General features: G+C 72.5%; 51 protein-coding genes (2 of these 51 running past the window's edge). 25 read left to right on the top strand and 26 right to left on the bottom strand.

Annotated elements, in window-relative coordinates; all coding sequences use genetic code 11:
- Window positions 1-2415, top strand: the 3' portion of a protein-coding gene (locus tag SGA01_RS22675) for a S8 family serine peptidase (RefSeq protein ID WP_141298251.1). 1281 nt of this gene lie to the left of the window's left edge; only the last 2415 of its 3696 coding nucleotides appear in the window; its start codon lies off the left edge, out of view; its stop codon occupies window positions 2413-2415.
- Window positions 2416-2529: 114 nt separating this feature from the next.
- Here the strand turns inward: SGA01_RS22675 and SGA01_RS22670 are convergent, their stop codons facing one another.
- From SGA01_RS22670 to SGA01_RS22655, 4 genes are all read right to left on the bottom strand, one after another.
- Window positions 2530-3984 carry an acyl-CoA synthetase gene (locus SGA01_RS22670; protein ID WP_141298250.1) on the bottom strand — a complete coding sequence of 485 codons (1455 nt, stop codon included), beginning with the start codon at window positions 3982-3984 and terminating at the stop codon, window positions 2530-2532.
- Window positions 3985-4045: 61 nt separating this feature from the next.
- Window positions 4046-5230, bottom strand: coding sequence for an MFS transporter (locus SGA01_RS22665; protein WP_141298280.1), 1185 nt, complete (start codon window positions 5228-5230; stop codon window positions 4046-4048).
- Window positions 5231-5414: 184 nt separating this feature from the next.
- Window positions 5415-7067, bottom strand: a complete 1653-nt coding sequence (locus SGA01_RS22660) for a GAF domain-containing protein (protein WP_141298279.1) — start codon at window positions 7065-7067, stop codon at window positions 5415-5417.
- 150 nt (window positions 7068-7217) lie between these two features.
- Complete coding sequence (locus tag SGA01_RS22655; RefSeq protein WP_055643726.1) at window positions 7218-8279, bottom strand: rod shape-determining protein; 1062 nt, start codon at window positions 8277-8279, stop codon at window positions 7218-7220.
- Between the two features lie 342 nt (window positions 8280-8621).
- On the opposite strand from SGA01_RS22655, the gene SGA01_RS41160 reads away from it, so the two are divergent.
- Window positions 8622-9506 carry an SCO2400 family protein gene (locus SGA01_RS41160; protein WP_167534159.1) on the top strand — a complete coding sequence of 295 codons (885 nt, stop codon included), beginning with the start codon at window positions 8622-8624 and terminating at the stop codon, window positions 9504-9506.
- Window positions 9507-9582: 76 nt separating this feature from the next.
- Here SGA01_RS41160 and SGA01_RS22645 read toward each other — a convergent pair whose 3' ends face one another.
- Window positions 9583-10017, bottom strand: a complete 435-nt coding sequence (locus tag SGA01_RS22645) for a MarR family winged helix-turn-helix transcriptional regulator (RefSeq protein WP_055643728.1) — start codon at window positions 10015-10017, stop codon at window positions 9583-9585.
- Window positions 10018-10123: 106 nt separating this feature from the next.
- Between SGA01_RS22645 and SGA01_RS22640 the strand changes: the two genes are divergently transcribed.
- From SGA01_RS22640 to SGA01_RS22625, 4 genes are all read left to right on the top strand, one after another.
- On the top strand, window positions 10124-11143 hold the full coding sequence (locus SGA01_RS22640; protein WP_141298248.1) for an NADP-dependent oxidoreductase: 1020 nt from the start codon (window positions 10124-10126) through the stop codon (window positions 11141-11143).
- A 63-nt stretch (window positions 11144-11206) separates the two neighbouring features.
- Window positions 11207-11629, top strand: a complete 423-nt coding sequence (locus SGA01_RS22635; RefSeq protein ID WP_055643730.1) for an organic hydroperoxide resistance protein — start codon at window positions 11207-11209, stop codon at window positions 11627-11629.
- A 162-nt stretch (window positions 11630-11791) separates the two neighbouring features.
- Window positions 11792-12631: an EI24 domain-containing protein gene (locus SGA01_RS22630; RefSeq protein ID WP_141298247.1), complete on the top strand. Its 840-nt coding sequence runs from the start codon at window positions 11792-11794 to the stop codon at window positions 12629-12631.
- A 13-nt stretch (window positions 12632-12644) separates the two neighbouring features.
- Window positions 12645-13460: a pectate lyase gene (locus SGA01_RS22625; protein WP_141298246.1), complete on the top strand. Its 816-nt coding sequence runs from the start codon at window positions 12645-12647 to the stop codon at window positions 13458-13460.
- 26 nt (window positions 13461-13486) lie between these two features.
- On the opposite strand, the gene SGA01_RS22620 is transcribed toward SGA01_RS22625, so the two are convergent.
- The gene (locus tag SGA01_RS22620; RefSeq protein ID WP_141298245.1) at window positions 13487-14449 is read right to left on the bottom strand and encodes a LysR family transcriptional regulator; all 963 of its coding nucleotides are present in this window, start codon (window positions 14447-14449) and stop codon (window positions 13487-13489) included.
- 146 nt (window positions 14450-14595) lie between these two features.
- On the opposite strand from SGA01_RS22620, the gene SGA01_RS22615 reads away from it, so the two are divergent.
- Window positions 14596-16782 (top strand): M4 family metallopeptidase, encoded by a 2187-nt coding sequence (locus SGA01_RS22615; RefSeq protein WP_229917552.1) that lies wholly within the window; start codon window positions 14596-14598, stop codon window positions 16780-16782.
- Window positions 16783-16928: 146 nt separating this feature from the next.
- On the opposite strand, the gene SGA01_RS22610 is transcribed toward SGA01_RS22615, so the two are convergent.
- Together SGA01_RS22610 and SGA01_RS22605 are read right to left on the bottom strand one after the other, a co-directional pair.
- The gene (locus SGA01_RS22610) at window positions 16929-17651 is read right to left on the bottom strand and encodes a carbon-nitrogen hydrolase family protein (RefSeq protein ID WP_371866118.1); all 723 of its coding nucleotides are present in this window, start codon (window positions 17649-17651) and stop codon (window positions 16929-16931) included.
- Window positions 17652-17674: 23 nt separating this feature from the next.
- Window positions 17675-18592: a LysR family transcriptional regulator gene (locus SGA01_RS22605; protein ID WP_141298243.1), complete on the bottom strand. Its 918-nt coding sequence runs from the start codon at window positions 18590-18592 to the stop codon at window positions 17675-17677.
- 49 nt (window positions 18593-18641) lie between these two features.
- On the opposite strand from SGA01_RS22605, the gene SGA01_RS22600 reads away from it, so the two are divergent.
- On the top strand, window positions 18642-19442 hold the full coding sequence (locus SGA01_RS22600; protein WP_141298242.1) for an NAD(P)-dependent oxidoreductase: 801 nt from the start codon (window positions 18642-18644) through the stop codon (window positions 19440-19442).
- Between the two features lie 6 nt (window positions 19443-19448).
- On the opposite strand, the gene SGA01_RS22595 is transcribed toward SGA01_RS22600, so the two are convergent.
- Window positions 19449-20021 carry a TetR/AcrR family transcriptional regulator gene (locus SGA01_RS22595; protein WP_141298241.1) on the bottom strand — a complete coding sequence of 191 codons (573 nt, stop codon included), beginning with the start codon at window positions 20019-20021 and terminating at the stop codon, window positions 19449-19451.
- Between the two features lie 157 nt (window positions 20022-20178).
- On the opposite strand from SGA01_RS22595, the gene SGA01_RS22590 reads away from it, so the two are divergent.
- On the top strand, window positions 20179-22614 hold the full coding sequence (locus SGA01_RS22590; protein WP_141298240.1) for a glycoside hydrolase family 3 protein: 2436 nt from the start codon (window positions 20179-20181) through the stop codon (window positions 22612-22614).
- 58 nt (window positions 22615-22672) lie between these two features.
- Here the strand turns inward: SGA01_RS22590 and SGA01_RS22585 are convergent, their stop codons facing one another.
- The gene (locus tag SGA01_RS22585) at window positions 22673-23584 is read right to left on the bottom strand and encodes an SGNH/GDSL hydrolase family protein (RefSeq protein WP_141298239.1); all 912 of its coding nucleotides are present in this window, start codon (window positions 23582-23584) and stop codon (window positions 22673-22675) included.
- A gap of 258 nt (window positions 23585-23842) precedes the next feature.
- On the opposite strand from SGA01_RS22585, the gene SGA01_RS22580 reads away from it, so the two are divergent.
- Both SGA01_RS22580 and SGA01_RS22575 read left to right on the top strand, forming a co-directional pair.
- Complete coding sequence (locus tag SGA01_RS22580; protein ID WP_055643740.1) at window positions 23843-24337, top strand: DUF3145 domain-containing protein; 495 nt, start codon at window positions 23843-23845, stop codon at window positions 24335-24337.
- A 65-nt stretch (window positions 24338-24402) separates the two neighbouring features.
- On the top strand, window positions 24403-25956 hold the full coding sequence (locus tag SGA01_RS22575; protein WP_141298238.1) for an outer membrane protein assembly factor BamB family protein: 1554 nt from the start codon (window positions 24403-24405) through the stop codon (window positions 25954-25956).
- A 76-nt stretch (window positions 25957-26032) separates the two neighbouring features.
- On the opposite strand, the gene fabF is transcribed toward SGA01_RS22575, so the two are convergent.
- The 5 genes from fabF to fasR all read right to left on the bottom strand — a co-directional run bounded on the left by fabF (window position 26033) and on the right by fasR (window position 30921).
- On the bottom strand, window positions 26033-27295 hold the full coding sequence (fabF, locus tag SGA01_RS22570; protein ID WP_141298237.1) for a beta-ketoacyl-ACP synthase II: 1263 nt from the start codon (window positions 27293-27295) through the stop codon (window positions 26033-26035).
- 79 nt (window positions 27296-27374) lie between these two features.
- Window positions 27375-27623: an acyl carrier protein gene (locus SGA01_RS22565; protein ID WP_141298236.1), complete on the bottom strand. Its 249-nt coding sequence runs from the start codon at window positions 27621-27623 to the stop codon at window positions 27375-27377.
- Between the two features lie 59 nt (window positions 27624-27682).
- The gene (locus SGA01_RS22560) at window positions 27683-28714 is read right to left on the bottom strand and encodes a ketoacyl-ACP synthase III (RefSeq protein WP_055643744.1); all 1032 of its coding nucleotides are present in this window, start codon (window positions 28712-28714) and stop codon (window positions 27683-27685) included.
- An 18-nt stretch (window positions 28715-28732) separates the two neighbouring features.
- Window positions 28733-29650 (bottom strand): ACP S-malonyltransferase, encoded by a 918-nt coding sequence (locus SGA01_RS22555; RefSeq protein ID WP_141298235.1) that lies wholly within the window; start codon window positions 29648-29650, stop codon window positions 28733-28735.
- A gap of 89 nt (window positions 29651-29739) precedes the next feature.
- Complete coding sequence (gene fasR / locus SGA01_RS22550) at window positions 29740-30921, bottom strand: fatty acid biosynthesis transcriptional regulator FasR (protein ID WP_055643746.1); 1182 nt, start codon at window positions 30919-30921, stop codon at window positions 29740-29742.
- 94 nt (window positions 30922-31015) lie between these two features.
- Between fasR and SGA01_RS22545 the strand changes: the two genes are divergently transcribed.
- Window positions 31016-31693 (top strand): pirin family protein, encoded by a 678-nt coding sequence (locus SGA01_RS22545; protein WP_141298234.1) that lies wholly within the window; start codon window positions 31016-31018, stop codon window positions 31691-31693.
- 4 nt (window positions 31694-31697) lie between these two features.
- Here SGA01_RS22545 and SGA01_RS22540 read toward each other — a convergent pair whose 3' ends face one another.
- Complete coding sequence (locus tag SGA01_RS22540; protein WP_141298233.1) at window positions 31698-32879, bottom strand: L,D-transpeptidase family protein; 1182 nt, start codon at window positions 32877-32879, stop codon at window positions 31698-31700.
- 206 nt (window positions 32880-33085) lie between these two features.
- Between SGA01_RS22540 and SGA01_RS22535 the strand changes: the two genes are divergently transcribed.
- The 5 genes from SGA01_RS22535 to SGA01_RS22515 all read left to right on the top strand — a co-directional run bounded on the left by SGA01_RS22535 (window position 33086) and on the right by SGA01_RS22515 (window position 38909).
- On the top strand, window positions 33086-34276 hold the full coding sequence (locus SGA01_RS22535; protein ID WP_141298232.1) for a lipid II:glycine glycyltransferase FemX: 1191 nt from the start codon (window positions 33086-33088) through the stop codon (window positions 34274-34276).
- The gene (gene murJ / locus SGA01_RS22530; protein ID WP_141298231.1) at window positions 34273-35928 is read left to right on the top strand and encodes a murein biosynthesis integral membrane protein MurJ; all 1656 of its coding nucleotides are present in this window, start codon (window positions 34273-34275) and stop codon (window positions 35926-35928) included. The genes SGA01_RS22535 and murJ overlap by 4 nt, the downstream gene beginning before the upstream one ends.
- 49 nt (window positions 35929-35977) lie before the next feature.
- Window positions 35978-36661, top strand: coding sequence for a response regulator (locus SGA01_RS22525; RefSeq protein WP_055643751.1), 684 nt, complete (start codon window positions 35978-35980; stop codon window positions 36659-36661).
- A gap of 71 nt (window positions 36662-36732) precedes the next feature.
- Complete coding sequence (locus SGA01_RS22520; RefSeq protein WP_371866116.1) at window positions 36733-38265, top strand: ATP-binding protein; 1533 nt, start codon at window positions 36733-36735, stop codon at window positions 38263-38265.
- Complete coding sequence (locus tag SGA01_RS22515; protein ID WP_141298230.1) at window positions 38262-38909, top strand: hypothetical protein; 648 nt, start codon at window positions 38262-38264, stop codon at window positions 38907-38909. The genes SGA01_RS22520 and SGA01_RS22515 overlap by 4 nt, the downstream gene beginning before the upstream one ends.
- A gap of 48 nt (window positions 38910-38957) precedes the next feature.
- Here the strand turns inward: SGA01_RS22515 and SGA01_RS22510 are convergent, their stop codons facing one another.
- Entirely contained in the window at window positions 38958-39776 is an 819-nt protein-coding gene (locus tag SGA01_RS22510; RefSeq protein ID WP_141298276.1) for a serine hydrolase domain-containing protein, read from the bottom strand.
- A 66-nt stretch (window positions 39777-39842) separates the two neighbouring features.
- On the opposite strand from SGA01_RS22510, the gene SGA01_RS22505 reads away from it, so the two are divergent.
- Both SGA01_RS22505 and SGA01_RS22500 read left to right on the top strand, forming a co-directional pair.
- Entirely contained in the window at window positions 39843-40259 is a 417-nt protein-coding gene (locus SGA01_RS22505) for a MerR family transcriptional regulator (protein ID WP_141298229.1), read from the top strand.
- Entirely contained in the window at window positions 40256-41272 is a 1017-nt protein-coding gene (locus SGA01_RS22500; protein WP_141298228.1) for an aldo/keto reductase, read from the top strand. Before SGA01_RS22505 ends, SGA01_RS22500 begins: the two co-directional genes overlap by 4 nt.
- Window positions 41273-41280: 8 nt before the next feature.
- Here the strand turns inward: SGA01_RS22500 and SGA01_RS22495 are convergent, their stop codons facing one another.
- From SGA01_RS22495 to SGA01_RS22460, 7 genes are all read right to left on the bottom strand, one after another.
- On the bottom strand, window positions 41281-42498 hold the full coding sequence (locus SGA01_RS22495) for an acyltransferase family protein (protein ID WP_141298227.1): 1218 nt from the start codon (window positions 42496-42498) through the stop codon (window positions 41281-41283).
- Window positions 42495-43484: an alpha/beta hydrolase gene (locus tag SGA01_RS22490; protein ID WP_141298226.1), complete on the bottom strand. Its 990-nt coding sequence runs from the start codon at window positions 43482-43484 to the stop codon at window positions 42495-42497. The genes SGA01_RS22495 and SGA01_RS22490 overlap by 4 nt, the downstream gene beginning before the upstream one ends.
- Before the next feature lie 179 nt (window positions 43485-43663).
- Window positions 43664-44344, bottom strand: coding sequence for a response regulator (locus SGA01_RS22485; protein WP_141298225.1), 681 nt, complete (start codon window positions 44342-44344; stop codon window positions 43664-43666).
- Window positions 44345-44388: 44 nt separating this feature from the next.
- Window positions 44389-45732 carry a sensor histidine kinase gene (locus SGA01_RS22480; RefSeq protein ID WP_141298224.1) on the bottom strand — a complete coding sequence of 448 codons (1344 nt, stop codon included), beginning with the start codon at window positions 45730-45732 and terminating at the stop codon, window positions 44389-44391.
- 173 nt (window positions 45733-45905) lie between these two features.
- Window positions 45906-46853: a DUF4429 domain-containing protein gene (locus SGA01_RS22470; RefSeq protein WP_141298223.1), complete on the bottom strand. Its 948-nt coding sequence runs from the start codon at window positions 46851-46853 to the stop codon at window positions 45906-45908.
- Window positions 46854-46927: 74 nt separating this feature from the next.
- A complete protein-coding gene (locus SGA01_RS22465) occupies window positions 46928-48142 on the bottom strand; it encodes an alpha/beta hydrolase (protein ID WP_141298222.1) in 1215 nt (404 codons plus the stop codon).
- A gap of 75 nt (window positions 48143-48217) precedes the next feature.
- A complete protein-coding gene (locus SGA01_RS22460; protein WP_141298221.1) occupies window positions 48218-48889 on the bottom strand; it encodes a TetR/AcrR family transcriptional regulator in 672 nt (223 codons plus the stop codon).
- A 116-nt stretch (window positions 48890-49005) separates the two neighbouring features.
- On the opposite strand from SGA01_RS22460, the gene SGA01_RS22455 reads away from it, so the two are divergent.
- Window positions 49006-50631 (top strand): MFS transporter, encoded by a 1626-nt coding sequence (locus tag SGA01_RS22455; RefSeq protein ID WP_141298220.1) that lies wholly within the window; start codon window positions 49006-49008, stop codon window positions 50629-50631.
- Window positions 50632-50763: 132 nt separating this feature from the next.
- On the top strand, window positions 50764-51144 hold the full coding sequence (locus tag SGA01_RS22450) for a peptidase inhibitor family I36 protein (protein WP_141298219.1): 381 nt from the start codon (window positions 50764-50766) through the stop codon (window positions 51142-51144).
- Here SGA01_RS22450 and SGA01_RS22445 read toward each other — a convergent pair.
- Together SGA01_RS22445 and aceE are read right to left on the bottom strand one after the other, a co-directional pair.
- Window positions 51125-51895, bottom strand: a complete 771-nt coding sequence (locus SGA01_RS22445) for a potassium channel family protein (RefSeq protein ID WP_141298218.1) — start codon at window positions 51893-51895, stop codon at window positions 51125-51127. The genes SGA01_RS22450 and SGA01_RS22445 overlap by 20 nt on opposite strands.
- A gap of 70 nt (window positions 51896-51965) precedes the next feature.
- A complete protein-coding gene (gene aceE / locus SGA01_RS22440) occupies window positions 51966-54698 on the bottom strand; it encodes a pyruvate dehydrogenase (acetyl-transferring), homodimeric type (RefSeq protein WP_141298217.1) in 2733 nt (910 codons plus the stop codon).
- Between the two features lie 437 nt (window positions 54699-55135).
- Here aceE and SGA01_RS22435 point away from each other — a divergent pair, with 437 nt between their 5' ends.
- The 4 genes from SGA01_RS22435 to SGA01_RS22420 form a co-directional block, all read left to right on the top strand.
- The gene (locus tag SGA01_RS22435) at window positions 55136-55558 is read left to right on the top strand and encodes a DUF3052 domain-containing protein (RefSeq protein ID WP_141298216.1); all 423 of its coding nucleotides are present in this window, start codon (window positions 55136-55138) and stop codon (window positions 55556-55558) included.
- A gap of 155 nt (window positions 55559-55713) precedes the next feature.
- The gene (locus SGA01_RS22430) at window positions 55714-56172 is read left to right on the top strand and encodes a peroxiredoxin (protein ID WP_141298215.1); all 459 of its coding nucleotides are present in this window, start codon (window positions 55714-55716) and stop codon (window positions 56170-56172) included.
- A 137-nt stretch (window positions 56173-56309) separates the two neighbouring features.
- Window positions 56310-56885 carry a TerD family protein gene (locus tag SGA01_RS22425; protein WP_024761283.1) on the top strand — a complete coding sequence of 192 codons (576 nt, stop codon included), beginning with the start codon at window positions 56310-56312 and terminating at the stop codon, window positions 56883-56885.
- 83 nt (window positions 56886-56968) lie between these two features.
- On the top strand, window positions 56969-57473 hold the 5' portion of the coding sequence (locus tag SGA01_RS22420) for a TerD family protein (protein WP_141298214.1). The gene runs 71 nt beyond the window's last position; only the first 505 of its 576 coding nucleotides appear in the window; its start codon is at window positions 56969-56971; the stop codon falls past the right edge of the window.

Genomic DNA, 57473 nt, shown 5'->3' with positions numbered 1-57473 from the left:
CTCTACACGTCCATGAGCGGTACGTCGATGGCGACCCCGCACATCGCCGGCGTCGCCGCGCTGCTCGCCGAGAAGCACCCCGACTGGACCGGCGCCCAGCTCAAGAACGCCCTCATGTCCTCGTCGAAGACGCTCGACGCCTCCGCGTACGCCCTCGGCGCCGGCCGGGTCGACGTGGCCGCCGCGATCGCCGCGAACGTCACCGCCACCGGCTCCGCCGACCTCGGCTTCGCCTCCTGGCCGTACGAGGAGAACAAGCCGGTCACGAAGACCGTCACCTACACCAACTCCTCCGACGCCCCCGTCGAGTTGAACCTCGCCGTCGAAGGCATGCCGGCCGGGGTCGCCGCCCTCGCCGACACCGCCCTCACCGTCCCCGCCCACGGCTCCGCGAGCACCACCGTCACGGGCGACGGCGGCAAGGCCCCCGTCGGGCGGTCCTCCGGCCGGATCACCGCCACCGCCGGCGGCGCGCCCGTCGCGCACACCGCGCTCGGCCTGGTCAAGGAGGAGGAGCGCTACACCCTCACCGTCCACGTCAAGGACCGCGACGGCGCCCCCACCGCAGCCTTCCTCGGCATGAAGAAGCTGACCCCGGGCGAGGACCCCTTCCCGGCGGCCGTCGGCGACTCCGGCACCGTCGAACTGCGCCTCAAGCCCGGTACGTACACCGTCGACACCTTCCTCGACGTGCGCGGCTCGCACGGCGCGGACTCCCTCGGCCTCGGCTTCCTCGCCTCCCCGGAGGTCGTCCTCGACCGCGACCGCGAGATCACCCTCGACGGACGGCAGCTGCGCGAGATCCGCGCCGAGGTCGAGAAGCGGACCGAGACCCGGCAGCTCCTCATGGAGTACGACCGCAAGGCGAACGGGACCTCCTACACGGACATCGTCCAGGTCCCCATGACCTACGACTCGCTCTTCGCCGCCCCGACCGCGCCCGTCACCGACGGCACCTTCGAGTACCGGACCGTCTGGCGCCTCGGCAAGCCGATGGTGGAGGCGAGCGTCGACGGCGTCCGTCTCTCCGGCGCCACCGTCCAGGGCGGTACGACCCTCCTCGAAGGCCGCCACCGCCTCGGCCTCGTCGACGCGGGCACCGGCACCCCCGCCGAGTACACGGGCAAGAACGCCACCGGCAAGGCCGTCCTCGTCCGGCTCACCGCCGGCGCCGACCCGACGCAGCTCGCCCAGACCGCCCAGGACGCGGGCGCCAAGGCCCTGTTCGTCACCGACGACCAGCCGGGCCGGCTGATGAAGTGGTTCGGCACCGCCGACTACGAGGACCGGCCGCTCTCCGTCGCCACCGTCAACAGCGCCGACGCGAAGCGGCTCGCCGCCGGCGCGGCCCGGGGCCAGCGCGTCGACCTGACCGGCACCCGCTTCACCCCGTACACGTACGACCTCTCCGAGGGCCACCCCCGCGCCATCGGCAAGGACCTCGTCTTCCGGCCCGACGAGGACGAACTGGCCACGATCCGTTCCACCTTCCACGCGCCGACCAAGCGCGCGGAGCTGGGCGGCGAGTTCCGCTACTCGATCACCGACACCTTCCCGATCGGCGTCGGCTTCAAGGAGTGGATCGCCTTCCCGGCCGAGCGCACCGAGTACGTCTCCACCGGCACCGGCCAGCGCTGGCACGAGTCCGTCGACCTCGGCGACTCCCTGGAGGAGCGCGGCGGCACCCCGTCCTACAAGGGCGGCAGCCGTGTCGACCTCGACTGGTTCGGCCCCGTCTGGCACCCGTGGCTCGGCACCGGCCTCGGCTGGGGCCAGCAGCGCACCGGCAACGACCTGCGCTTCAACACCCCCGGCTGGGGCGACTCGGGCACCGACCACACCGGCTTCGGCAACGTGTGGAGCGACCCGACGATGAGCCAGTACACCGAGGTGTACGTCGACGGCGTCCGCGTCGACCGGAAGAAGAGCTCCGGCGCCTACGCCTGGGACGCCCCGGCGCAGGAGGCCGCCTACAGGGTCGTCACCGACACCGCGCTCGACCCGGCCCGCTGGCGGCTCGCGACCAAGGGCCACTCCGAGTGGACCTTCCGCTCGGCCGAGACCCCGAACGACCGGATCACCTACCTGCCGATGCTCAACCTCGGCTTCGACCTGGACACCGACCTCAACGGCGACGTCCGGGCCGGAAGCAGGCTGCCCGTGCGGACCTTCGCCGAGTACGTGGACGGCGCGTCCGGCACCGGCACGATCACCGGCGGCACCCTGGACGTCTCCTACGACGAGGGGAAGACCTGGACGAAGGTCGCCCTCAAGCCCTCGTGGCGCGGCGCCTCCTGGAGCGGTGAGCTGCGCATCCCGGCCGGGGCGGCCTCCGTCTCGCTGCGGGCGGGCGCGAGCGACGACCAGGGAGGGACGGTCACCCAGGAACTGATCCGCGCGCTCGGCGTGAAGTAGCCGAACCTGTGCGAGGCCGGGCCCCGGTGAGCCGGGGGCCCGGCCTCTTCCTTCTTCTTCCTTCTTCTTCCTTCTTCTTCCTTCTTCTTCCTTCTTCTTCCTGCGCCTTCCTCGTCAACGAGCGGCGGGGAGCGCCTTCTTCAGGACCTTGCCCATGTCGTTGCGGGGGAGCGCGTCGAGGTAGCGCACCACCCGGGGCCGCTTGTGCGGGGCGAGCAGGCCCGCGACGTGCTCCGCGAGCTCCGCCTCCGCCGGGGGCGCCGAGGCGTCCGCCGGCACCACCCAGGCCACGATCCGCTCGCCCAGGTCCGGGTCCGGCTCGCCCGTCACGGCCGCCTCCCGCACACCGGGGTGGTCGAGCAGCGCGTTCTCGATCTCGCCCGCCCCGATCTTGTATCCACCGCTCTTGATCAGATCGGTCGCCTTGCGGCCCACGAGACGCACCGCGCCGTCCGCCTCACGGACCGCCATGTCGCCGGTGCGGAACCAGTCGCCGTCGAAGGCCGCGGCCGTCGCTTCCGGCCGGTTCAGATAGCCGGAGAAGAGGTTCGGGCCGCGGACCTGCACCTCGCCGACCGTCTCCCCGTCGAGCTCCTTCAGGACGGAGCCGTCCTCGTCCACCAGACGCAGGTCGACACCCGCGAGCGGGGTTCCGACGGTTCCCGGCCGGGGCTCGCCGCCCGGCCGCACGCCGGTGTTCATGAGCGTCTCGGTCATCCCGTACCGCTCGACCACCGCCCGGCCCGTCGCCGCCGTGATCCGCTCGTGGTCGTGGACCGGCAGCGCCGCCGAACCCGAGACGAGGAGCCGCGCCCCCGCCAGCGCCTCCGCGAGGCGGGCGTCCTCGCCGAGCGCGTCCGCGATCCGGTGGTACATCGTCGGTACGCCGAACAGCATCGTGCCGCCCCCGGCACCCAGCTCCCGCGCGACGCCCTCCACCGAGAACGCGCCCAGGTGCCGGACCTCGCCGCCCCGCCGCAGCGGGCCCAGGATGCCGAGGATCAGCCCGTGGACGTGGAACAGCGGCAGCGCGTGCACGAGCACGTCGTCCGCCGTCCACGCCCAGGCCTCGGCCAGCGCGTCGAGAGAGGCGGCGATCGCCCGCCGGGAGAGCACGACGCCCTTCGGGGGGCCGGTGGTGCCCGAGGTGTAGACGACGAGGGCGGGGGACTCGGCGTCGTCCGGTTCCGCCACCGGGGCCGCGGGCCCGTCCGCAGGCGCCAGGTCCACGTCGATCCGGGGGAGCGCGGCGAGCCCGGCCGGCAGCTCGTCCCCCGGAGCCGCGAGCACCGCGCCCGGCGCGCTGTCGCCCAGGATGTGCGCCAGCTCCCGCTCGCCCGTGCGCGGATTGAGCGGTACGGCGGGCACACCCGCGAGCAGGGCGGCCACCACCGCGACCGCCGTGTGCGCGCTCGGCGTGGCCCAGACGGCGACCCGGCCCGTACCCCCGATCCGTACCGCCAGGGCACCGGCCGCGCGGGCCAGTCCGGCGTACGTCAGCATGTCCGGGCCGCAGCGCAGCGCGGGCCGGTCGGACGGGGCCGCCAGGGCGGGGAAGAGCGCACTCACCGGTCGTACTCCTCGGGTCGATGTCGAGGTCGAGGGTTGCCCGGTGAATTCTGCCCGCCCGTCAGGGCCGGCGGACTGTGATCTTCGTCGGCTCGGGCTCCGGCGCCTCCCCGCCCGGCCGGATCCCGCGCATCCGCCCGTACGCGTACACACAGCCCGCGAGCGCCAGGTCCGAGAGGAGCATGAAGCCGATCGAGTACGAGTCCTTGGCGCTGTAGATCGCGCCCATCACCAGCGGCGGCACGAAGCCGCCGAGGCCGCCCATCGCGCCGACGATGCCGGTGACGCTGCCGACCTGGGCCTGCGGTGTGACCTGGGAGACCAGGGCGAAGACGGAACCGCTCGCCGTGCCGAGACCGGCGGCCATGACGAGCAGGGCGATCGTGCCGCCCGGGTTCAGCTTCGGGTCGAAGGCCTGGACGATCGCGAAGACGGCCACCACGCCGAGCGCGCAGGCCGTCACGACCGCCGGGTGGACCCGGTCCGAGAGCCAGCCGCCGATCGGCCGGAAAGTGACGGTGACCAGGGCGAAGCCGGCGGCCTTGGTGCCCGCGTCCGTCGGGTCGAGCTCGTACCAGGTCTTCAGGTACGTCGGCAGGTAGACGCCGAAGGCGACGATGCCGCCGAAGCCGATCGCGTACAGCGCCGACAGCTCCCACGTCACCCGCAGCCGCCCCGCCGCGCCGAGCCGGCTCGCGAGGGAGGCGGTGGGCACGGGCCGGTCGGGGCGGTCGGTGATGAAGAGGGCGGCCAGCACCGCGTACACGGCGAGCGCGATCGCCACCACGATGAAGGGGAGGTTCTCGCCGTGCTTGGCGATCCGGGGCGTGAAGTAGCCGGACAGCGCCACGCCGCCCATGCCCATGCCGAACACACCGAGCGCGAGACCGCGCTTGGCCGGCGGGAACCAGGAGTTGACCAGCGGGATGCCGATGGCGAACGTCGTGCCGCCGAGGCCGAGGAGGAAGGCGACGCCCAGCATCAGGGCGTAGCTGTCCTTGGCGACGATCAGGAGGAGCACGGGGACGATCGTCAGCGCCGAGACGACCGGGAACATCAGCTTCGCGCCGTACCTGTCGGTCAGGGCGCCCGCCGGGATGCGACCGACCGAGCCGACCAGGACGGGCACCGCGACGAGCAGCGACTGCTGGAACGAGCTGAGTTCGAGCCGGTCGCCGTACCAGCTCGCGATCGGCGCGATCAGGTCCCACGCCCAGAAGGTGAGCGTGAAGCCGATGGTGGCCATCACCAGATTGCGGTAGGCCGCCGCTGTCGGGGGATTGGTCTCGGTGTCCACGCCTCCAGTCAAGATCCGGACGGGGGTCGCGGCGCGCCGGACTGCTCCGTACGGGGTGTGCGTCCGGGAGGTGTGCCGGGGTGCGCCGGGGGGACACGCAGGGGATGTGCCGGATACACGTGGGGAGTGGGCCCTACGGCCAGACGACCGTGGTCGGCGGGGTCCCGTCGTCCTCGACCCGGAGCCGTACGCCGTCGCCCTCGCCGCCGGCCGTCACCTCGACCGTGATCGCGGTGATCCCGGACCGTCGGTGGGCCGTCGCGAGCGCCCCGCGCAGGGCGGCGAGGAGCTTCCCGGCCTCCTCGTCCTCGACGAGCGTGTCGACCGCGCCCGAGAAGTGCACGGACGGCTGGAAGCCGAGCAGGGCCGCCGCCCCGCCGGTCTCGCGCAGGACCCGGCCGCGGAAGGAGGTCGGCGCGTCCGCCGGAGGCTGCTGGAGCGCGAAGATGGTCGTCCGGACCTCCTGGATCGTCGAGTCCAGCTCGTCCACGGCCCGGCCGAGGAGCGCGCTTTCGTCGAAGTCGTCTGAGCCGTCGGAGTTGTCGGAGCTGCCGGGGCTTTCGGTGTCGCTGGTGCCCTCGGAGCTTTCGGAGCCGCCGGATCCGGACGTGCCGGACGTGCCGGACGTGGCGGTCGCGCGCCGGCGGGTCGACTCCAGCATCATCTCCGTGGCGAACAGCCGCTGGACGACCAGGTCGTGCAGGTCCCGCGCGATCCGGTCCCGGTCCTCGTACACCGCGAGCCGCTCCCGGTCGTGCCGGGCGTCCGCGAGGACCAGCGCGAGCGCCGCCTGCGAGGCGAACTGCGAGGCCAGCAGGCGGTCCACCGCCGAGTACGGCGCGCCGCCGCGCCGCCGGGGGAGAGCGAGCGTGCCGATGAGCTTCCCGCCGCTCTGGAGGGGCAGCATCATCGACGGGCCGAAACGGGACCGGACATGGGTGGTCATCCGGGGGTCCGTCGCCGAGTCCTCCACGAAGACGGGCTCCCCGCCGAGGAGCTGGACGAGGACGGGGGAGCCGGGCGCGATCGTCGTGCCGACCAGATCGCCGGGGTCGTCGTTGGTCGAGGCGGCGACGATCTCCATCCCGCCCTCCGGGGTGGGCTGGAGGACGACACCGGCCGAGGCGTCGGCGAGGATCCTGGCCTGTTCGGCGACGGTCATCAGGGCGTTCTCGGCGGACTCGCCGGTGAGGAGGGCGGTCGTCACGGCCGCCGCGCCCTCGATCCAGCGCTCCCGCTGCCGGGTCGTCTCGTACAGGCGGGCGTTGCCGATGGCGATCCCGGCCTGGGAGGCGAGGATCCGGAGGAGGGTGAGGTCCTGGTCGGTGAAGGCGCCCGTCCCCTTCTCGGCGAGGTAGAGATTGCCGAAGACCTGTGTGTGGACCCGGATCGGGACGCCGAGGAAGGTGCCCATCTTCGGGTGGCCCTCGGGGACTCCGGACGAGCGCGGATCGGATGCCAGGTCGTCGATCCGCAGCGGCTGCGGGTCCTGGCTCAGGACGCCGAGCAGACCGGTGTGACCGTCGGGGAGCGCGCCGACGCGCTGCCGCTCCTCGTCGGTCATGCCGCAGGTGAAGAGATCGGTGAGCCGGCGGCGCTCGGGGTCGACGACCCCGAGCGCCCCGTAGCGGGCCCCCGTCAGTCCGGCCGCCGAGTCCACGAGGTGCTGGAGGGTGGCGTGGAGTTCGAGATCCGTACCGACGCTGAGAACCGCTTCGAGCAGCAAGGGCAGGACCGTGCCGTCCTCGTCCACGTCGCCCCCGTCCACGTCACTGTCCTCGTCCATGATCGTCACGGTCTCATTGTCGTACGAATCGCATGATTCGGGCGCCGATGGGGGTCGGATAGGGGCCGTAAGGGGGCGAATAGGGGCAGATCGGGGGTCGATCGGGGATCGAAGGCGGGTCGAGGCGGGGCGAGGCGGGTCGAAGGCGGGTCAGTCGACGTCGGCGAGCGGGTCGCGCACCGACAGCGGGTCGAGGACCATCGGCTGGACCTTGCCCTCCAGCATCGCGCCGAGCCCCATGACCGCGCACACGTCGGGCCGTTCGGCGATGTGCACCGGCATGCCGGTCGCCTCGCGCAGCATCTGGTCGAGGCCCGGCAGCAGAGCGCTGCCGCCGACCATCATGATCCCGCGGTCCGCGAGGTCGGCCACCAGGTCCGGCGGGCAGTCGCGCAGCACCTTCCCGATGCCGTCGAGGACCGCCGTCAGCGGGGTGTGGATCGCCTCCCGCACGGCGGCGGTGTCGACGGTCACCGAGCGGGCCAGGCCCGTGGCGACGTCCCGGCCGTGGATCTCGGTGGAGGCCGGGCCGTGCGGGGTCAGGCCGTTGCCGCTGAGGGCGAGCTGGAGCGGTCTCACCGACTGGCTCGGCAGCATCAGTTCGTGGTGGTGGCGCAGGTGCTGGATGACGGCGTGGTCGATGGCGTCGCCGCCGATCGGCATCCGCTCGGCCGTGACGATCGAGCCGAGCGAGAGGACCGCGACCTGCGTGGTCGCCGCCCCGCACACCAGGATCATGGTGGCGGTCGGCTGCTCGACCGGGAGCCCGCAGCCCACGGCCGCGGCGATCAGCGTGTCGACCAGCTCGACCCTGCGTGCCCCGAGACCGACGAGCGTCTCCACGGCGGCGCGCTGCGCCAGCGGGTCGCTGTCGTGGGGCGTGCACGCCGCCGCGCGCAGCCGCGGCTTGCGGCGGAGCTGCCGGCGCAGCTTCTCGCCCAGGAGGTGGCGGAGCATCCGCTGTGCCATCTCGATGTCGACGACCGTGCCGCCGGAGACGGGTCGGGCGACCCGGATGTAGTCGGGGGTGCGGCCCGTCATCTTCTCCGCCAGCGCGCCGACGGCGATCAGCGCTCCTGTACGGGTGTTGACGGCGGCGACGCTGGGCTCGTCGACGACGAGTCCGGCGCCCTTGACGAAGACCCGGGTGCGCGCGGCCCCCAGGTCGACGGCGACATGGCAACGGCGCAGTTGCTCAAGGCTGACGGTCACGGCGGATCCTCCGGGATGCGGTGCTGGCACGGGCGAGGTGTTTCGCGTTGCGCGGTCCTGTTCGCATCGTGCGACCGCCCCGGGCCCGGCGCGCGCTGGGCTGAGCCGCCCGGGGCCACCGCCGAGTCCCGGAAATGCGCGGGAAGAGCGGCCGGAGGGGCATGGGGAGGGCACGGGAAGGGTGTTGGAAGCGTGCCCGGAAGGAGGCCCGGCGCGGCCCGAGACGATCCTGACCGAAGCGGGAGAATCGCGACGCACCGCCGACGACCTGCGGTTTCCTCACAGGATCCTCACTTCCGCGCCTACCTGTCGCCGCACCGCGCCGCATAGCCTGCGGGCCCCATGGACTACTGCCACGCGTGCCGGCGGCATCTCAACGGGGCCCTCGCCTGTGCCGGGTGCGGGACCCCCGTCGAGGAACTGCGGTACGAGACCCCCCACGCGCCCGTTCCGCCCGCAGAGCCCGAGTACGTCTACGAACTGGACGTCGTCGAGCCGCCGCGACCCGCCACGGGTGGCCGTCGCGCCGCCCGAACCGCCGCGCGGGGCCGGTCCGCCTCGCGCGGGAGCAGACGGGCGCGGGCGCGACGGGGGCGGTCGGTGCTGCTGGGGACGGTGGGCCTGGTCCTCGCGGCCGGGTCACTGGGCGTGGCGCAGCTGGCCCTGGAGGAACCGGAGGCGAGCGGCGCGGCCACGGCCGTGCGGGAGCAGGAGGTCGTCGAGACCTCGATACCGCCCGTTCCTCCCGAGAGCACCGAGAGCCCGGAGGTCACCGAGAGCGCCGGCCCGCCGGACGGCTCCGGCCCGTCCGAGGTCACGGTGGCGCCGAGTACGCACACTCCCACCCGCGACCACCAGGTGGGCACGGGGTCCGGCACGGGATCCGGCTCCGGTACGGGCACGGGGTCCGGTTCCGGCTCCGGTTCCGGCACGGGTTCGGGTTCCGGTACGGGATCCGGTTCCGGTACGGGGGAGGGGGCCGGCGGCACTCCGGCCGAATCGCCGACGCCGACCGGGCCGCCGGCGTCCCCGTCCTCCGCCGCCCCCGACGTCCCGCAGCCCGGCACGCCGACCGCCTCGCGCACGGCGAAGGCGACGCCCACGGGCACCGGGCCCACTCCGAGCGGCTCACCGTCCGGAACGGCGACGGCGACGGCCTCGCCGAGCCCCACGCCGACCCCCACCCCGACCCCGGAATGCACCCGCTTCCTCTGGTGGTGCGTCTGAGGACGCGCCGGGCCGGGGCGCGTCCCGTGCCGGACCGCTCCCGGCCGACGGACCGCTCCCGGCCGACGGACCGTCTCTAGACGACGTCCTCGCCGAGCATCCGCCTCAGCAGGTCCCGCAGGAGGGTCCGCTCGACCTCGGTCAGCTCGCCGAGGGGCTCGCGGGCGAAGTCCAGCGACTCGCGCAGCCGCCGGGCGGTGTCCTGGCCCTCGTCCGTGGGGACGGCCAGCTTGACCCGCCGGTCGTCGGGGTCGGGCCGGCGCTCGACCAGGCCGCGGGCCTCCAGGCGGTCCACGATCCCCGTGATGTTGGACGGCTCGCACTTCAGCTTCTGGGCGATCCTGCGCATCGGCAGCGGATCGAGCGAGAGCAGCCCGAGGACCCGGGCCTGCGCGCCGGTCAGCGAGTGCTGAGCGGCCGCCTGCTCGTACTCCTCGTAGTAGCGCGCCACGACCGTGCCGATCAGCTCGACGACTTCGAGGGTCAGGGGGTCCGTGCGTGAGGTGGCCATGAGCATCATCCTACCCAGATACTTGACAACATGAAATATCAAGGCGCATGGTTGTTTCAGTCAGTGAAACATTTGCGTTCTGAAGCTTTGCCTGGAGGCCGTGCTCATGTCCGTTCTTCCCGCGTCCAGCCGTGAGTGGCACCTCGTCGCCCGTCCGCACGGCTGGCCGACCGCCGCGGACTTCGCCCTGCGCGAGGTCCCGGTGACCGAGCCCGCCGAGGGCCGCATCCTCGTGCGCAACCTGCACTTCTCCGTCGACCCGTACATGCGCGGCCGGATGAACGACGTGAAGTCGTACATCCCGCCGTTCCAGCTGGACCACCCGATGGACGGCGGCGCGGTCGGCGAGGTCGTCGCGTCCAACGCGGAGGGCTTCGCCGTCGGCGACCACGTCCTGCACGGGCTCGGCTGGCGCGAGTACGCGGACGTCCCGGCGCAGCACGCGACCAAGGTCGACCCGGCGCTCGCCCCCCTCTCCGCCTACCTCGGCGTGCTCGGCATGACCGGCCTCACGGCCTACGCGGGCCTCTTCGAGGTCGCCTCCTTCAAGGAGGGCGACACCGTCTTCGTCTCCGGCGCGGCCGGGGCGGTCGGCAGCCAGGTCGGCCAGATGGCGCGGCTCAAGGGCGCCTCCCGGGTCATCGGCTCCGCCGGCTCCGACGAGAAGGTGAAGTTCCTCGTCGAGGAGCTCGGCTTCGACGCGGCCTTCAACTACAAGAACGGCCCGGTCAAGGACCAGCTCCGCGAGGCCGCCCCGGACGGCATCGACGTCTACTTCGACAACGTCGGCGGGGACCACCTCGAAGCCGCGATCTCCTCGCTCAACGTGCACGGCCGCGCCACCATCTGCGGCATGATCGCCCAGTACAACGACACGGAGCCGGTCCCGGGACCGCGCAACATGGCGATGATCATCGGCAAGCGGCTCCGCCTTCAGGGCGTCCTCGTCGGCGACCACTACGGCCTGCAGAACCAGTTCGTCCAGGAGGTCGGCGGCTGGCTCGGCTCCGGCGAGCTCAAGCACCGCGAGACCTTCGTCGACGGCATCGAGAGCGGCGTGGACGCCTTCCTCGGACTGCTGCGCGGGGACAACACCGGAAAGATGATCGTCTCGGTGAACCGCTAGTCTTCCCTCAGCCGCCGCGATCGTGGGCGCGAGTCGCGGCGAACCGATGAAGGAATGACCAGCATGTCCATTCAGCACTCCGACGTTGTCTACACCGCCATCGCCACCGCCGAGAACGGCCGTGACGGCCGGGTCGCCACCGACGACGGTCAGCTCGACGTCGTCGTGAACCCGCCCAAGGCGATGGGTGGCTCCGGTGCGGGCACGAACCCCGAGCAGCTCTTCGCGGCCGGCTACAGCGCCTGCTTCCAGGGCGCGCTGGGTGTCGTCGCCCGCAACGAGAACGCCGACGTGTCCGGCTCGACGGTCACCGCCGAGGTGGGCATCGGCAAGAACGACGACGGCTTCGGCATCATCGTCAAGATCTCGGCGACCATCCCGAACGTGGACGCCGAGACCGCCAAGAGCCTGATCGAGAAGGCCCACCAGGTCTGCCCGTACTCCAAGGCGACCCGCGGCAACATCACGGTCGAGCTCGCAGTCTGAGCTCCGGACCGGCACACTGAGTGAGGGCCGCACCCCGACCGACCGGGGTGCGGCCTTCACTGCGTCCGGCCGTGGGCGGCCCCTCACCGCGTCCGCGGCGGTGCCCCGAGGCCGCTCCGGGACGCGTCAGGCCCCTCCGACCGGCCCCAGTAGGGTGAACCCATGCGTGATCTCGGGGTGGGTTTCAGATACCTGGTACAGGGCCAGAAGTGGGTGGGCCGGCACGGACGGTGGTTCGGATTCGGGCTGTTGCCCGGGCTCGTGACCCTCGTCCTCTATGTGGGCGCGCTCGTCGGTCTCGGCTACGGAGCCGACGACCTGGCGGCCTGGGCGACGCCGTTCGCCGACGACTGGAGCTCGCCCTGGCTCGGGCTCCTCCGGTCCACGGTCACCGGCCTGGTCTTCGCCTTCGGGCTCTTCCTCGCGGTCATCACCTTCACCGCCGTCACCCTCCTCGTCGGCCAGCCCTTCTACGAGTCCCTCTCCGAAGAGGTCGACCGCAGTCAGGGCGGCGACGTGCCCGAGTCCGGGCTCCCGCTCTGGCGCGAGCTGTGGATCTCGGCCCGTGACAGCCTGCGGGTCCTGCTGAGGGTCGCGTTCTACGGCGTCCTGCTCTTCGCCTGCGGTTTCATCCCGGTGATCGGCCAGACGGTCGTCCCCGTCCTCGGCTTCTGCGTCTCCGGCTTCTTCCTCGCCGAGGAGCTCACGGCCGTCGCGCTCCAGCGCCGGGGCGTCGAGCTCAAGGAGCGGCTCACGCTGCTGCGCGGCCGCCGCATGTTGACCCTCGGCTTCGGCGTGCCGCTGACCCTCGCCTTCCTGGTGCCGTTCGTCGCCGTCTTCCTCATGCCCGGCGCCGTCGCCGGAGCCACCCTGATGGCCCGCGACCTGCGCGGCGAGACGGCCGGCGACGACCGGGACGGCGACTCCCAGGAAAACGATCAAGAACGCGGCAACCTTCCGTCCTTCGGTGGCGACAAGGGGGTGCACCACCTCCCCCACTGAGGAAAGAAGCCCCATGACGTCACACAAGCGGAAGACCGGCCGCCGCCGCGCGGTCGTCGGCGGCCTGAGCGCCCTCGGCATCACCGGCGCGGCGATCGTCACCAGTACGCTCCTCGCCCCCGCGGGTGCGGCGACGCTGCCCGCCTGGCCCCAGGCCAAGGGCAGTACGCCGGTCGCCACGACCATCGAGGTCTCGGGCACTTATGACGGCAAGCTCAAGCGCTTCGCCGGCACCGGGGAGCTCGGCTCCGACGGGCAGAGCGAGAGCCAGCAGCCCCTCTTCGTCCTCAAGGACGGCGCGACCCTCAAGAACGTGGTCATCGGCACCCCCGCCGCCGACGGGGTCCACTGCCTCGGCAGCTGCACCCTCCAGAACGTCTGGTGGGAGAACGTCGGCGAGGACGCCGCCACCTTCAAGGGCACCTCGAAGACCGCGGTGTACGCGGTCCAGGGCGGCGGCGCGAAGGGCGCGTCCGACAAGGTCTTCCAGTTCAACGGCGCCGGCAAGCTGGTCGTGAACAAGTTCCAGGTCGCCGACTTCGGCAAGCTGGTCCGCTCCTGCGGCAACTGCAAGAAGCAGTACCCGCGCACGATCCTGATCAACGACGTCGACATCACCACGCCCGGCAAGTCGATCGTCGGCGTCAACGCCAACTACGGCGACACCGCGAGCCTGCGCAACATCCGGATCCACGGCGACACCAAGAAGAAGATCAAGCCGTGCACCCGCTTCACCGGCAACAACACCGGCAAGGAGCCGAAGGAGATCGGCACGGGCCCGGACGGCACCAGCTGCCGCTACGCGGCCGGAGACCTGTCGTACGACTAGGCGTACACCCCCGGTCCCCGGCGTCTTCAGGCGTCGAGGACCGGGTGCAGTTCCGGTCGGGCGTCCCACCACTCCCGGTAGAAGGCGTTGTTGCCGACGTTCGCCAGGTAGGCGTGGACCGCCGCCCGGTACAGCTGCTCCGCCTGCCGAGCGGGGACCGCCGCCCTGTTCCAGGCCAGCCGGATCCGGCCCAGGACCGGGTCGCCCTCCAGGGGGCGCAGGACCGTGCCCTCCGCGTACGGGGCCGTCGGCTGGCTCATGGAGATGGCCCGGCCCGAGGCGATCAGGTCGTAGTGCATCTTCCGGTCGGCGACCCGGTGCCGCAGTGAGGGCGTGAACCCGGCCTTCGCACAGGCGGCGACCAGCGCCTCGGGCCCGCCGTCGTCGTCCTCCACCAGCGTCATCCAGTCCTCGCCGGCCAGCTCGGCCAGCGCGATCCGCTCCTTCCCGGCCAGCGGGTGCGCGGCCGAGAGGCGCACGCAGAACGGCTCCTTGGGCACCAGGGTCCTGGCCGTGGTGCCCTCGGGCAGGGCGACCTCGTGCTCGTTGACCTCCCCGTACAGGACGGCGTCGTACCGGCCCGCGCCGAGCTGCCGGGTCAGGGTGGTCGCCGAGTGCTCCACGGTCACCGCGATGTCCTGACCGGCCATCACCCGCTCCAGCTGCCCGAGCAGTCCGTCGACCAGGACGAGCAGGATGCAGCCGAGCCGCAGGGGGGTGCCGGGGGCGACGGCCCGCGCCCCGGCGGCGAGCGCGTCCATCTCGCCGAGGACGAGCCGCGCCTTGGAGAGGACGAACTCGCCCAGCGGGGTGGGCTCCACGCCGTTCCGGCCGCGCAGGAAGAGCTCCCCGCCCGCGACCCGTTCGATGCGCCGGAGCTGCGCGGAGAGCGCCGGCTGGGAGACCCCGAGCCGGCCGGCCGCGCGTCCCAGACTGCCCGCTTCCGCTATCCGGCAGACGGCCTCGAGATGCCTCAACTCCAGCTGCATTTCAGCAGCGTACGCAGCACCGCGCGGCCGCACCATAACCCGCGTCTTATGCCGGATGAGATGTCCCGAACCGGTCATGTTCACGCCCATACTCGGCGCGACGATCCGTCTCCCCCACCACGATCCCACCCCGATCGGAGCAGACGTTGCACCCCAGCAGAATCACGGCGGCCGTGGCCGCCCTGGCGCTGTCGGCGAGCCTCGCGACCGCCCTCGCCGGCACCGCCACCGCGGCCCCGCAGGCGCAGCCCGTACCCCCGGGCCACGGCAAGTCCCTCGCGCTCGCCGCCGCCGACGGCGCCGCGGCCAGCGGCCTCGACGAGCTCCGGCACGGTGCCGACGAGGAACTCGTCCGCACCTCCGTCACCCCCTGGTCGAACGGCCTGTACTACGCCTCGTACGAGCGCACCTACCGCGGCCTCCCGGTCGTCGGCGGCGACGCGGTCGTCGTCTCCGACAGCGCCGGCAAGGTCCGCGAGGTGACCGGCGCCAAGGCGCCCGCCATCAAGGTCTCCACCAAGGCCAAGGTGACCGCCGACGCCGCCCTCGCGACCGCCCGGAAGCAGCTCGCCTCCGTGGAGAGCGCGAGCGCCCCGGAGCTGACCGTGCTCCTCAAGGGCGGCAAGGCCGTCCTGACCTGGCACACCCGGGTCGTCGGCCTCACCGCGCAGAACGCGCCGAGCGCCCTCGACACCTACGTCGACGCGCGCACCGGCTCCGTCGCGCAGGCCACCGACAAGGTCCAGCACGCCGACGGCCGCGGCTACCACAACGGCAACGTCACCATCGACACCGCCGCGAGCTCCATGACCGACACCAGCCGCGGCGGCTTCAAGTGCGGCGGCCAGAACGGCAGCGCCTACACGGGCTCCTCGCCCTGGGGCAACAACGGCGCCAACGACCTGGTCACCGCCTGCGTCGACATCATGTACGCGGCCCAGCGCGAGTCCGACATGCTCAAGCAGTGGTTCGGCTACAACGGCATCAACGGCCAGGGCGGCATGGTCCCGGCCCGCGCCGGACTGAGCCAGGTCAACGCGTACTACGACGGTTCGAAGACCACGTACGGCCGCAACCAGAACGGCACCAACCAGCTCACCGGCATCGACGTCGTGGCGCACGAGTACGGCCACGAGATCTTCGACCGGACCCCGGGCAGCGCCGGCTCGTCCAACGAGAACGGCGGGATGAACGAGTCGACGGGCGACATCTTCGGCGCGCTCACCGAGCACTTCGCCAACAACCCGAACGACACCCCCGACTACACGGTCGGCGAGAAGCTGAACTTCACCGGCAACAACCAGCCGATCCGCAACATGTACAACCCGTCGCTCATCAACAACGACCCCAACTGCTACCCGCAGTTGACCTCCGGCACCGAGGTGCACGCGGCGGCCGGCCCGCAGAACCACTGGTTCTACCTCCTCGCCGAGGGCTCCAACCCGGGCGGCGGCAAGCCCAACAGCCCCATATGTTCCGGCGGCCCCTCCTCGGTGACCGGCATCGGCATCCAGAAGGCCGGCAAGATCTTCATGGGCGCGCTGCTCATGAAGACCTCCTCCTGGAACCACCTCGCCGCCCGCAGGGCGACGCTGACCAGCGCCAAGAACACCTACGGCAGCGCCGAGTGCAACGCGGTGAAGGCGGCGTGGAACGCGATCGGCGTCCCGGCCCAGTCCGGTGAGACCGACTGTGGCGGCACCACCAACCCGGACTTCTCGCTCGCCCTGAACCCGGCCACGGGCTCGGTCCAGCCGGGTGCCTCCGTCACCTCGACGGTGAACACCAGCACCACCGGCGGCAGCGCGCAGACCGTCCAGCTCTCCGCGAGCGGCGCCCCGAGCGGCGTCACCGTCTCCTTCAGCCCCACCTCGGTGACCTCCGGCTCCTCCTCCACGATGACCGTGCAGGTCGCGGCCGGCACGGCCAACGGCACCTACCCGATCACCGTCACCGGTACGGGCTCCGCCACCCACACGGTCACCTACCAGCTGTCGGTCGGCACCACGACCCCGCCCACCGGCTGCGACAACGCCGAGTACAGCTACCAGGGCAGCCTGACGTCCGGTCAGACCGCGGTCCAGCCCGACGGCTCGTACTACTACTCGGCGACCTCCGGCACCCACGTGGGCTGCCTGCGCGGCCCGGCCGGCACCGACTTCGACCTCTACCTGCAGAAGTGGAACGGGTCGGGCTGGGTGGACGTGGCGGTCGGCGGCACGGCGTCCGCCGACGAGGACACCAGCTACTACGGCACCGCGGGCTACTACCGGTACGTGGTCCACGCGTACAGCGGCTCCGGCGCGTACACGCTGGGCCTGAGCGCCCCGTAACGGGGACGGGGCACCGTCACGGGCCGGGGGTCCCGTGACGGACTTCCCCGAGCCGGGCGGCCGCATGTCCCACGGCCGCCCGGCTTCTCGGTGCCTTCGTGTATCCGTGTCTCCGTGTCTCTGTGGTCCCGTGGTTCCGTGTCCCGTCAGCCGACCTCGGCCAGCACGAACCCCGGCGCGTCCGTCCCCGCGTCCGCGAGCCGCTCCCCGTCCGGGCCCCAGACCCCGGCCCGGCCGGTGCCGATCCCGTCCTCGTTGGCCCCGAGGACGTTGCCGAGGACCACGTACAGACCGAAGTCCCGCGCCCGTACCGGATACACCGCCTCGAACGAGTCGTTGTCGGCGGAGAGCACCGAGCTCGCCAGATACACCGCGCACCCCTCGGCCGCGGCCCGCTCGGCCAGCTCGGGGAAGCGGTTGTCGTAGCAGGTGGCCGTCGCGAAGCGGACCCCGTCGAGCGCGAACCGCCCGTCGGCCGTGCCCGGCGCGAAGACCTCCTCCTCGATCCCGTACAGATGCTGCTTGTCGTAACGGGCGAGGAGCCCGCCGTCGGGCCCGATCACCAGCGAGGTGACCCCGGTCCGCCCGTCGGCCGTCCGTACGGGCCCGTTGACCACGGCCGCCGCCGAGACCTCCCGGCAGGCGTCCCGTAGCGGTTCGAGGCGCGGGTCGTCCTCGGTGAGGACGAGCGTGGGGGTGTCCCGGATCAGCGAGGGCTCGTACCCGCTGAGGCAGAGCTCGGCGAAGACGACCACTCGGGCCCCCTCGGCCCCGGCGGCCCGGACGAGCCCGGCGATCGTACGGACGTTGGCGTCGATGTCCCCGGCGACCGGGGCGAACTGGGTGGCTGCGATGATCACGGCGGCCATCATCCCGCGCCCTTCTGTAAGGGTCAAGGGTGGGTGGGGGGTATTAGCGCCTCGGCCGTCTCGCGCAGCACGCCGAGGAAAGCGGTCGCCGCCACCGTCGGCGTGCTCGGCGCGGCCGCGCAGATCCGGCGGTACGGCACGTCGTCCGGGTGGATCGTCACGAGTGCGACGTCCGGGCGCACCGAGGCCGCCGCGAGCGCGGGCACGAGCGTGATCCCGAGGTCCGCCGCGACCGCCCCCAGCTTGGCGATCCAGTCGTGCGCGAGCAGCCCGGTGCGCGGCCGGAACCCGGCGGCGACGGCCGGACGGAAGAGCGTGTCCTCCAGGCGCTCGTGGCCCGTGATCCACTCCTCGTCGGCGAGCTCGGCGAGCCGCACCGCCCGCCGCCCCGCGTGCCGGTGCCCCTGCGCCAGGGCCACCAGCATCGGCTCGTCGAGCAGGTGGTGCAGCGTCACACCCGGCGGCGGGGGAGCGGCGGGCGTCGGCCCGACCACCGCGAGGTCCTCCTCCCCGGCCGCGACGAGCCCGAGGTGCTTGACCGACGGCCCCTCGACACGCGTGACCACCACCCCCGGATGCCGCTCGCGGAACGCGGCCTGCGCGCGCGGCACGAGGGAGGCGGTGGCGCTGGAGAAGGCCCCCAGCCGCAGCAGCCCGCCGTCGAGCGTGCGCAGCGAGGCCAGTTCGGCCCGGGCGGCGGCCAGCCGGTCCCGTACCGCCTCGGCGTGCGGAAGCAGCACCCGGCCCGCCTCCGTCAGCCGCACCCCGCGCGGCAGCCGCTCGAACAGCTCCGCCCCCATCTCGTCCTCCAGCGACTGGACCTGGCGGGAGACCGCGGACTGCGTGTAGCCGAGGGCGTGGGCGGCGGCGGTGAAGGAGCCGGCGCGGGCGACGGCGAGGAACGCCTCGTACAGACCATGCGAGAGAGACATGGCAGTCATGCTAGACATTCGCTTGTCGCATGAAGGAGGCGGTCCTAGCGTCGAGGGCATGGACAACACCGCCCCGCAGAAGATCGCCTTCCTCGGCCTCGGATCCATGGGCCTGCCGATGGCCCGCCGCCTCCTCGACGCCGGACACCCCCTGACCGTCTGGAACCGCACGCCCGCCAAGGCCGACCCCCTCGTCGCCGACGGAGCCGTCCGGGCCGCCGACCCCGCCGAGGCCGTCCGGGACGCCGACGTCGTCGTCACGATGCTCGCGGACCCGGCCGCCGCGCTCGCCGTCGCGGACCGGCTGATCCCGGCGCTGCGCCCGGGCACCCACTGGATCGACACCTCGACGGTCGGCCCGGACACGGTCGCCGCCCTGGCCGCCCGGCTCCCCGCCGGGGTCACCCTGATCGACGCGCCCGTCATGGGCAGCGTCGACCGGGCCGCCACCGGCGAGCTCCTGATCCTCGCGGGCGGCGATACCGCGCCCGTCGCCGCCGTCCTCGACCTGCTCGGCGCCACCACCCCGTGCGGCGGCCCCGGCGCCGGCGCCGCCCTCAAGCTCGTCCTCATCAACGCGGCCATCGGCGGCGTCGCCCTCGTCGCCGAGGCCCTCGCGCTCGCCGGCGCCCTGGGCCTGCCCCGCGACCTCGCCCTCCGCACCCTCGGCGCGGGCCCCCTCGCGGGAGCCGTCGGGCGCGCCACCGCCACCGGCTCGTACTTCCCGGTCGCCCTCGCCGCGAAGGACGTCGCCCTCGCGACGGCGCTGGCGAAGCTGCCCGTCCTGGAGGCGGTCCACACCGCGCTGACCGGGGACCCGGCCCTGCTCGGCGAGGACCTGGCGGCCGTGGCCCGCTGACTCCCCTCAGGCGTCGCCGCCGCCCCGCAGCAGGCGCAGGAAGTCACGGAAGGCGCTCGGCATGTCCACCGCCGAGGGGTCCAGGAGCCACTGGTACTGGAGCCCGTCCATGACGGCGGTGAGCAGCGGGGCCGCCTGCTCCGGAGTCAGGCCCCCGGGGAGCCGGTCGCCGAACTCCAGCCGCAGCACGTCCGCCATGTTGGCCCTGACCTGCGCGTAGCGCTCGGTGAAGAAGGTCCGCGCGGGGTGTCCGTCGGTGACGCTCTCGCCCAGCAGGGCGGAGAAGGTCTGCACGATCCCGGGCCGCATCGCGTTGTACTCGACGAGGGACTCCAGCAGGTCGACCCGCCAGCCCTCGCGGTCCCGGCCGCCGCTCGTGTCCCAGCGGTCGCGCTCCTCCAGGACGGCGACGAGCAGCGCCTCCTTCGTGGGGAAGTAGTACAGCAGCCCCTGCTGGGTCAGCCCGACGCGCTCGGCGACGGATCCGAGGGTCGCGCCGCGGTAGCCGCGCTCGGCGATCACTTCGAGGGCGGCGCGCAGGATCTCCGCCCGCCGCTCCTCGCTCCTGGCCCGCACCATCGCCGCGGCCTCCTCTCGCAGGGTCGTCCGACAGGACGGTACCGCTTCGCCCACCCATGAAAGTAACAGAATAATAACTTCACCTACCGATCTACAGGTAGGTGAGTGCACCATGGGCGCATCGGGGTCATCGGTACGTCAACGAGGAGGTACGGCCATGGTGGAGAACAGCGCGGAGGCCGCGCGGAACGCGGCCGTCGAGGCGGCGCTCGGCAAGCTCGACCTGGACACCAAGGCCCGGCTGCTCGGCGGCCAGGACATGTGGTCCCTGCCCGCCCTGCCGGAGATCGGCCTGAAGTCCCTGGTCATGTCCGACGGACCCATCGGTGTCCGCGGTGTCCGCTGGACCGCCGACGACCCGTCCGTCGCCCTGCCGTCCCCGACCGCGCTCGCCGCCGCCTGGGACCCCGAGCTCGCCCGCCGCGCCGGCCGGCTCCTCGCGCAGGAGGCCCGCCGCAAGGGCGTCCACGTCCTGCTCGCGCCCACCGTCAACCTGCACCGCTCGCCCCTCGGCGGCCGCCACTTCGAGGCGTACAGCGAGGACCCGTACCTCACCGGTGAGATCGGCACCGGCTACGTCCAGGGCGTCCAGGACGGCGGCGTCGGCACGACCGTCAAGCACTTCGTCGCCAACGACGCCGAGACCGACCGCTTCACCGTCGACAACACGATCGCCGCGCGCCCGCTCCGCGAGCTCTACCTCGCCCCCTTCGAGGCCATCGTCAAGAACGCCCACCCCTGGGGCATCATGACCGCCTACAACCGGGTCAACGGCGTGACGATGACCGAGCACCGCTACCTCGTCAACGAGGTCCTGCGCGGCGAGTGGGGCTTCGACGGCTACAACGTCTCCGACTGGATGGCCGCCCGCTCCACCACCGGCGACATCGAGGGCGGCCTCGACGTCGCCATGCCCGGCCCGCAGACCGTCTACGGCGAGGCCCTCGCCGCCGCCGTCCGCGCCGGCGAGGTCGAGGAGTCCGCCGTCGACGCGGCCGTACGCAACGTCCTGCGGCTCGCCGCCCGCGTCGGCGCCCTCGAAGGCGCCCCCGCGGTCGTCACCGAACACCCCGCCGCCATCGACGGCGACGCCCTCGCCCGCGAGATCGCCCGCCGCGGCTTCGTCCTCGTCCGCAACGAGAACCGGGCCCTGCCCCTCAAGAGCGGCACGGTCGCCCTCTCCGGCGCCGCCGCCCGCGACGCCCGCGTCCTCGGCGGCGGCTCCGCCCAGGTCTTCCCCGACCACGTCGTCTCCCCGCTCGCCGGCCTCACCGCCGCCCTCCCCGAAGGCGCCCTGACCTTCACCGTCGGCGCCGACCCCAGCGAGGAACTCACCCCCGCCGATCAGGGCTTCACCCTCCGCGCCCGCTGCCGCGACGCCGAGGGCCGGGTCCTCGGCGAGGGCTCCCTGCCCAACGGCCAGGTCCAGTGGATCGGCGACGACCTGCCCGCCGGCGTCACCCACGAGGCCCTCGCCTCCATCGAGGTCCTCGGCACCTTCACCCCGCGCGAGTCCGGCGAGCACTCCTTCGGCACCCGCGGCCTCGGTGCCTTCGCCCTCACCGTCGGCGGCGTCACCGTCTTCGACGGCGTCCAGGCGATGGGTCCCGAGACCGACCCCTTCGAGGCGTTCTTCGGCTCCCCGGTCGAGCGCGCCAAGGTCGCCCTCACCGCCGGCGAGACCGTCGAGGTCTCCCTGCGCCACACCCTGGACAAGGAGTTCGCGGCGCCGCTGCCGGCCGTCATGTTCTCCTTCGTCCACCTCGGTCCCCGCCGGGGCCCCGACGAACTGATCACCGAAGCCGTCGAGGCCGCCCGCGCCGCCGACACCGCCGTCGTGGTCGTCGCCACCACCGAGCGCGTCGAGTCCGAGGGCTTCGACCGCAAGGACCTCGCCCTCCCCGGCCGCCAGGACGAGCTCGTACGGGCCGTCGCCGCCGCCAACCCGAACACCGTCGTCGTCGTCAACGCCGGCTCCCCGGTCGAGATGCCGTGGCGCGAGGACGTGGCCGCGATCCTGCTCAGCTGGTTCCCCGGCCAGGAGGGCGGCGACGCCCTCGCCGACGTCCTCACCGGCGCCGAGGAGCCCGGCGGCCGCCTCCCCACCACCTGGCCCGCCGCCCTCGCCGACGTCCCCGTCACCGAGGTCACCCCCACCGAGGGCGTACTCGACTACACCGAGGGCGTCTTCATCGGCTACCGCGCCTGGGACAGGGCCGGCGCCGTCCCCGCGTACGCCTTCGGCCACGGCCTCGGCTACACGACCTGGTCGTACGACTCCCTGACCGCCGCCCCCGAGACGGTCACCGTCCGGCTCACCAACACCGGCGACCGCACCGGCCGCGAGGTCGTCCAGATCTACCTGGCGCCCGTCGCCGACCAGGTGGAGCGCCCGGCGCGCTGGCTGGCCGCCTTCGCGAGCGTCGAGGCCGCGCCCGGCGAGACCGTCGAGACCGAGATCGCGCTGCCCCGCCGCGCCTTCGAGATCTGGGACGAGGAGAAGGGCGACTGGGCCCTCGTCCCCGGCGCCTACGAGGTCGTGGCGGCCCACTCCCTCGTGGACGCCCGCCTGACCGCCACCCTGGAGATCTGACCCCCGATCCCCACGAACCGGGCCCCGGGACGGAACCTGACAACCGTCCCGGGGCTCCTCACTCCTTCGTGATCCGCCGGTACGCGAGCTCCGCGAGCCGCGCCTGCCCGTCCCGGCTCGGATGGAACCAGTCCCACGGGCTCAACTGCCCGCCGTCGAACCGGAAACCGAAGACCGCCCCGCCGTCGTACCGGCAGCGCTCGTCCTCGGCGCAGACCTCCTCCAGGACCTTGTTGTACGCCACGACCCGCTCCCGCACCGCCGTCCGGCGCCGCTCCGCCGCCGGGCCCAGGTCCTCCGCGTCCGCCAGCATCGAGCCGCAGATCCCCAGCTTCCACACCTTCAGGCCCTCCGGGCTGTGCCGCCCCGTCGACCAGAGGTGCTTCAGGTCGGGCACGCTCGACACGTACACCTGCGCCTTCGGCGCGCCCACCCGCAGCCGGGCCAGCGCCGTCTCGAAGGAGAAGCGGAAGTCGGCGACCGGGGTCATGAGTTCCGGCGTCGGCCGGCAGGCGTCGTTGGCGCCCATCATCACCGTCACCAGCTCCGGCCTCTCGGCCGCCGCCCCCGCCATCTGCTCGGGCAGCTCCGCCATCCGGGCGCCCGTCCGCGCCAGGTTCCAGCTGCGCGTGGCCACCTTCCCGGGGCCGAGCAGCCGCAACGCCAGGCTGTTGACGGCCGTGTCCGTCCCGGTCGCCCAGGACACCTCGGGGCAGTCCGCGAGGACCGCGCAGGCGTCGAAGGCGCGGGTGACGGAATCGCCGACGGCGGCGACGGAGGCGGGGGAGACGTCCCACAGGGAGGCCGGCGTCGGGCTCGGCGTCGGACTCGGCGTGGGTGTCGGGGGCCGACTCTCGGCGGGAGGCGCCGCGCCCGGGCTCCCGGTCGTGCAGCCGGAGGCCACTCCCGCGCACAGCAGCGCCGCCGCGGCGGAGACGACAGCGGTACGAATTCTGCGTCGGCCGCGCATCCTCGGCCCCTCCTTCGGCGTCCTGGCGGGTGAAAGGTTCGTGTTCCCCGGCCCTCGGACCGACCGTACGTCACACCGATGACGGTGCGGCACGGTAGCTTTTCCCCCGTCGAACCAGAGGCGCCTTCGCCGATGGGCTCCGGTAAATTACATCACGTCACATGCTGTCCCCTTTTCGAGGGTTTGCGATGTTTTGCTCCGGACGCTGTTAACTGAGGCCGCTGGGAAGGCGAACCTCGTCCCACACTGGAGGTCCCGGTGACGACACGTGGAGTCCTGTACGTACACTCCGCACCGCGCGCGCTGTGCCCGCACGTCGAATGGGCGGTCGCGGGTGTCCTCGGTGCGAGGGTCCAGCTCGACTGGATCCGCCAGCCGGCGTCCCCCGGCACCTGGAGAGCCGAGTTCTCCTGGAAGGGGCAGACCGGCACCGCCTCCAAACTCGCCTCCGCGCTGCGCGGTTGGCAGATGCTCCGCTTCGAGGTGACCGCGGAACCCTGCCCCACCGCCGAGGGCGAGCGCTACAGCGCCACCCCCGACCTGGGCATCTTCCATGCCGTCACCGGCATGCACGGCGACATCCTGATCCCCGAGGACCGGCTGCGAGCCGCCCTGGCGCGCTCCCTCCAGGGCGAGACGCAGCTGGAGGCCGAGGTCGCCAGACTCCTCGGAAAGCCCTGGGACGACGAGCTGGAGCCCTTCCGGTACGCGGGCGAGGGCGCCCCCGTCCGCTGGCTTCACCAAGTCGTCTGATGCGCTTCACCCGCGCGTTGTAGATTCCGCCCGGGCGCGCAGGGGGCGCGCCGGGCGGGAGAGACGTGATACCTGAACGCAGGGGGCCCTCCACGGGCGCCGTGGCGCTGTCGGGGGCCGCGTTCGGCGCGGCGGCGGTGTTCCTCGGGGCGGGCGTCGTCGCCGGCGACTGGCCGACGGGCTGGGCGGCGGTGGTCTGCGCCCTGGTCCTCACGGCCGTGGGGGTCACCGTCCGTGCGGCGGCGGGCCGTACGGCTACGACACGCGACAGCGGCGGCGGCCCGAGCCTCGACAAGACCGACACCGCCACCGGGCCCGCAGCCCCGGGCCGTGCCTCGTTCGTCGCCGCCGTGGTCGTCTGGGCCGTCGCCGTCCTCGCCGCCGGCATCTGGGCGGCCACGTCCGGGGACGACGACGAACGGGACGGCGGCGGGACCGCGAAGGGCCGCCCGTCGGCGTCCGCGCAGCCGTCGACGTCCGCACGGCCCACGGCGGCCTCCTCCCTCGACGCCGCCCCGGCCGTCCCGTGGACGGTCCCGGCCGTCGGCCAGAAGTACGACGAGGGCGTCGGCTCCTGGGCCCTCGGCCCGACCGTCGCCCAGGGGCGGATCGACGGACTCTTCGCGTACGACGCCGCCGGCGGCTCCGTCCGGTGGAGTGTGCCCGCACCCACCCGCGAGGCCCTGTGCGCGATCACCCCGGACACCGAGGAGGGCATCGGGCTCGTCGCGCACGGCCGGCACGAGAAGCCCTGCGCGACCCTGCTCGCCGTCCGGACCTCCGACGGCAAGGTCATGTGGCGGCGCAAGCTCGGTGGCACGGGCCTCGTCGGGAACGCGCTCGCCGTCGGCGGCACCACCGCCGTCACCGCCGAGGACGGAACGGTCCGGGCCCGCTCCACCGAGTCCGGAGAGCAGCGCTGGCAGCGGCCGGCGCCCAAGGGGTGCCTGCCCCTGGCGCTCGACGCCGACGCCACCCGTACCCTCCTCGTCGAGCAGTGCGGCAAGGGCGCCCGGCTCCTCGCCCTCGACACCCGTACGGGCACCCAGCGGTGGACCCGGGACCTGCCCGTCGAGTCGACGGCCACGGCGTCGGTGGTCTCCGTCGCCCCGGCGGTCGTCGCGGTCGACGAGGCGGACGCCCGCGGCACCCACGCCTTCCTGGGCTTCGACGACAAGGGAGCCCCGACCGCGTCCGTACCGCTCTCCGGGCCGGAGGGAGTCCTCTCCGCCCCCGAAGGCGTCGGCGACGGCCGCACCGTCAGGCCCCTCGTGCGCGACGGCCTCCTGATCACCTTCGCCGAGCACGAGTCGATGGTGCCGGACCGGGTCGTCGCGTACTCCCTGAAGGACGGCCGGAAGGCCTGGGCGCACGACGACGAGGGCCAGACGATGGCACTAGCCGCCGAGCCCGACGGCCGCGTCGCCTACCTCGGGTCCGACGCGTCGGTCACCCTCCTCGACCCCGCCACGGGCAGGACGGCCACGGTCCTGAAGCCCGACACGGCCGAGCTCCCGGCGATCTCCATCGCCCCGGAACTGCTCCCCGTCCCCGGCGGCCACGTCGTCCTCAACCAGATCAACATGCAGGCCGAACCGGCGGCCTTCGCCCTGCGCTGACGGTCGGCGGAGAACGCGACGGAGGCCCGTCCCCGGTGTGGGGACGGGCCTCCGTCGTCAGGCGGGAATCAGGCGATCAGACCGTGCGGAACGCCAGGACCACGTTGTGGCCGCCGAAACCGAAACTGTTGTTGATCGCGGCGATCGTGCCCTGGGGGAGCTCGCGGGGCTCGCCGCGGACGATGTCCGCGTCGACCTCGGGGTCCAGGTCGTCGATGTTGATCGTCGGCGGGGCCAGGCGGTTGTGGAGCGCCAGGACCGTCGCGACGGTCTCGATGCCGCCCGCGCCGCCCAGGAGGTGACCGGTCATCGACTTCGTCGCGGAGATCGCGACGTGGTCGAGGTCATCGCCCAGGACCTTCCGCAGTGCCTTGATCTCGGCGACGTCACCCTGCGGCGTCGACGTGGCGTGCGCGTTGAGGTGGACGACCTCGGAGGGCTTGAGGTCCGTCGAGTCGAGCAGGTTCTGCATCGCGGCGGCGATGCCCCGGCCGGTCGGCTCGGGCTGCGCGATGTGGTGGCTGTCGGCCGACAGGCCCTGGCCGAGGACCTCGCAGTAGATACGCGCGCCGCGCGCCTTCGCGTGCTCCTCGGACTCCAGGATCACGACGCCCGCGCCCTCGCCGAGGACGAAGCCGTCCCGGCCGGTGTCGTACGGACGCGAGGCCTTCGTCGGCTCGTCGTTGTTCTTGGACATCGCCATCATGTTGGCGAAGGCGGCGATCGGCAGCGGGTGGATCGCGGCCTCGGTACCGCCGGCGATGACCACGTCGGCACGGCCGGTGCGGATCATCTCGACGGCGTAGCCGATCGCCTCGGCACCCGACGCGCACGCGGAGACCGGGGTGTGGACGCCCGCGCGGGCGTTCACCTCCAGACCGACGTTGGCGGAGGGGCTGTTCGGCATGAGCATGGGCACGGTGTGCGGGGAGACGCGGCGGACGCCCTTCTCCTTCAGCACGTCGTACTGGTCGAGCAGCGTGGTGACACCGCCGATGCCGGAGGCGATGACGGAGCCGAGCCGCTCGGGCACGATCTTCTCGTCCTCGCCGGCGGGGGCGGTGTAGCCCGCGTCGGCCCAGGCCTCGCGGGCCGCGATCACGGCGAACTGCGCCGAGCGGTCCAGCTTGCGGGCGAGCGGGCGGGGCAGGACGTCACCGGGGTCGACGGCGGCGGACGCGGCGATCTGGACGGGCAGCTCCGCGAAGCGCTCGCCCTCCAGGGGCTTCACGCCGGAGCGTCCCGCAAGCAGACCTTCCCAGGTCGATGCGGAGTCGCCACCCAGCGGTGTGGTTGCGCCGATACCGGTGACGACCACGGTGCGATTGGTCGAGCTCACAGGAATTCGTTCTCCATGTGTGTGATGGTCGGAATACGGCGCCACCGCCGGGTGGCGGACCGAGTCAGCAGGGGCCGAATCAGGCCTGGTGCTTCAGGATGTAGTCGGCAGCGTCGCCGACCGTCTTGAGGTTCTTGACGTCCTCGTCCGGGATCTTGACGTCGAAGCGCTCTTCGGCGGCGACGACGACCTCGACCATGGACAGCGAGTCGACGTCCAGGTCGTCGGTGAACGACTTGCCCAGCTCGACGTCCTCGACCGGGATGCCGGCGATCTCGTTGACGATCTCGGCGAGACCCTTGACGATGTCATCCTGCGTGTGAGCCATAGTGGCGCTCCTTCTTGCGGTTACTTCGGTAAGAGAGGCTTCCGGAAGATCCGGTGTGCCTAGGGGAGGGTAACGACCGTCGCGGCGTAGACGAGACCCGCCCCGAAGCCGATGACGAGCGCGGTGTCGCCGCTCTTCGCCTTCCCGGTCGCCAGGAGCCGCTCCATCGCGAGCGGAATCGAGGCGGCCGAGGTGTTGCCGGTGGTCTCCACGTCACGGGCGACCATGACGTGCTCCGGCAGCTTCAGTGTCTTCACCATCGAGTCGATGATCCGCATGTTCGCCTGGTGCGGGATGAAGACGTCCAGGTCGTCCGCCGTGATGCCGGCGGCGTCCATCGCCTGCTGGGCGACCTTCGCCATCTCGAAGACGGCCCAGCGGAAGACCGCCTGACCCTCCTGCGTGATGGCGGGGAACTTGATCTCGCCGGCCTCGTTGAGAGGCAGCTTCGAGACGTCGCCGCCGTGGAACTCGTTCCACGGCACGGTCTGCTTGATCGTCTCGGACTTGTCGCCCTCGGAACCCCAGACGGTCGGGCCGATGTGCGGCACGTCCGAGGGGCCGACGACCACGGCACCGGCGCCGTCGCCGAACAGGAAGGCCGTCGCGCGGTCCTCCAGATCCGTCAGGTCGCTGAGCCGCTCGACACCGATGACGAGGACGTACTCCGCCGAACCCTCGACGATCATGCCCTTGGCGAGCGTCAGGCCGTAGCCGAAGCCCGCGCAACCGGCGGAGATGTCGAACGCGGCCGGCTTCCCGGCGCCGATCTTGTCGGCGATCTCGGTGGCCACGGCCGGGGTCTGCTTGAAGTGCGAGACCGTGGAGACGACCACGGCACCGATCTGCTCCGGGGTGATCCCGGCGTCGGCGATGGCCTTGCCGGAGGCCTCCACCGACATGGCGGTGACGGTCTCCTCCGGAGAGGCCCAGTGGCGGGTGGAGATGCCGGAGCGTGAGCGGATCCACTCGTCGGACGAGTCGATCGTCTCGAGGATCACCTCGTTCGGCACGACCCGGGTCGGGCGGTAGCCGCCGACACCCAGGATCCGCGCGTACGGGGCGCCCTTGCTGGGCTTGATCTTCGACATGCTTCTCGACACTCCTTCTCAGACGGCCGCGTGCTGGGCGATGAGCGTACGGGCCGCGTCGAGGTCGTCGGGGGTCTTGAGGGCGACCGTGGCCACGCCAGGCAGGGCGCGCTTCGCGATGCCGGTGAGGGTGCCGCCGGGGCACACCTCGATCAGGGCGGTCGCGCCGAGCTCCTGGAAGGTCTCCATGCACAGGTCCCAGCGGACCGGGTTCGCTACCTGGCCGACCAGACGCGCGAGGACCTCGGCGCCGGTGGCGACGGTCCGCCCGTCCTTGTTGGAGACGTACGTCACGGCCGGGTCCGCCGGGGACAGCGCGGCGGCCGCCTCCTCCAGCTTCGCGACCGCGGGAGCCATGTGGTGCGTGTGGAACGCGCCGGCGACCTTGAGCGCGACGACCCGGCGGACGCCCTCCGGCTTGTCCGCGTCGAGGGCGGCCAGCTGCTCCAGCGTGCCGGCGGCCACGATCTGGCCCGCGCCGTTCACGTTGGCCGCGGTCAGCCCGAGCTTCTCCAGGTGCGGGACGGTCACCTCGGGGTCGCCGCCGAGCAGCGCCGACATGCCCGTCGCGGTGACCGCGGCGGCCTCGGCCATCGCGAGACCACGGGTACGGACGAGACGCAGCGCGGCGGTGTCGTCGAGGACGCCCGCGAACGCGGCGGCCGTGAACTCGCCGACGCTGTGACCGGCGACGGCGCCGGGCGCCACCTCGCCGAGGGCCGCGGCGGAGAGCAGGCCGGCGGCGACGAGCAGCGGCTGCGCCACGGCGGTGTCACGGATCTCGTCCGCGTCGGCCTTCGTGCCGTAGTGGACGAGGTCAAGCCCGATGGCCTCGGACCAGGCCGCGATGCGGTCGGCGGCACCGGGAAGTTCGAGCCAGGGAGTCAGGAAGCCGGGCGTCTGAGCGCCTTGGCCGGGAGCGACGAGTACGAGCACCCTCACACTCTCTCTTGCGGACGGCTCCCGGCGCCCGTGAGGACAAGGACGAAGAACCGTCGGGGGAATTGTTGGTCTTCGACAAAAGTCTAGGACTGGGCATCCCCGTCGGCCAAGCGCCCGAGAATGAGCGCGATCCGCAGCGTGAACGCGGAGCGGACATCGGAGGGTGACCAGCCGGTGACGTCGGTCACACGTCGGAGCCGGTAGCGCACGGTGTTGGGGTGCACGAACAGCATCCGCGCCGCGCCTTCGAGGCTGCTCGCCTGCTCCAGATAGACGCTCAGCGTCTCAAGCAGCGCCGAGCCCGCCTCCTCCAGCGGTCTGTAGATCTCCTCCACCAGCTGCTCGCGCGCCGAAGGGTCGGAGGCGATGGCGCGCTCCGGGAGGAGATCGTCCGCGAGGACCGGGCGGGGCGCGTCCTGCCAGGCGGAGCAGGCCTTGAGGCCGGCCGCCGCGGCCTGCGCGGAGCGGGTCGCGGCCAGCAGGTCGGGGACGACGGGACCGGCCACGACCGGACCGGACGCGTACGGGCCGATCAGCGACTTCGCCACGGCGAGGGGATTGTCGTTCCCGCCCGCGATGACGACGAGCCGGTCGCCGAGGACACCGGTGAGGACCTGGAGCTTGGCGTGCCGGGCGGCCCGCCGGATCGCCTCCACGGTCAGCTCGCTGTCCCCGTCGGGGGCGGTGCCGAGGATCACGCAGACATGGTCCGGCGAGTTCCAGCCGAGGGCGGCGGCCCGCGAGACGGCGCCCTCGTCGGCCTCGCCGGACAGCACCGCGTTCACCACGAGCGACTCCAGCCGCGCGTCCCAGGCGCCCCGGGCCTCGGCGGCCTGCGCGTACACCTGGGCGGTGGCGAAGGCGATCTCCCGGGCGTAGACGAGCAGCGCCTCGCGGAGCACGGACTCGTCGCCGGGGGCGGCGACCTCGTCGATCGCCGACTCCATGACCTCGATCGTGGTGCGGACCATCTCCACGGTCTGGCGCAGGGTGATCGCCCGGGTCAGCTCACGGGGCGCGGTGCCGAAGACGTCCGTCGAGATCGCCTGCGGCGTCTCGGGGTGCCGGAACCACTCGGTGAACGCGGCGATACCGGCCTGGGCGACCAGGCCGATCCAGGAACGGTTCTCGGGCGGCATCGCCCGGTACCACGGCAGCGTCTCGTCCATACGGGCGATCGCGCCGGCGGCGAGCCTCCCGGAGGACTGTTCGAGGCGCTTCAGGGTCGCGGAATGCGGATGAGCGGCGTTCGTGGGTTCTGGCACGGGGACAAGACTGCCTTATCAGGGCGCCGACATGCGGGGGCGGGGCGGATTCGACCCCGGAGGCCCGGCGCCGGCCCCGGATACGGTGGGGCCCGTGACACGCATCCAGCGGGCAGCCGAGCGGTACCCCGGGGGCGACCCGGCGGCCGGGATCGAGACCCGGCACGCCCTCTCCTTCGGGTCGTACTACGACCCCGACAACCTCCGCTTCGGCGCGCTCCTCGCCTGCAACGAGGAGCGGCTCGCGCCCGGCGCGGGCTTCGACGAGCACCCGCACAGCCACACCGAGATCGTCACCTGGGTCGTCGAGGGCGAGCTCACCCACCACGACACCGCCGGTCACACCACCGTCGTCCGCCCCGGCGACCTCCAGCGGCTCGGCTCCGCCGGGGGCGTCCGGCACGTCGAACGCAACGACGCCGACGTGCCCCTCGTCTTCGTGCAGATGTGGCTCGCGCCGCTGGTGCCGGGCGGGGAGCCCGCGTACGAGGTGGTCCGCGGGCTCGACGGGTCCTACGACCTGCCGGCGGCGGACGCGCGGCTGCACCTCCTGCGGCCGGCGGCGGGCGAGAGCGCCCCGGTGCCGGCCGCCGACTTCGTGTACGTCCATGTCGTCCGGGGCACGGTCCGGCTCCACGTCGACCCCGCCACGGACCTGGGCCCCGGCGACGCGGCCCGGCTCACCGGGCCCGCGGCGGGCACGCTCGTCGCCACGACCGATGCGGAGGTCCTGGTCTGGGAGATGCGGGACTGGCGCAAGGGCCTCGGCTGACCCTTCAGGCGAGCGCGCTCTTCGCCTTCCACTGCGCCCAGCTCAGGTTCCACGCCCCGTAGCCGTTGCCCTCCGCGACCGTGCCCTTGGTGTCGCGGCCGGTGATCTCGAAGGGGTCGCCGACGTTCACCGAGGCGTAGAAGGACGAGGCGTTCTCGTCGCTCATGCCGATGCAGCCGGAGCTCTTGTTCGCCTTGCCGAAGTACGCGGCGTTCCACGGGGCCGCGTGCGCGTACATGCCCGACCAGGTCAGCCGCATCGAGTAGTCCACGTCCTTGTTGTACGCGTCCCCGAGTCCGACCGTCTCCGAGTTCATGTTGATGGTGCCCTCCTTCGCCATCAGGACGGCCGTGCCCCGCCAGGACCGCTTGTCGCCGCCCGGGGTGCCGCCGGAGACCGGGATCGTGCGCACCGCGCGCCCGTCCCGCTCCAGCGTCAGCTTCTGCCGGTCCAGGTCGACCTTGACGACCTGCGCGGCGCCGACGGTGAAGCCGGTGAGGTAGTCCCGTACGAACCAGCCGCCGCCCGAGTCGGTGCCGTCGAGGTCCGCCGCGAGGGTGACCTTCGTGCCGGGCTTCCAGTACTCCTTGGGCCGCCAGTCCGCCCTGTCGCGGCCCGAGTAGTCCTTCACCCAGCCCCAGGAGCCCTCGGTGGCGTTCGAGGTGGTGACCTTCAACTGCCGCTCCACGTCCGCCTTCCGCGTCACCGGCAGGTCGAAGACGATCGACAGGGGGTGCCCGATGCCCACCGTCGTGTTCTTGCCGGGCGCCAGGGTCAGCTTGTTGACCGCCTTCGGCTCCGCCGTCTCGAAGGACGACCGGGTGGTCGACTCCTTCCCGTCGGCGGTACGGGAGGTCACCTCCACCGTGTACGAGGTGCCCGGCACCGCCTTGCGGTCCGACGTCCAGCTCGTAGCCCCCTTGCCCGTACGGCCGGTGAGGACCCCGCCCTCCGCGTCGGCGACCCGCACCACCGCGAGCGTGCCGCCCGAGGCGGTCACCGAGACCGGCCGGCCGGCCGCCGGGTCCACGACCGTCACCTTCGCCGGGGACGCCCCCGACGCGGGGGCACCCGACTTCGACGGGCCGGTGCCCGGGCCGCTCGCCGCCTGGGCGGAACAGGCGGTGAGCGTGACGCCAAGGGCGACGGCCACGAGAACGGAACGGGGCGTGCGTATCGGCAGCACGGAAGACCTCCGCGGTGAGGGAAGAAGGTGGGATGTTCCGGACTGTAGGCCGACCTGCCGCCCCGCGGGCCGCCGGAGGCCCGTATGACAAGGCCTGAGGCGGAACGGTCACCGTCCGGTCACAATGACCGTGCGCTTCCGTCGAATTCGGCTGTGAGCCTGCTGTGCGCCCCACCACCGAGGGGCGGAACCAGGAGGCTCCCGTTGTGTCAGCGCTGCTCGTGACGGCCGCACCCACCGACCGCCGTGCCCCCGCGGGCCCGGTCAGGCTCGGCCCCGTGACACCCGAGACGTACCGAGCGTTCCTCGCCTCCCGCGCCACCGGCGCGGACGGACCCAGCTTCCTCCAACTCCCCTCCTGGGCTCAGGTCAAGGACGGCTGGACTCACCAACTCATCGGCTGGGGACCGGATTCCGGCGAACTCACGGGCGTCGCCCTCGTCCTGCTCCGCGCGTTCCCCGGCACCCGCAAGTACTTCGCCTACCTCCCCGAAGGGCCCGTCGCCGACTGGTCCGACCCCGACCTGGACGGCTGGCTCTCCCCGCTCCTCGGCCACCTCCGCGCCTCCGGCGTCTTCGCCGTCCGCATGGGCCCCGGCCCCGCGTACCGCCGCTGGAGCGCCGCCACCGCCAAGGCCGCCACCGGTCCCGGCCGCCGTCTCGCCGACGTCCTCGCCGACGAGGTCGACCCGCTCGGCACCGTCGTCGCCGAGCGCCTCCGCGCCCGCGGCTGGCGCAAGTGCGGCGGCGACTCCGCGGACGGCGCCGACGCCCAGCCCCGCCACGTCTTCCAGGTCCCGCTCGTCGGCCGCTCCACCGACGACCTCTGGTCCGGCCTCAACCAGGAGTGGCGGCGCAACGTCCGCAAGGCCGGCAAGTCCGGCGTCGAGATCACCATCGGCTCCGCCGCCGACCTGCCCGAGTTCTACCGGCTGCTCCGCATCACCGAGGAGCGCGACGGCTTCCGGCTCGGCCGCTCCCTCGCCTACTACGAGCGCCAGTACGCCGTCCTCAACGCCGAACAGCCCGGCCGGATGCGGCTCTACCTCGCCCGCCACGAGGGCGAGATACTCGCGGCCCACACCATGGTCACCGTCGGCGCCCGCGTCTGGTACCAGACCGGCGCCTCCGCCGACCACCGCCGCGAGGTCCGCCCCTCCAACGCCCTCCAGTGGCGCATGATGCTCGATGCCCACGCCCTCGGCGCCGCCGTCTACGACCTCCGCGGGGTACCCTCCACCCTCGATCCGGGCGACCGCGCCCACGGGCTCCTGCGCTGGAAGCTCGGCACGGGCGGACAGATCGTCGAGACGCTGGGGGAGTGGGAGATTCCGATGCAAGGCACGACCAACCAGGCGCTGTTCCGCGCCTTCCAGGCATATCTGGCCCGCCGGTGACGAGCCCGGCCGCCACGCTCACCGCCGAGCGCCCGAAGACGAAGGCCCCCTCCGCGCTCCGCAGCGGCGCGCTCATGGCGGCGGGCTCGCTCGTCTCCCGCGCCACCGGCTTCGTCCGGGCCTCCTTCGTCGCCGCCGCGCTCGGCGCGGGCCTGGTCGCCGACGGCTACGCGGTGGGCAACTCCGTCCCCACCATCATCTACATGCTGCTCCTCGGCGGCGCCCTCAACGCCGTCTTCGTCCCCGAACTGGTCAAGGCCGCCAAGGAGCACGAGGACGGCGGCGTCGCCTACACCGACCGCCTCCTCACCCTCTGCGCGATCGCCCTCACCGTCCTCACGGCGGCCGCCGTGCTCGCCGCGCCGCTGATCGTCGACACGTACACCGACTACGTGGGCGAGCAGCGGGAGATGACGGTCGCCTTCGCCCGCGCCTGCCTGCCGCAGATCCTCTTCCTCGGCCTCTTCACCCTCCTCGGCCAGGTCCTCAACGCCCGTGGCCGGTTCGGCGCCATGATGTGGACCCCCGTCCTCAACAACGTGGTCCTCGTCGCCGTCTTCGGCCTCTTCCTCGTCGTCAGTGACGGCGGCGAGCTGACCCCCGGCGAGACCGCGCTCCTCGGCTGGGGCACCACGGCCGGTATCGCCGTCCAGGCCCTCGCCCTCCTGCCCTCGCTGCGCGCCGCCGGCTTCCGCTGGCGCCCGCGCTTCGACTTCCGCGGCAGCGGCCTCGCCGCGCCGCTGCGCGCGGCCGGCTGGCTGGTGCTGCTCGTCCTCACCAACCAGGGCGCGTACTGGGTGACCACCTGGGTCGCCACCTCCTCGGGCTCCGACACCTCGGGCGGCAGCGGCCTCGCCGCGTACAACAACGCCTACCAGCTGTGGACCGTCCCGCACGGCATCATCACCGTCTCCCTCGTCACCGCGCTGCTGCCCCGGATGAGCCGCGCCGCCGCCGACGGCGACCTCGCGGGCGTCCGCCGGGACGTCGCCTACGCGCAGCGCACCAGCGCGGCGGCCGTCGTCCCGGCGGCCTGCGCGCTCCTCGCCCTGGCCGTCCCGCTGATGACCGCGGTCTTCGGATACGGGGAGACCGGCGGCGACGACGTGCGCGCGATGTCCTGGATCATGATCGCCTTCGCGCCCGGCCTCGTCGCCCTCTCCGGCCAGTACGTGTGCACCCGCGCCTTCTACGCCCTGCGCGACACCCGCACGCCCTTCTTCCTCAACCTGGTGATCGCCGGCCTCAACGCCGGGCTCTCCCTGGCCGCGTACCACTACCTCCCGGCCCACTGGGCCGTCGCGGGCATGGCCGCGGGCTACTCGATCGCCCTGTGGGCGGGCTGGGCCCTCACCGCGTACGTCCTCGGACGCAGGCTGCGGGGCACCGCGGGACGGGCCGCCCCCGGTGAGAGCGGCGGTGCGGGCTCCGCGCTCGCGCGGCTCCTCGTCGCCGCCGTCCCCGCCGCCGGATACGGCCTGTTCGTCGCCGACCTGACCGGCCCGGCCGGCGCCGTCGCCGCCGGTCTCGCCGGCGGTCTCGCCGTCCTCGGCGTCTTCGCCCTGCTCGCCCGTCCCCTCCGCCTCGTCGAGGTACAGGCTCTCCTCGCCACCGGCACCACCCGCCTCCGCGCCCTCGGGCGCAGAGCGTGACCCGCCGCCCCCTTCGGGGGCGTCCGAACGACCCTGGGATACTCCACAGATGCCCCGCGTGCTCCTCATAGAAGACGACCCCTCCGTCCGCGAGGGCGTCGAACTCGGGCTGCGCCGCCGCGGGCACGAGGTGCGGACCGCGGCCACCGGGGAGGCCGGGCTCGCCGCCCTCGGGGAGTTCAGGCCCGACCTGCTCCTCCTCGACCTCATGCTCCCCGGCATGAACGGCGTCCAGGTCTGCCACCGCGTGCGGGAGAGCAGCCAGCTGCCGATCATCATGCTCACCGCCCGCGGTGACGACTTCGACGTCGTCATAGGCCTGGAGGCCGGTGCCGACGACTACATCGTCAAGCCCGCCCGTACCGAGGTCATCGAGGCGCGGATACGGGCCGTGCTGCGGCGGATCGAGGAGCCCGGCGCGGGCCGCCCGGGCGTCGAGTTCCACGGGCAGCTCGCCGTCGACCGGGCCGGACTCACCGTCGCCAAGGCCGGCGAGCGGCTCGCCCTCGCCCCCTCCGAGCTGAAGCTGCTGCTCCACCTCACGGCCGCCCCCGAGCAGGTCTTCAGCAGGCAGCAGCTCCTCGAACACGTCTGGGAGCACAGCTACCACGGCGACGCCCGGCTGGTCGACGCCTGCGTCCGGCGGCTGCGCAACAAGATCGAGGACACCCCCGGCGAACCCCGCTACATCCAGACCCTGCGCGGCTTCGGCTACCGCTTCGGTCCCCTGTGAAGACCCGTGTGAAGACGCGTGTGAAGGCAGGCGTGAAGTCCCGTGCGAAGTCCCGTGTGGAGAGCCCTGCCGTGAGCCCGGGCCAGGAGGCCGGGCACCGCCCGGCCGCCGACCCCGGACCGGAACCGGAACCGGCCCCTCGCCGCCGACGTCGGGCCCGCGGCCCCCGCCCGCGCCCCTTCGGCCTGCGCACCCGGCTCGTCCTCGCGTTCCTGCTCGTCGCCGCCGTCGGCTGCGGCACCACCGCCGCGCTCACCTACCGGGCCGCCCGCAACGCCATCCTGGAACAGACCCAGAACACCGCCGTCTCCGCCTTCCGCGAGCAGGTCCAGGGCCTCAACACCGCCCTGCCCCCCTCGGCCGAGTCCCTGCGGGACCAGGTCCTCCGGATCGCCCGCCAGGGCAAGCCCCGCACGTGGCGCGTCTACGCCGAGTACGGCAGCGTCCGGATCTCCTCCACCGACCGTCCCACCTCCTCCGTCATCACCCCCGAACTACGGGCCCGGGCCCAGGAGAACGCCGAATCCCCGCACGGCAGCTTCCAGCGGGTCGTCAAGAACGGCACCCCGTACCTGACCATGGCCGTCCCCGCCCTCTTCCACGCCCTCTCGGCGGACGACACGGCGCGGCCCACCGGGCTCGTCTTCTACGCGGTCATGGAGCTCGACGAGGAGGAGGCCAACGTCGAGGCCATGGTCGCCGCCGCCCGCGACGGGGCCCTCCCCGCCCTCGCCGTCGCCCTGATCCCCGCGCTCATCGCCTCGCGCGGTGTCCTGCGCCCCGTACGGGAACTGGGGATCGCCGCCCACAACATGGGCCGCGGCCGGCTCGACACCCGGATCCAGGCCAAGGGCAGCGACGAACTCTCCGACCTCGCCCGCACGTTCAACGAGTCCGCCGCCGAGCTCGAACGGTCCGTCGCCGAACTCCGCCGCGCCGAGGCCCGCGCCCGCCGCTTCGCCTCCGACGTCTCGCACGAACTGCGCACCCCGCTCGCCGGTATGCTCGCCGTCACCGAGGTCCTCGACGAGGACGCCGACTCCGGGACCCTCGACAGCGACACCGCCCGCGCCGTCCGCCTGATCAGCGCCGAGACAGGCCGGCTCGCCGTCCTCGTGGAGGACCTGATGGAGATCTCCCGCTTCGACGCGCGCGCCGCCGAGCTCCACACGGACGAGGTCGACGCCGCCGACTGCGTCCGCAAGACGCTCCAGAACCGGCACTGGACCGACCCCGCGTCCGTCGTCCTGTACCTCGCCCCCGGCATCAGGGCCCGCCTCGACCCGCGCCGCTTCGACGTCGTCGTCGCCAACCTCGTCGGCAACGCCCTGCGGCACGGCGGGGCGCCGGTGACCGTCCGGGTGCACGCGGAGGGGGACCACTTCGTGACGGAGGTCGCCGACCGGGGGCCGGGCATCCACCCGGACGTCCTGCCGCATGTCTTCGACCGCTTCTACAAGGCGGACCAGGCCCGGACGCGCTCGGCGGGCAGCGGGCTCGGCCTCGCGATCACCCTGGAGAACGTGCGGCTGCACGGAGGCACCGTGGAGGCCGCCAACCATCCCGACGGCGGTGCCGTCTTCACCGTGAGGATGCCCCTGTGACCCGCCACAGGACGGCAGACGTGACCCGCCGCCGGGTGGCCGCCGCGGCCCTCGCCGGGCTCCTGTCGCTGACCGCATGCGGCATCCAGGGGACCGACGTCGTCGAGGCGGGCGGCGCCCCGACCGTCCTGGTCGCGCCGAACCCCGAGTCCCGGATGCTGCTGTACTTCGTCGGCCCGGACGGGCGATCCGTGCCGGTGGCCCGTGACGTCGGGTTCGGGGCCCCGGAGACCACGTTCGCCGCCGACCCGCCGGGAGACGACCGGGTCCCCTACGACGGATTCGGCTCCGGCTACGACATCGACGAGAAGGCCCTGAGCCGCTGGCGCGCGGAAAACGACAAGGTGCTCGCCGCACTCGTCGCCGGACCGAACAAGGCCGAGGCCGCCGCGGGCCTCACGACCGCCCTGCCGCACGGCGCCGGGGTCCCGCACATCCAGGAGGAGAAGGTCAGCGGCGGTCAGCAAGGCCGCCGACTGCTGCGCCTGCGGACCCCGTTCAAGGTCACCGACCTGCCGCCGGAGGCCGTCCGCCAGCTGGTGTGCACGACCGTCTACGCGAAGGACCCCATCGGTGGTGCGGAGGTGACCGTCACCGGCCCCGACGGCTCCCTGACGCCGACGACCTGCGCGGACACGCTCTAGGGCCTGTCCGGCCTGTCCGGCGGATCATGGCCGGGGTCGTCCCGCCGGTCAGGACGCGCGCAGCTCCGCGAGGACCGCGTCCGTGAACGGCGGCCAGGCCTCGACCGCCCACGCCCCGAAGGGCCGGTCGGTCAGCGCCACGCACGCGGCCCGCGCGTCCGGGTCGATCCACAGGAAGGTCCCCGACTGCCCGAAGTGCCCGAAGGTGCGCGGCGAGGAGGTGGCGCCCGTCCAGTGCGGGGACTTGCCGTCGCGGATCTCGAAGCCGAGGCCCCAGTCGTTCGGCCGCTGGTGCCCGTAACCGGGCAGGATGCCGGTCAGACCGGGGTACGTGACGGTCATCGCGTCGAGGACGGTCCGGGCGTCGAGCAGCCGCGGCGCCTGCACCTCGGCGGCGAACCGCACCAGGTCGTCGACGGTCGACACGCCGTCCTTGGCGGGCGAGCCCTCCAGGGTCGTCGAGGCCATGCCGAGCGGCTCCAGGACCGCCTGGTGCAGATACTCGGCGAAGGGGATGTCGGTCGCCTTGGCGACGTGGTCGCCGAGCGCCTCGAAGCCGGTGTTGGAGTAGATTCGGCGGGCGCCGGGCGCCGCCATGACCCGGTTCTCGTCGAAGGCGAGCCCCGAGGTGTGGGCGAGGAGATGGCGGACCGTCGCGCCCTCGGGACCGGCCGGCTCGTCGAGGTCGATCGCCCCCTCCTCGTACGCGACGAGGACGGCGTACGCCGCGAGCGGCTTCGTGACCGAGGCGAGCGGGAAGCGCCGCCCGGTCGGGCCGTGGGACCCGGCCAGGGTGCCGTCCGCTCGGACGACGGCGGCGGCCGCGGTGGGGACGGGCCAGTTCTCGATCGACGCCAGGCTCGGCACGCTGCTGCTCTGCATGGGGCCGAGCCTACTTGCTTCGAGTGCACTCCAACGTTTTAGCGTGGGGGCATGAGCGTGATCGCGAGCACGGCCACGAGCACGAGCGGCACCCGTGCGCACTACACCATCAGCGAGGTCGCCGCCCTGACCGGCCTCACGGCGCACACCCTGCGCTGGTACGAGCGGATCGGCCTGATGCCGCACGTCGACCGCTCGCACACCGGGCAGCGCCGGTTCAGCGAGCGCGACCTCGGCTGGCTGGGCTTCGTCGGCAAGCTGCGGCTGACCGGCATGCCGGTCGCCGACATGGTCACGTACGCCGAACTCGTCCGCGCGGGCGATCACACCCGCGACGAACGGCGGGAGCTCCTGGAGACCACCCGGCGGGACGTCCTCGCCCGGATCACCGAGCTCCAGGACACGCTCGCCGTGCTCGACATCAAGATCAGCCACTATGGGACCGCATGCGGAGGCACACCCACATGACCAGGATCGACACCGTACGTCTCGGCGGCCAGGACGGGCCGGAGATCGGCGTCCAGGGCTTCGGCGCCATGGGCATCAGCGAGTTCTACGGCGACACCGACGAAGCCGCCGCCCGCGACACCCTCGACGCGGCCCTGGAGGCCGGCGTCACCCTGATCGACACGGCCGACATCTACGGCAACGGCGCCAACGAGGAGTTCCTCGCGCCCTTCGTCGCCGCCCACCGCGACGAGATCACCCTCGCCACCAAGTTCGCCATCGAGCGGCGCGCCGACGACCCGTCGTACCGGGCCGTCCGCAACGACCCCGCGTACATCAAGAAGGCCGCGGAGGACAGCCTGCGCCGCCTCGGCGTCGAGACCATCGACCTCTACTACATGCACCGCCGCGACCCGGAGATCCCCTTCGCCGAGTCCGTCGGCGCGATGGCCGAGCTCGTCCAGGAGGGCAAGGTCCGCTTCCTGGGGCTGAGCGAGGTGACCGGGCCCGAGCTGCGGGAGGCCCACGCGGTGCACCCGATCGCCGCCCTCCAGTCGGAGTGGTCGCTCTTCTCCCGGGACGTGGAGCGCAGCGCCGTCGGCGCCGCCGCCGAGCTCGGCGTGACCCTCGTGCCGTACTCGCCGCTCGGCCGGGGCTTCCTGACCGGGGCCTTCGCGGACGCCGGCAAGGAGCTGTCGGGCGGCGACTTCCGCAGGGACCAGCCGCGGTTCACCGGTGAGAACGCGGAGCGGAACGCCGCCCTCCTCGACCCGGTCCGGAAGATCGCCGCCGCGCACGGGGCCACCCCGGCGCAGATCGCCCTCGCCTGGGTGCAGCAGCGGTCCGCCGTGCACGGCCTGACGGTCGTCCCGATCCCCGGCACCCGCAAGCGCTCCCGTCTGGAGGAGAACGCGGCCGCCACCCGGATCGTCCTCACCGCGGCCGAGCTGGCCGAACTGGAGCCGATCGCGGGCCTGGTGGCGGGCGACCGCTACCCGGACATGAGCTTCACGTCCCTGGCCCGCGAGGTCTGATCCGGCGGTCACCCGAGCCCCAGGGCGAAGACCCCGAACCCGGCCGCAAGCAGCCCCGCCAGGGCGCGGCGCGCCGGACCGGTCTTCGTCCAGGGGGACTCGAAGCCCCGCGCGAACCGACCGATGAGGACGAGCAGTCCCGCGAAGACCGGCATCCACGCCAGCCGGGCCAGGATCCAGCCGACCGAGTCCGGCGCACCGACCAGGCCGGGGATCTCGCCGAGGTAGGAGCCAGGGATCGCCGCCGTCAGCATCGCCGTCTGGTGCCAGCACAGGATCGTCATCGCGGAGAGGTTGACCACCACGACCGGTGCCCACAGCGCGGGCCGCTTCAGGAGCCTGCCGAGCCGGCCGCGGAGCAGGATCGCCGCACCGCTCTGCGCGGCGGCGAGGGCGAGGACGAGCAGCGACGGCGGGTGCGAGTTGGTGCGGGCCTCGCCGGGGACGCCGACCATGGACGCCGGGTACCCGAAGGCGAGCAGGAGGGTCGCGAAGAGCGCGGCACCGCCGAGCAGCAGCGCCCAGGCGTGCTTGCGCGTCACCCGGCCCTCGCCCCACGAGACACCGAGCTGATAGGCGAAGAGCCAGCCGGGCAGGATGTTCAGGAGGCTCAGCCAGGACGGTACGGCGTCGGCGTACGGCCCGTAGCGGAGGAAGTCGACGACGGCGACCGAGCCGAGCAGCGGCGCGGCGGCCCAGACCCCGAGGCGGCGGGCGACCCGGACGCAGTACGGGGTGAGCGCGGTGACCACCGTGTAGACCCCGACGAACCAGAGCGGCTGGACGACGAGCGTGGACGCCGTCCGCAGGCTGTCCACGGGCACTCCGAGCCCGAAGTGGAGCAGCGGGAGCAGCGCCGCCCACACGGCGGTGACCCCGAGGACCGGGCGGCCGAGCCGGGCCAGCCGGCCCTTCAGCCACTCGCCGGTCGAGCCCTTGCGCCGCCGGTAGGAGAGGACGGAGGCGTAGCCGCCGACGAGGAAGAAGATCCCCAGCATCTGGAGGACCCAGCTGACCGGGGCGAGACCGGCGAAGGTGCCGAGGGGGCTCGCGTTGTGGAGGGCGCCGTCGGCGGAGAGGGTGAAGCCGCCGAGCAGCCAGTGCCCGGTCGGCACGGCGAGCAGGGCGAGGGCGCGGAGCCCGTCGATCGCCCGGTCGCGGTGGGCCGGGGTGGAGGACTCGATCTTCGCGGCCGTCCGCCGGGCCGTCGTGGCGAGGGCGCTCATCGGACGTCTCCCGCGGAGATCGCGGCGAAGGCGCGCAGGGAGCTGGTGCCGGGCGCGAAGTAGCCGCCGTGGCCGTTGGCGTCCTCGGCCGGGACCCGGCGGGCCCCGAAGTCCGGGTCGGTGGGGTCGGTGCCGTGCCCGAGCCCGGCGAGCTCGACGTTAGGGATCCGGTCGATCCAGTCGGTGGGGTCCTTCGCCGCCCAGACGCGGGCGGAGGTGCCGAGTTCGGCGACGTTCGCGGCGCGCATCCCGGGGGAGCCGAAGACCACGAGGTCCTTCGCCTTCAGGTCGCGGGCGGCGAGGCCGCAGACGACGGAGCCGTAGCTGTGGCAGAACACGGCGGGCTCGGCGGCCCCGGCGGGCCGGACGGCCGCGAGACCGTCGACGAAGCGGGTGAGGCGGTCCGCCCCGGCCTCGGCGAGCCGGCCGGTGGCCGCGTCCAGGCCGACGCCGACGGGGGTGGTGTACCCGGCCCAGGCGACGACCGCCGTACGGCCGCCGGTCGCCCGGCGCAGCTCCCGCGCCATGTCCGCGAGCGGCGTGACGTGGTCGAGGTCGGTGTCGGAGCCGGGCACGATCACGGCGACGTGCTCGGCCCGCGCCAGGTCCCCGTACACGAGGGCGACCTGACCGCGGCCGCGCGGATCGTGGGCCAGGACCCGCGCTCCGGCGAACCGGCCGTGCGTGGCACGCTCGTTGGCCTCGTACCGCAGGGCCAGGGGAGCGCCGTCGAGGTTCCCGACGACCGTGGGGTGCGTGCGGGCCAGTTCCCTCTGTCGTACGGGGGCGAGTCCCGTGAAGAACCGCGCGGTCCCGGCCGGGCCCATCCGCTCCGGGTCCGGCAGCCCCGCATCCCGCCAGGCCCCCGTTCCGACCGGTGCTCCGGTGACGGCCTCCTGGGCGTCCCCGGACGCCCAGCCGGCCGTCCCGGCGATCACCGCGGCCACCACGGCCACGGTCGTCAGGGTCCTCGCAATGCGGCGCATGGGGTCGCCCTCCCTCTCCGGTTCTCGCTCTTTCGTCGGCGAGAGGAAGGTAGGAAGACGACGGGTGACGGCACGTCACACCGGGGAGCCAAACACGGGTTGATACCGGGGTAGGGGGTGGAGGAGCAGCCAACCCCAAGGTGGGGGTGGGGTTTTCCCCCGGGGGGTGCCCGGGGGTCTCAGCTCGCGCCGGGGGTCACCAGGCCCGACTCGTACGCGAAGACGACGGCCTGCGCCCGGTCGCGCAGGTCCAGCTTGGCGAGGACCCGCCCGATGTGGGTCTTCACCGTCTGCTCGGCGAGGACCAGCCGGTCGGCGATCTCCTGGTTGGACAGGCCCCGGGCGATCAGCTCCAGGACCTCCGTCTCGCGCGGGGTGAGGCCGTTGAGGCGCAGCGCGGTGGTGTCCCGGCGCGGGGCGGGCCGGGAGGCGGCGAAGTCGGCGATGAGACGGCGGGTCACGGACGGGGCGAGCAGCGCCTCGCCCGCCGCCACGATCCGTACCGCCGCGATGAGGTCGGCGGGCGGCGCGTCCTTCAGGAGGAAGCCGGACGCGCCCGCGCGCAGCGCCTCGTACACGTAGTCGTCGACGTCGAAGGTGGTCAGCATCAGCACCTTCGGCCGATGCGTGACACTCGTCGGCGGATGGAGGATCTCCCGGGCCGCCGCGAGCCCGTCCAGCTCCGGCATCCGCACGTCCATCAGCACGACGTCCGGGTGCGTGGAACGGGCCACGTCCACGCCCTGCCGTCCGTCCGGCGCCTCGCCCACCACGTCGATGTCGGGCTGGGCGGCGAGCAGCGCGGCGAAACCGGCCCGCACCATGGCCTGGTCGTCGACGATGATCACGCGGATGGTCACTCGGGGTCCTCGGGGGTCGGGTTCGGGGCCGTCACCGGCACCGCTCAGGGCGCCGGTTCGGGATCCGGGGCGGGCGCCGGGTCCGCCGCCAGCGGGAGCCGGGCGGCCACCCGGAAGCCGCCGTCCGGCAGCGGCCCGGTGTCCAGCGAGCCGCCCGTCAACCGTACGCGCTCCCGCATTCCGACGAGACCGTGCCCGGTGCCGGTCGCACCGCGCTCCACCCCGGAACCCGCCTCCGCGCCGGGCCCGTTGACGACGAGGACCGTCAGCCATCCGTCGTCGGGTCGTACCGACACGCGCGTCGCGGCGCCCGGCGCGTGCCGGACCACGTTGGCGAGGGCCTCCTGCACGATCCGGTACGCGGACAGGTCGACCGCCTGCGGGACGTCCTCGATACCGGCGGCGAGCGACAGCTCGGCCGGCACCCCGGCCCGTACCGTCGCCTCGACCAGCTGCTGGACCCGGTCGAGACCCGGCTGCGGGGCCCGCTCGCCCTCGCTGCCGTCGCTGCGCAGCACCGAGAGCAGCCGCCGCATCTCGGCCAGCGACTCGCGCGCGCTCGTCGCGATGGAGGTGAACTCCTCCCGGGCCGCGTCCGGGAGGTCCGGGATGCGGTAGGGGGCCGAGTCCGCCTGCACGGTGATCACGGACATGTGGTGGGCGACGACGTCGTGCAGCTCGCGCGCGATCCTCGCCCGCTCCTCCAGGAGCGTGCGGCGGGAGCGCTCGGCCTCGTTGATGATCTCCTGCTCGACGAGCCGCCGCTGCGCGTCGCCCCGGGCACGTACGGCCGAGGTGAGCAGCAGCAGGACGCCGCTCAGCACGAGCAGCAGCGTGTGGACGCTGGTGGTCCCGTCGGGGCGGAAGGCCTCCAGGGCGTACCCGGCGGCGCCGGTCGCCAGCCAGACGCCGAAGAGGGCCCGGCGCGACTCGCGCAGCCCGAGCGCGACCATCAGCGCGCAGTAACCGATGACGACCGGCGGGGTCCAGGGCCACAGGTCGGCGTGGGGGCCTTCCGAGCCGAGGAGGGCGAGCGCGCCGAGCACGTCGGCGGTGAAGATCACCCACCAGGCCTGGAGGGGGCGGGAGACGGCGAGCAGCAGCGGCACGGTCTGGGCGGTGGCGATGGCCCCGGCGAGACCGCCGTTGACGTCGTAGTCGTTGACGAGGACGGTGATGGTGGTGGGCAGGAGCGAGGAGACGAAGGCGACGGCGACGACGTACGGCAGCAGGCGCACCCACCGTGAGGAGGCCTCGGAGAGCAGAGGTGCGCCGGGGGTGGTCGGGGTGGTGAGCGCGGCCCCGAGGCCCTGGAACAACTCGCGTGTCCGTGCGCTGAACCGGCTGAGGCGGCGGGTGGGCGGCTCGTGCCGCTGTTCGGTAGCCATGACCCGCCCAGGGTAGGCAGCGGCCGTGGGGGCGGGCGTCATACCGGGGTGGGGGCCGCGACCCGATACCGGGGTATGACACGCACGGCCGGCCCCCCCCTCCCGGCTCGGGCTCAGGCTCGGGCTCGGGCTCGGGCTCGGGCTCGGGCTCGGGCTCGGGATCAGGCTCGGGCTCAGAGCTCCGCGAGGAGTTCCGCCTTCTTCGCCGAGAACTCCTCGTCCGTCACGAGCCCCGCCCGGTGCAGGTCGCCCAGGTGCCGGATCCTTTCCGCTACCGCCCCGGGGTCGCGGCGCGCGGCGTCCGGGACGCCGGCCGCCACGGCGACGGGCACGCGGTCCTTGCCCCGGATGGCCGCGAGGACCGCCGCGGCGAAGGGGAGGGACTCGTGCACAGGCCCGTAGCCCAGGCCGAAGACGACCGAGGCCGGGTCCCGGTCGGGCTGGGCGGGCCGGGCGCCGCCGTCCCGGGGGACCAGCCGCAGGTACCCGTCGAGGATCTCCGGCGAGCGCCACTCGACGCCGCTGAGCTCCCGTACCGAGAAGGTCTGGTCGCCGGCCTTCCACTTCTCCGAGGACGCGCCCGTCCAGGACCAGCGGAAGGCGACCTCCGACATCCCGTCGAAGCTCGCCCGTCCGTCGTACGTCTTGAAGGACAGCGGCCCCGCGGGCGCGGCCACCAGGAAGCCGTCGGCGGGCCGCACGGCCATGGCGTCACCGGCTTCACCGATGTCACCGGCGTCCGCGCCTTCCACGCCTTCCGTGCCTTCCGCGATGCCCGCGTCCGCCGGGAGCAGCGCCCGCAGCTCGTCCCGGTAGTACTCGGCGAGCGTCTCCCGGTCCGCCGGAAGCACCAGACGGTACGGGTCGCAGGCCTCCTTGAGCTGTCCCGCGGCCGCCTCCATCAGCGGATCGGCGCCGGGCCGCGGCACGGCGTGCAGCACGACGGTGCCCCGCTTGCCCGGCGTGAGCGTCACGGACGCCAACGCCTCGTGCGGTACTCGTCGTTCGCGTAGCGCGCTGAAGAGCTTCGGCGTGTTGCGGTTCCCCCGTTCGAAGCGGATGACGAGGGCATCGCTCTCGAACTCCCAGGTGGCATGAATTCCGGCCAGCACATCACCCATACGCCTCATCGTATGCGGCGTATGCCTGTGCGTCGCCCCTGTGAAAGGTCGGGAAATTCTGTGATCTACGCGCGTCAGGCCGCTTCCGCACCGGATATTCCGTGGTGGCAAGCGCTGTCGGCACGTGCGCAGATCAGGTCCCGGTACGAACCGACCCCTATGGCGGCGAAGTTGCCGAGGCTCTCCGTCCCCGGCTCGAAATAGCCGCTGTGACCGGCCGCGCCGCTCGCCGAGAGCAGCCGCGCGCCGAATTCCGGATCCACCGGGTCCGCGCCGTGCCCGACCCCGCCCACCTCCATGTGCGGCACGTCCTCGATCCAGTCGTCCGCGTCCCGCATGGCCCACACCCGGGCCGAAGTGGCGAGCTCCGCGGCCCGCTCCACCCGCATGCCGGGGCTGCCGGCCACGGCGAGATCCGTCACCCGGGAGGGCAGCTCGGGAGCGGCGAGCCCGCAGAGGACGGAGCCGTAGCTGTGGCAGAAGAGCGCCACCCGGGCGTCGCCGGGCAGCGCCGAGGTCATCTCCACGAGCCGTACGGCTCCGTTCGCGGCGAGCCGGCCGGTCATCGCGTCGACGCCGACCCCGGCGGGCGCGGTGTAGTCGGCCCAGGCGATGACGGCGACCCGGGCGCCGGGGGAGGCCCGCCGCTCGGCGGCGAACAGCGCCTGGGCCATGCCGGCGGGAGCCGCGTACCGGCCGTGGGTCTTCTGGAAGGTGAGGAGGGTCGTGTCGACGCCGGGCACGATCACCGAGACCCGTCGGGCCCGCTCCAGATCGCCGAGGACCTCGGCCGCGCGTCCCTTGCCCGTCGGGTCGAAGGCCAGGACCTGGCGGCCGGGCCGCATCAGGGAGGCGAAGCGGTCGGCGCGGCGCCGTGCCTCGTGCCGTCCGTCGGCGGAGAGCCGGTTGTCGTCGAGCCTGTCCCGCTCGGCGTCGAGCGCCGCCGCGAGCGTGAGCCGGTTGGCGCGGTAGCGGAGGGCGACGGGCGCGCCGTTGAGATTGCCGACGACGAGCGGGTGCCGCTCGGCGAGCCGGCGGCCGCCGACCGGTCCGAGCCGGGCGAAGAACGCGGCGACCGAGCGGGCCGGGGTGGCCGCGGGGTCGGGCAGCGGGTAGTGGCCGACGCGGTCGCGCGCCCAGGCGGCGAGCGCGGCCGCGCGGGACGGTCCGGGCTCGGGCCGGTGCCGGATCGTGGTCCACCCGACGGTCGCGAGCAGCACGAACACGACGGCGAGCGCGAGGAGCGTGCGCGTCACGGCGAGGGTGGGCGAGGCGTCGGCTGAGGTCACGGGGCGCCACCCTACGGGGGGTGGAGCGGGTGGCCCAAAGGGTGTCGCCGGGCACTTCGGAGCGGTACGGAGCGCCTACGGGGCGTCGTCGGCCGCCCCGGTCCGCCAGTGCGGGGCGAGCGCCGGGCCGAGATGGTCGAGGTAACGCTCGGTGAGGGCGCGGATGCCCTCCAGGCTCTGGTCCGTGCCCCGGCCCCACATCTGGCCCGTCACCCGCATGACGCCGCTGAACGCCGCCACCGCGATCCGCGGGCGCGGGTCCTCGTCCACGTCGAGGCCCTCCCGGTCGGCGATGATGCGGGCGATCGTCTCCTCCGTCTCCGCCGAGCGGCGCAGATGGATGGCGAGCAGCGCGGGCGTCGACTCGATCATCTGGAAGTTCCGCAGGTACAGCTCGACGGGGACGACGTCGGCGATCGCCTCACCGGCGTGGTCCCAGGCGCTGAGGACGGAGTGCCGCAGCGCGTCGAAGGGGCCCTCGGCGGACGGCCGTCGGCCGAGGGCGCTCACGAACAGTCCCTCGACCATGTGCTGGACGGCGAAGGCGACCTCTTCCTTGGAGCCGAAGTAGCGGAAGAAGGTGCGCTGGGAGACCTCGACGGCCTCGACGATCTCGTCGACGGTCGTCCGCTCGTACCCCTGGGTGGTGAAGAGCTCCAGGGCCACCCGGATGAGCGCGTCGCGCGTGCGCTGCTTCTTCCGCTCGCGGAGGCCGGGGGCGGTGGTGCCGGGGGATGGCACGCTCAATTCGCATCCTCTTTTCGGGGGTTTCGACCGAGTCAGGGTACCTGTGAGCTACGTGACAGTTACCGGCGTGTGAATCGCTTTGTCAATTGTCAGTGGCTGACATTAGCCTCGTTCGCATGACTAGTCAGACCACCGTGGAAAAGGCCCCGCAGGGTCAGGGGGGCGTCGCTCGGGAACCCGTTCCGGGCCCGGCGAAGGGACTGCGCGGGCACCCGTGGCTGACCCTGTTCGGCGTCGCCGTGGGCGTGATGATGGTCGCGCTCGACGGCACGATCGTCGCCATCGCCAACCCCGCCATCAAGACCGACCTCGGCGCCTCGCTCGCCCAGGTCCAGTGGATCACCAACGGCTACCTCCTCGCGCTCGCCGTCGCCCTGATCACCGCCGGCAAGCTCGGTGACCGCTTCGGCCACCGCCAGACCTTCCTCATCGGCATCGCGGGCTTCGCCCTCGCCTCCGGGGCGATCGGCCTGTCCGACTCGATCGGCGCCGTGATCGCCTTCCGCGTCCTCCAGGGCCTCTTCGGCGCCCTGCTGATGCCGGCCGCGCTCGGCCTGCTGCGCGCCACCTTCCCCGCCGAGAAGCTGAACATGGCCATCGGCATCTGGGGCATGGTCATCGGCGCGTCCACGGCGGGCGGCCCGATCGTCGGCGGCCTGCTCGTCGAGCACGTCAGCTGGCAGTCCGTCTTCTTCATCAACGTGCCGGTGGGCGTCGTCGCGCTCGCCCTCGGCCTGGTCATCCTCAAGGACCACCGCGCCGAGAACGCGCCGCGCTCCTTCGACGTCCTCGGCATCCTGCTGCTCTCCGGCGCCATGGCCTCCCTCGTCTGGAGCCTCATCAAGGCCGGCGAGTCCTGGGGCTGGTCCAGCGGCAAGACCTGGGGCTGTCTGATCGGCGCGCTGGTCCTGTTCGCGCTCTTCGCCTTCTGGGAGACCAAGGTCAAGGAGCCGCTGATCCCGCTGGGCATGTTCCGCTCCGTGCCGCTCTCGGCCGGTGTCGTCCTGATGGTCCTGATGGCCTTCGCCTTCATGGGCGGCCTGTTCTTCGTGACCTTCTACCTCCAGGGCGTGAAGGGCCTCAGCCCGGTCGACAGCGGTCTGCACCTGCTGCCGCTGACCGCGATGATGATCGTCTCCTCGCCGCTGGCCGGTGCGCTGATCACCAAGTTCGGCCCGCGCGTGCCGCTCGTCGGCGGCATGGTCTGCACCGCCGTCGCCATGTTCGGCATGATCACGCTCTCGTCCGGTACGGGCACCTTCGCGATGTCCCTGTGGTTCGCGCTGCTCGGCCTGGGCCTCGCCCCGGTCATGGTCGGCGCCACCGAGGTCATCGTCGGCAACGCCCCGCTGGAGCTCTCCGGCGTGGCCGGCGGTCTGCAGCAGGCCGCCATGCAGGTCGGCGGCGCGCTCGGTACGGCGGTGCTCGGCGCCGTCATGTCCTCCAAGGTGGCGGACTCCTTCGCGGGCAACTGGAAGGAGGCCGGCATCCCGGCCCCGGTCAACCCGCAGCTGGAGCAGGCCGCAGAGTTCGGCATGGCCCCGCCGGAGCTGGCCCAGGCGCCGGGGATGACCCCCGACCTCCTCCAGCAGATCACCGGCGTCATCCACGACACCTTCCTCGACGGCATGGGCCTGGCCTTCACCGTCGCCGGTGGCGTCGCGGTCGTCGCGGCCCTCGTCGCCACGCTCACCAAGCGCGGCGAGAACGCGGAGGCGGGCGGCATGGGCGGCCACATCTGACGTTCCCGTAGTCAGGGTTCCCGTAGGGGGCCGTCACCCGTTCGCGTGAACGGGGGCGGCCCCTCTTCCGTCGCCGGATGACCTCGGCCATGCTCGTGGTTACAGAGAGTGACGAATCGGGGGTTCATCAGCATGTACACGAAGACCGTTCTCGCCGTCGCGGCCGTCCTGACCGCTCTCCTGGCGGCCCAGAGCACCCCGGTCGCGGCAGCGGCGCCGTCCGGGACGACCCTCGGGGCCTGCGGTCCCGGTCGGCTCTGCCTCTGGCCCAAGCCCGACTTCAAGGGCCGCGCCCAGAGCCACGAGCTGGCCACGACCGACATCGAGAGCTGTGTCGCCCTGCCGCCCGGCACCTCGGCCCAGTCCCTCGCGAACCGCACGGGGCGGCCGGTCACGACGTACCAGTCGGCGGAGTGTGCGGAGGCGGGGGAGTTCGAGACGTACCCGGGGCGGGGGACCTGGGTCCCGCAGACGCCCTACGAGGTCAGAGCGTTCAAGATCTGGGAGCGCTAGGCGAGGGGACCTCCCGCGGCTCCGGCGGCGCCGAGAGCCGCGCGACCTCAGCGCGGAGCTCCCGCACCTCCAGGGTCAGCGCCTCCAGGAGCTCGGTCTGCCGGCGCTCCACCGCGTCGTCCCGGTCGAAACGGGAGATGAACCAGGCCGCGATGTTGGCGGTGACCACACCCAGCAGCGCGATTCCCGAGAGCATCAGACCGACCGCGAGGACCCTCCCGAGACCCGTGGTCGGGGCGTGGTCGCCGTAGCCGACCGTGGTCATCGTGGTGAAGGACCACCAGACCGCGTCCCCGAGCGTCTTGATGTTGCCGTCCGGGGCATCGCGCTCCACGTGCAGCACGGCCAGCGAGCCGAACATCATCAGCCCGACCACCGCGCCCGCCACATAGGTGGTGAGCGTGATCTGCGGCGCCATCCGGGCCCGCCGGCCCACGAGGAGGAGGGTGGAGACGACCCGCAGCAGCCGCAGCGGCTGCACCATCGGCAGCAGGACCGCGAGCAGATCGAGGGGGTGGGAGCGGACGAAGGCCCAGCGGGCCGGGGCGAGGCCGAGCCGGACGAGGTAGTCGAGGGCGAAGGCCGCCCACACCACCCACTCGACCTGGGTGCACAGGCGGTGCACCCAGGGGGCGGCGCCGGGAGCCACGATCGGCACGGCGTAGGCGATGCCGAACACCACCGCGAGCACCAGCAGTGGCGTCTGCGTGCGCTTTTCCCAGCTCTTCCAGCGAACCTTCATGCGGGGCATCGTAGAGAACGCCGAAGGGCGGCGGGACCATCGGTCCCACCGCCCTCACCAGGTGCTATGCGCTACGGACTCAGGCGTCGCCGCCCGCGGCGCCCGGGTCGGCGGCCGCCACGTCGAGCAGCTGGTAGCGGTCCACGGCCTGCTTCAGGGCCGACCGGTCGACCTTGCCCTCGCGGGCGAGCTCGGTCAGCACCGAGAGCACGATCGACTGGGCGTCGATGTGGAAGTAGCGACGGGCCGCACCCCGCGTGTCCGCGAAGCCGAAGCCGTCCGCGCCCAGCGAGGTGTACGTCCCCGGCACCCAGCGGGAGATCTGGTCCGGGACCGCGCGCATCCAGTCCGAGACCGCGACGAACGGGCCCTCGGCGCCGTGGAGCTTGCGCGTCACGTACGGGACGAGCTGCTCCTCGTCGGGGTGGAGCAGATTATGCTCCTCGACGGCCACGGCCTCGCGGCGCAGCTCGGTCCACGAGGTCGCGGACCAGACGTCGGCGCGTACGTTCCACTCCTCGGCGAGGATCCGCTGCGCCTCGATCGCCCACGGCACGGCGACACCGGAGGCCATGATCTGCGCCGGGATCGACCCGGCCTCGGCCGGCTTGAAGCGGTGGATACCGGCGAGGATGCCCTCCACGTCCACGTCCGCCGGTTCGGCCGGGTGCTGGATCGGCTCGTTGTAGACGGTCAGGTAGTAGAAGACGTCCTCGGCGGCCGGGCCGTACATCCGGCGCAGGCCGTCCTTCACGATGTGCGCGATCTCGAAACCGAAGGCCGGGTCGTAGGCGATACAGGCCGGGTTGGTCGAGGCAAGCAGGTGCGAGTGGCCGTCCGCGTGCTGGAGGCCCTCGCCGGTCAGCGTCGTACGGCCGGCGGTGGCGCCGAGCACGAAGCCGCGCGCCAACTGGTCGGCCATCTGCCAGAACTGATCGCCGGTCCGCTGGAAACCGAACATCGAGTAGAAGACGTACACCGGGATCAGCGGCTCGCCGTGCGTGGCGTAGGCCGAGCCCGCGGCGATCAACGAGGCCGTGCAGCCGGCCTCGGAGATGCCGTCGTGCAGCATCTGACCGGTCGGCGACTCCTTGTAGGCGAGGAGGAGTTCGCGGTCCACCGCCTCGTACTGCTGGCCCAGCGGGTTGTAGATCTTGGCGCTCGGGAAGAAGGCGTCCATGCCGAAGGTGCGGTACTCGTCGGGGGCGATCAGCACGAAGCGCTTGCCGATCTCCTTGTCCCGCATGAGGTCCTTCAGGATGCGGACGAAGGCCATCGTGGTGGCGATCGACTGCTGCCCCGAACCCTTCTTGGCCGCCGCGTAGGTCGCGTCGTCGGGGAGGACCAGCGGCTTCGCCCGCACGACACGGGTCGGCACGTACCCGCCCAGCGCGTTGCGCCGGTCGTGCATGTACTGGATCTCCTCGGAGTTCCGGCCGGGGTGGTAGTACGGCGGCAGGCCGTCCTCCAACTGCCGGTCCGTCACCGGGATGTGCAGCCGGTCGCGGAAGCGCTTGAGGTCGTCGACCGTCAGCTTCTTCATCTGGTGGGTCGCGTTGCGGCCCTCGAAGTTCGGGCCCAGCGTCCAGCCCTTGACGGTCTGGGCGAGGATCACGGTCGGCTGGCCCGCGTGCGCCTTCGCCGCCGCGTAGGCCGCGTAGATCTTCTTGTGGTCGTGGCCACCGCGGCCCAGGTGCAGGACCTGCTGGTCCGACATGCCCTCGACCATGGCCCGCAGCCGGTGGTCGTCGCCGAAGAAGTGGTCGCGGATGTAGCCGCCGGTCTCCGTCGCGTACGTCTGGAACTGGCCGTCCGGGGTGGTGTTCAGCTTGTTCACCAGGATGCCGTCGCGGTCCTGCGCGAGCAGCGGGTCCCAGGAGCGGTCCCAGATCAGCTTGATGACGTTCCAGCCGTTGCCCCGGAAGATCGACTCCAGCTCCTGGATGATCTTGCCGTTGCCGCGGACCGGGCCGTCGAGCCGCTGGAGGTTGCAGTTGACGACGAAGGTGAGGTTGTCCAGGCCCTCACGGGCGGCGATGGAGAGCTGGCCGAGCGACTCGACCTCGTCCATCTCGCCGTCGCCGAGGAACGCCCAGACGTGCGACTTGGAGGTGTCGGCGATGCCGCGCGCCTCCATGTACCGGTTCATCCGCGCCTGGTAGATCGCGCCGAGCGGGCCGAGGCCCATCGAGACGGTCGGGAACTCCCAGAAGTCCGGCATCAGCCGGGGATGCGGGTACGACGAGAGCCCGTTCGGGAACTTCGACCGCTCCTGGCGGAAGCCGTCGAGCTGGGTGTCGTTCAGCCGGTCCAGGAGGTACGCACGGGCGTAGATGCCCGGGGAGGCGTGCCCCTGGAAGAAGATCTGGTCGCCGCCGTCGCCCTCGTCCTTGCCGCGGAAGAAGTGGTTGAAGCCGACGTCGTAGAGGGAGGCGGAGGAGGCGAAGGTGGCGATGTGACCGCCGACGCCGATGCCCGGGCGCTGGGCGCGCGAGACCATCACGGCCGCGTTCCACCGGGTGGCGTTGAGGACCTTGCGCTCGATCTCCTCGTTGCCGGGGAAGAAGGGCTCGTCCCTGGTGGCGATGGTGTTGACGTAGTCCGTGCTGCGCATCTCGGGCACGGCCACGCGCTTCTCGCGCGCCCGCTCGATCAGCCGGAGCATGAGGTAGCGGGCCCGCTCACGGCCCCGCTCGTCGACGGCCGCGTCGAGGGAGTCGAGCCATTCCTGGGTCTCTTCCGGGTCGAAATCCGGGACCTGGCTGGGAAGGCCGCCAATGATGATCGGGTTGCGATCGGATCCGGGAGCCACGCTCTTCCTTCACTGTCGGTGGTGCCCACGGGGCCACGGAGTGGTCGGGATGTCCATCGTGTACCCCGTCGACGCCAGACGTCACATTTACCGGGGGGTAACCCCAACGGGGGTCCTCGCGGTGTCCGCGGTGTCCTCCGCGTGTTCGGATGTGTTCAAATCGCAACCTTACGCCCAACTCGCGCATGCGTTCCGTCCGGGCGTTCGGCAGACTGAAAGCTCAGAAGTCCATAAACCGGGATGAATCATGTGGGACTGATCACGGAGTGCGGCCGGAGCGTGCCGGAAGTTGGGGCGAGACGGCCCCAAACGTCACCGTTTCGGCGGTCTCCGCGGCCCAGTACTTGCGCGATGAGCCCCGGCACGTGTGGACTACGGCCAGCGTCACGCGCTTACGCGTGGCCCACAGCATTTTCCGAATGAGCAGGAGGCAAGCCGTGAGCGCGACCGCGGACCACGCGGAGGAGCGGACCAACCCGGCAGCGAGGCTGGGGTTCGAGCCTGGCCAGGTGGTCCAGGAGATCGGTTACGACGACGACGTCGACCAGGATCTCCGTGAAGGCATCGAGTCCATCATCGGGGCCGACCTCGTGGACGAGGAGTACGACGACGTCGCCGACGCCGTGGTCCTCTGGTTCCGTGACGAGGACGGCGATCTCACCGACGCACTGGTGGATGCCATCGGTCTTCTGGAGGACGGCGGCACCATCTGGCTGCTGACGCCGAAGACCGGCCGTGACGGCTACATCGAGCCGGCCGAGATCAACGATGCCGCGCAGACAGCTGGTCTCTCCCAGACCAAGAGCATCAGCGTCGCCAAGGACTGGACGGGCACCCGCCTGACCGCCCCCAAGCGCTGATCACCAAGTTGCGAGACGCCCCCGCCGGTACGCCGGCGGGGGCTTTCGCGTACAGGCCGTAGGCTGGGCCTCACCGATTCGGCCCAAAGGGCCGAATCGCTCCGAGGGCCGAGGCGGTCCGAGGTTCGGGCTCCGGCGGAAGGGATGCGTGGGCGATGGCGATCGAGGTCGGCACCGAGGCCCCGGGATTCGAGCTGAAGGACAACCACGGACGCACCGTGCGGCTCTCGGACTTCCGCGGCGAGAAGGCCGTGGTGCTGCTCTTCTACCCCTTCGCCTTCACCGGCGTCTGCACCGGCGAACTGCGCGAGCTGCGGGACAACCTCCCGAAGTTCGTCAACGACGACACCCAGCTCCTCGCCGTCTCCAACGACTCGATCCACACCCTGCGCGTCTTCGCCGACCAGGAGGACCTGGACTTCCCGCTGCTCTCCGACTTCTGGAAGCACGGCGAGGCCTCCCGTGCCTACGGCGTCTTCGACGAGGAGAAGGGCTGCGCGGTGCGCGGCACCTTCATCATCGACAAGGAGGGCGTCGTCCGCTGGAGCGTCGTGAACGCCCTGCCGGACGCCCGGGATCTCGGCGACTACGTCGAGGCGCTCGACGCCATCTGAGCCGGCTCGCGGCCGACACCTCGGATTCGCCGGGCGAATCGACTGTTTCGACCGGGAACCCGTCACTAGGATCCACTCGTTGATCCGATGCCAACGCACGACTGGGGCGCTGCCCCTGAAAACGTATGGAGGGACTCGTGGGAGTCAGCCTCAGCAAGGGCGGCAACGTCTCGCTGACCAAGGAGGCCCCTGGCCTCACCGCCGTGACCGTCGGTCTGGGCTGGGACGTCCGCACCACCACCGGTACGGACTTCGACCTCGACGCCAGCGCCATCCTGGTGAGCGAGGAGGGCAAGGTCCGCAACGACCAGGACTTCGTCTTCTTCAACAACCTGAAGAGCGCCGACGGCTCGGTCGAGCACACCGGTGACAACCTCACCGGCGAGGGCGAGGGCGACGACGAGCAGGTCAAGGTCAGCCTGGCGACCGTGCCGGCCGACGTGAGCAAGATCGTCTTCCCGGTGTCGATCTACGACGCCGAGAACCGCCAGCAGTCCTTCGGCCAGGTGCGCAACGCGTTCATCCGCGTCGTGAACCAGGCCGGCGGCGCCGAGATCGCGCGCTACGACCTCTCCGAGGACGCCTCGACCGAGACCGCCATGGTCTTCGGTGAGCTGTACCGCCACGGCGCGGAGTGGAAGTTCCGCGCGGTCGGTCAGGGGTATGCCTCAGGTCTGCGCGGAATCGCGGCGGACTTCGGCGTCAACGTCTGAGCCGAACCGTTCGAACCGTCCGGCGCCGCACACTCCGTGCGGCGCCGGACGTGCCTCATCACCACCGGGGAGGAACTGATCACATGGGCGTCACACTCGCCAAGGGAGGCAATGTCTCCCTCTCCAAGGCCGCTCCCAACCTCACCAAGGTCCTCGTCGGACTCGGATGGGACGCGCGCTCCACCACCGGAGCCCCCTTCGATCTCGACGCCAGTGCCCTGCTGTGCCAGGCCGGGCGCGTGCTGGGAGACGAGTACTTCGTCTTCTACAACCAGCTCCGCAGCCCCGAGGGCTCCGTCGAACACACCGGCGACAACCTCACTGGCGAGGGTGACGGGGACGACGAGTCCCTCATCGTGGACCTCACGCAGGTCCCGGCCCACTGCGACAAGATCGTCTTCCCCGTCTCGATCCACGACGCCGACAACCGCGGACAGAGCTTCGGCCAGGTCAGCAACGCCTTCATCCGGGTCGTGAACCAACTGGACGGCCAGGAGCTCGCGCGTTACGACCTCTCCGAGGACGCCTCCTCCGAGACCGCGATGATCTTCGGCGAGCTCTACCGCTACAACGGCGAATGGAAGTTCC

Source organism: Streptomyces gardneri, from assembly GCF_006539185.1.
In the GTDB taxonomy this organism is placed as follows: Bacteria; Actinomycetota; Actinomycetes; order Streptomycetales; family Streptomycetaceae; genus Streptomyces; species Streptomyces gardneri.
This window is presented reverse-complemented; position numbering and strand designations above follow the sequence as displayed.

Coding starts and splice junctions, on each gene's coding strand:
- SGA01_RS22665 (WP_141298280.1), bottom strand. CDS start 5,230: ATGGCCACCATCGGCTTCACGCTCACCTTCTGGGCGTGGGACCTGATC.
- SGA01_RS22660 (WP_141298279.1), bottom strand. CDS start 7,067: ATGGACGAGGACAGTGACGTGGACGGGGGCGACGTGGACGAGGACGGC.
- SGA01_RS41160 (WP_167534159.1), top strand. CDS start 8,622: ATGGACTACTGCCACGCGTGCCGGCGGCATCTCAACGGGGCCCTCGCC.
- SGA01_RS22645 (WP_055643728.1), bottom strand. CDS start 10,017: ATGGCCACCTCACGCACGGACCCCCTGACCCTCGAAGTCGTCGAGCTG.
- SGA01_RS22640 (WP_141298248.1), top strand. CDS start 10,124: ATGTCCGTTCTTCCCGCGTCCAGCCGTGAGTGGCACCTCGTCGCCCGT.
- SGA01_RS22635 (WP_055643730.1), top strand. CDS start 11,207: ATGTCCATTCAGCACTCCGACGTTGTCTACACCGCCATCGCCACCGCC.
- SGA01_RS22630 (WP_141298247.1), top strand. CDS start 11,792: ATGCGTGATCTCGGGGTGGGTTTCAGATACCTGGTACAGGGCCAGAAG.
- SGA01_RS22625 (WP_141298246.1), top strand. CDS start 12,645: ATGACGTCACACAAGCGGAAGACCGGCCGCCGCCGCGCGGTCGTCGGC.
- SGA01_RS22620 (WP_141298245.1), bottom strand. CDS start 14,449: ATGCAGCTGGAGTTGAGGCATCTCGAGGCCGTCTGCCGGATAGCGGAA.
- SGA01_RS22610 (WP_371866118.1), bottom strand. CDS start 17,651: ATGGCCGCCGTGATCATCGCAGCCACCCAGTTCGCCCCGGTCGCCGGG.
- SGA01_RS22605 (WP_141298243.1), bottom strand. CDS start 18,592: ATGACTGCCATGTCTCTCTCGCATGGTCTGTACGAGGCGTTCCTCGCC.
- SGA01_RS22600 (WP_141298242.1), top strand. CDS start 18,642: ATGGACAACACCGCCCCGCAGAAGATCGCCTTCCTCGGCCTCGGATCC.
- SGA01_RS22595 (WP_141298241.1), bottom strand. CDS start 20,021: ATGGTGCGGGCCAGGAGCGAGGAGCGGCGGGCGGAGATCCTGCGCGCC.
- SGA01_RS22590 (WP_141298240.1), top strand. CDS start 20,179: ATGGTGGAGAACAGCGCGGAGGCCGCGCGGAACGCGGCCGTCGAGGCG.
- SGA01_RS22585 (WP_141298239.1), bottom strand. CDS start 23,584: ATGCGCGGCCGACGCAGAATTCGTACCGCTGTCGTCTCCGCCGCGGCG.
- SGA01_RS22565 (WP_141298236.1), bottom strand. CDS start 27,623: ATGGCTCACACGCAGGATGACATCGTCAAGGGTCTCGCCGAGATCGTC.
- SGA01_RS22560 (WP_055643744.1), bottom strand. CDS start 28,714: ATGTCGAAGATCAAGCCCAGCAAGGGCGCCCCGTACGCGCGGATCCTG.
- SGA01_RS22525 (WP_055643751.1), top strand. CDS start 35,978: ATGCCCCGCGTGCTCCTCATAGAAGACGACCCCTCCGTCCGCGAGGGC.
- SGA01_RS22505 (WP_141298229.1), top strand. CDS start 39,843: ATGAGCGTGATCGCGAGCACGGCCACGAGCACGAGCGGCACCCGTGCG.
- SGA01_RS22500 (WP_141298228.1), top strand. CDS start 40,256: ATGACCAGGATCGACACCGTACGTCTCGGCGGCCAGGACGGGCCGGAG.
- SGA01_RS22495 (WP_141298227.1), bottom strand. CDS start 42,498: ATGAGCGCCCTCGCCACGACGGCCCGGCGGACGGCCGCGAAGATCGAG.
- SGA01_RS22490 (WP_141298226.1), bottom strand. CDS start 43,484: ATGCGCCGCATTGCGAGGACCCTGACGACCGTGGCCGTGGTGGCCGCG.
- SGA01_RS22480 (WP_141298224.1), bottom strand. CDS start 45,732: ATGGCTACCGAACAGCGGCACGAGCCGCCCACCCGCCGCCTCAGCCGG.
- SGA01_RS22470 (WP_141298223.1), bottom strand. CDS start 46,853: ATGGGTGATGTGCTGGCCGGAATTCATGCCACCTGGGAGTTCGAGAGC.
- SGA01_RS22455 (WP_141298220.1), top strand. CDS start 49,006: ATGACTAGTCAGACCACCGTGGAAAAGGCCCCGCAGGGTCAGGGGGGC.
- SGA01_RS22450 (WP_141298219.1), top strand. CDS start 50,764: ATGTACACGAAGACCGTTCTCGCCGTCGCGGCCGTCCTGACCGCTCTC.
- SGA01_RS22445 (WP_141298218.1), bottom strand. CDS start 51,895: ATGCCCCGCATGAAGGTTCGCTGGAAGAGCTGGGAAAAGCGCACGCAG.
- SGA01_RS22430 (WP_141298215.1), top strand. CDS start 55,714: ATGGCGATCGAGGTCGGCACCGAGGCCCCGGGATTCGAGCTGAAGGAC.